This window comes from Vibrio sp. 10N.286.51.E5 (assembly GCF_041469125.1).
In the GTDB taxonomy this organism is placed as follows: domain Bacteria; phylum Pseudomonadota; class Gammaproteobacteria; order Enterobacterales; family Vibrionaceae; genus Vibrio; species Vibrio crassostreae_C.
The window spans coordinates 115,343-173,013 of sequence record NZ_JBFRJZ010000009.1 but is presented as its reverse complement, the minus strand read 5'-3'; the positions used below and the strand labels follow the sequence as shown (position 1 = coordinate 173,013).

The following is a 57,671-nucleotide window of genomic DNA, read 5'->3' as shown; positions in this document are numbered from 1 at the left end:
CGCAGAATACCGACAACGTAAATTTCAACGATAACCAATCACAGGACAACCTTGATTCACCGAATGAGACAAACAGTCCAAACGCGGTGATTAAAAACTATTCTGGATTGCAGGCGATGCTTGCCAACAGAATGAAATATCAAAGGGGCTTCCACGGTTATGACATTTTCATATCAACCCATGATTTGAATATGAGTGGAGAAGAGTTTGTGGGGCTGGCTCGACGCTACTTGGCTGCCGCTGAACGTCTTTCTGATTAAGGTTTACCAGTAAGTTCACACACAATAAAAAAGCTTAGCTTTCAGGACAAAAGCTAAGCTTCATTTTCAATCAATCGACACAAATAATCGGTTGGAAAATCAAAAATTTAATTAGTACAGAGGCATTTCATCTGCGACGAACGGGTTTGATGCACGCTCGCGACCGAATGTCGATTCAGGACCATGGCCCGGAACGAATGTTACGTCACTGCCTAGTGGCCAAAGCTTAGTCTTGATTGAAGCGATAAGCGTATTGAAGTCACCTTGTGGGAAGTCAGTACGGCCAATTGCGCCGTTAAACAACACATCACCCACAAACGCTAAACGAGCTTGCTCACTGAACAATACAACGTGACCTGGCGTGTGGCCCGGCGTGTGAATCACATCAATCACTTGATTACCAAAAGTGACTTTGTCGCCCTCTTCTAACCAAGTGTTTGGTTCAAAAGCTTTACACAGTGGGAAACCAAACATCTGACTTTGATTCTCTAGACCTTGTAGCCAGAAGTTGTCTGCCTTATGCGGGCCCACAATTTCAACCTTCAAGATCTCAGCAAGTGGTACCGTACCGCCAACATGATCTAAGTGACCGTGCGTCAGTACCAAGTTCACAACCTTAACACCGAGTTCTTCAATGATAGCCGCGAGTTGTTGAACATCACCGCCCGGATCGACAACGATGCCTTCCATGGTTTCATCACACCACACAATCGAGCAGTTCTGAGAAAAAGAGGTAACAGGTACAACTTGATACTTAAGAGACATATACAAACCTTAAAGAGCGAATCTGGTGAACAACTCGAATATCGCTATGTTATTGGCAACAAACCCAACAATAACAAACTAAACAGCAACAAACTGAGCAGCAATAAACCGAATTATTAGAACAAACTGAAATTTGGGCAAACTATGACATTGGATGTCTACTTTGACAAGTGCCTACCGTATCACTCAATAACTCAGCTTAGCTCTACCAGCTGCGAACTGGACCAGTATCAATGTGGATGAAGTTACTACGAGCGTAATAACCAACACCACCTGCTTGCAGACTTTTAGCTACGTCTCTCAGTTCCTTTAAATCAACACCATCGATACGAAAATCGATCGCTTTACCAAGCATGTGATAGCTCTTTTTAGCGACACCACTCGACTTAGAGCGCAACGCTTCGTTGGTTGCTGGAGAGCGGTAGCCAGAGATGATTTGAACTTCTTTTTGAATACCCAGTACATTTTGAATCTGAGTGATCTGATCAAACAGGTTCTTATCCATTGGATGAATCTCATTGCGGCGGAAGTCACGGCACAGTTTGCTAAGGCGTGCCATCTCGTCACCAACATAGTTAGTGCCATCGAAATAACAAGTCTCTAATCGTTCACCAGTGTGAAGATTGTTCATGCTAATCGTTCTTGGTTGATCCGGGTATGAAGCGAAAGCGATAGAAGGAGTAAGAGAGGCGACTACAGCAGTACCACCAGCGTAAGTCAGAAACTGACGGCGTGAAAATAAACTTTGAGACATACAGCAAAAAAACCAATTAGATCGAACGAAAAATGCACGATACATAATGGAATTTGCTGCGTCAACGTACAAAAACCGTGCAAAACGTTAGTATTTGTAACCTTTGCACGGTTAGTTATTGATACTCATTATAATTTTATCAATAGAAGCTTGGTTGTCATTTTTCAGTCAAGATCACCTTTCTTGACCATATTTCAATCAACCGCCCTCTTTATCATATTGGTAGATATCACCGCGGTATTGTATGCCTCCTTCTTCAAACAACACGGTTTGATAAATGATATGCACTGGAATTCGCTTCTTGAGACGAACCTTAGTATTGGGCGCAAGTTCATCATCCTGATTCGGCACTTTCTTTACCTTAGTCGCAAATAACAACTCCGCGAGTTCCTCGGCATGCTCAACACGAATACAACCAGAGCTATAGGCGCGGAAGTCATCGTTAAACAAGCTTTTACTTGGGGTGTCATGGAGATAGATGGCTCGCTTGTTGGGCGTATTGAACTTATACAAACCCAATGCGTTACTAGAGCCTGCTTGCTGGCGCATTCGATAAGGAAAAGAGTTAAAGTTAATCGTTTGCCAATCTATCTCGGTAGTATCGACAGTTTCCATCGAACGCCAACCATCGATCACTTGAAAATTGTGTGTTTCAAGATAACTCTCGTCGGCTTTTACTTTAGGCAAGATATCTTTAACCATGATTTTCCATGGCACGTTCCAAGTCGGATTTAAGATAACCGAATCAAGCTTTATCTCTAAGAGTGGTGTTTTTCTCGATTTTCTCCCAACCACAACTTTAGATTCAAAAACCTCTTCCCCATCTTCCCAATACTTCATATCAAAACTAGGTACATTCACCACAATCAGTGAGTCTCTATTTCTTGGCCATAAGCGGGCACGCTCGGCGTTCAATGCTAGGGAAGTAAGTCGATCATCAAAGCCCATATTGATCCATTTGATCGTGTCTGGCCCGATGATCCCATCATCCGTAAGACCGTGCATGCGTTGGAAAGATTTAATCGCCTTTTGCAGATCTCGATCGAACTTGGGAAAATCGACCGCGATCATCGAGGTATCAACACCAACCAAAGCAATGCGCTCAACAAGAACCGTCTTGTATGAAAGCTCGTCACCCAAGCGCTTCAAACCTTTCTGTCTATATCGTTCAATATTGAGTTCAGAGGCGGTTTCTAACACCGAATAGGTTGCTTTGAATTGGTCAAAATCCCCAACAGGCGGCGCGTAAGATAACACCATCTCCAATAAGTAATCATTGGCGACGCTGCTTTTTAATCTCATCAGGATATGCGGAGAAGGCGCTGGTAATTTGGAATGCAGCTTGCCCGAGAAGTACCACTCTTTACCGGCAAGCGGCGCATTTTCAACGTAGCTCAGGTAGTAGATAAAAGTATCGGTAAGTAATATGTCCAACTCTTGCCATTGAGCATGGGATTGATAGTGACGGATTTGCTTGAGTTGTCGCTCGAAGAGTGGTGCCATTTGCGCTTGTTCAAGAAGCGACAATTGGAACTCAAACGCTTTAACCAGCTCAGGAGAATCCCAAAGGATAGGCAGAGAAGTGTCTTGATAGATACTCTGTGTGAGCTCTGGATATATAAGCATGAAAGAGAGTTCTGATTCCGCCGGAATGAAACGGCTCTCGTCAGAACTCGCATAGCTCCATGCATGCACGGAAACTAACACCAATAATCCACAGAAGTATTTTGCTAACATGCTTAACTCCGTCACCAACCATCTCATAAGTATGGCAAAGAAATCGGAGTAAGCATGTTATTTTTAAGAGGCTTTATAAATCAGATTGAACTCCAATGGTTATCCCACTGGACCGATGATTGCTGAGTTGATTTCTCATAAGGCTTGCTCTGGCTTACCACACTTCCCGCCCCAGAGCTTAATCGAAACTCACCATCACGCAGCACAGCACCAGAAGCGTCAGATAATGCAGACAGTTCTACTAATTCTTTGGTTTCTTTAGACCAAATACCGTAGCAGTTGCCTCTTGGCGAAGTCGCAATAATCCAATCGTCTGACGCCGCAATACTGGCGATATAGTGATTGAACCTTGCCCATTGCTCTGGCTCTGCGTTAAGTGATTCAAACTGGCCTCCTTTAGTGTGCATCGCCAACAGCGAAGGATACTCATCTGGTTCACCACGATATTGCTGGCCACAAAGCACGGTTTCAGCACCATCATGGGCTAAGTGTCGAATGCTCAGCTTCTTATCCAACAATTCAACCTGATCAAGTAACACACCTTCAGGAGAAACATAACTCAAGCTCGGCTGCATCGAATCGAGGTTTTTCGGTGTTCTACCATCAGTATGAACGCCACCAACGCCGATCGCGAGATTACCATCCGGCATGATGATCACTTCATGAGGCCCAATACCAAAACCAGTGAACTCTTCGACCTTACGATACCCTTGCTCGACATCGTAAACGCCAATCACACCTTGGCTGCTGTCCGTTTTCCCTTCAGTGGCATACAGTAACTTGCCGTCTAATGAGTAAACGCCATGACCGTAGAAGTGACGGTTGTTACCTTTCACGACCATTTTGATCTGCTGACCGTTTTTATAGTCAAACACCATAAAATAGTCACCAGGACGACGAGCAAAAACCACCGCATGTGATGAGGTTGGGCAAATCGCGACGCCATGACCACGATCTGGGATCGGCAGTTGACTCAATGGCATTCCATATTCGTCAGCCACAACCGCTGAATATTGACCTCGCCCATTCAGCGCACAACCGATTAATTGAGGCTCACTAGATGAGCTCTCAGCACCAGAGCGACTAGCGCAGCCAAACGGAAGCAATGGAACAGCCGCACAACCCAGTGCAGCCTTGAGTAGCGTTCTTCGCGTAGTATCAGTCACCATCGGTAGCATTAAATCCTATTACCACGCCAAGCTCTATCGCCACTTCTTCATGAATGAGGTACTTCAAACGTTCTAGTTTGTTGTATTGAGTCAGCACCTCTCGGTAGCCCTCTTTGCTCTGTAATAGAGTAAACAAGCTAGAGTCTGTAGGCCAAGTATCTAAGGTTAGCGTGAACTGGGCAGCTACACGATCGGCAAGGTCATTTAAGCCCTTTTCTCTCAATAAACCATCAAGACCATTACCATCTGCTAAGTACAATTTCTCTAGCGCCGCTACGTTCGATTTCAGCTGAGTCATTGAGGTTTGAGCGCGCCATGATTCCGAGAAGTAAGGGCGTGGATGACCAATTTTAGCCATCGGACGACTCAGTTTTTTCATGCTGTAATCAAGTTGATTGGTCAACAAAGCGATGTACTCCGATTCCCAACGCATCTCGTCCAGTGCTAACCACGGGTTAACCTGCCAAGCTTCAGCAATAGAGGCCGATTTCATCGCCAGGTTTTGTGCGATAGCTTGTGAAGATAGACAACCTGAAGCTTTGTCTTGAAGCAATGGAGATTGCTCGTCGTACAGAGACCACTCCAAGGCGCCAAGCCCTTGAACAGTCACACTCTGCTGTGCGATTTCATCTTGTGACCAAGCTTTATCTTGCTGAGTCAGTTGACGCATTTTTAGACCTGTGGTGTTCTTTTTGTCTGGCCAAAACTGAACATTCCAGCTCTGTTCCAATGCCGCTGTTGGGCCTCTTTCTTGTCCTTGCAGTGCCATCCAGCTGTTCATGGTGAGCTGCCACTGATTTTCCAACGCATCCAGCTCAATATTGTTGGTTTCACAGTAACCCTGCATCAAGACTTCCAGCTCACCGGCTTGCTTAGCGAATAGCACGGCTGAATCAAACTCTTGTTGATACACGCTACGGCTGATATGAGCAGTCGTGTCTGCTTGATAAGAGACACCGTTAACCTCAGATGAAGCCGTTTGCTCACCCGATGACTGGCAGCCTGCCATGATTAATACCGACAAGGGCATTAACAAAAATTTATGTGCCATGCTGTTACCTTACTTCCTAGTTTTTCTTTTAATTATATGAGTTCAATAAATATGAAACGACCGCTGGCCTCGTATCCCTACAAGTTCAGCGGTAGTCAGTCTTTTGTTAGCGGTTTTCTTAAGTAACTAAGCCGTTGGCTTAACTGAATTCAAGACAGCCTATAATGAGTCCAAAAACGCTAGTAGTGCTTCGCGTTCACTGCTACTCAAAGCTAATACTTTTTGTTTTGCCATTTCTGCTTCACCACCATGCCAAAGTACCGCTTCCATAACGTTTCTTGCGCGACCGTCATGAAGTAAGAACGTATGACCGTTCACTTCTTTGGTATAACCTAATCCCCAAAGTGGTGTGGTACGCCACTCTTGACCATTGGCAAGATACTCAGGGCGATTGTCCGCTAAGCCTTCACCCATGTCGTGTAGCAACATGTCGGTATATGGGCTAATTAACTGATTAGATAATGCAGACAGACCTTCTCGCTCTGCCGTGCGAATTTCAGCTTGGTGACAGCTTTGACAACCAATCTCTTTGAACAGATTTTTACCTTGAACAACCGCTGGGTTATCGACATTACGACGAACAGGTACCGCGAGATGCTGCGAATAGAACTCAACAAAATCTAAGATGTTGTCACTGACTTCTGGCTCGCCACCATTTGGAAAATCATCACAGGTTGATTGCGCTGATGTGCAGTTTTCATTCGGAAATAAGCGGCTTGTCAGGCCTAAGTCACCGTTAAATGCCGCCGCGTTTTGCTGCATTAAGTTTGGCTGCCCGGCTTTCCAACCGAAACGACCTAGCGCCATTTCATTGGTTTGAACATCAAGAACATAGTTGGCTTTACCCGACACGCCCTGTTTGTCTGCCAATTGCTGCTCTGCAAATCCAAGAATCGTTTCTTGTGGGATACTTTCAAGCAAACCAAGACCAATCATTGGCGGCGCCACTCGAGCTGAAAACTCGGTCTTAGGATGCATCTCGCCGAAAGCAAGTTCAGTAATATTTAAAGTGGGTTTACGCAGAGTAACGACGGTGCCGTCTTTGAATTCAACAGGAACATCCGTGTAGCTAATGTTCACTTTGCCCTCTGGTTTTACACCTTGAAGCGCAAAATCTTGTAGCTGACCGCCGTACGTCGGCTCTGGAATTCCACCATCTCGAATGAAGGCTTGTCGCTGCTCAGGCGTTTCAGCCGGAATGCTTAAACGAACCAACATGGATACTGCGTTCTCATCTCCTTCTTCTGGCGCGTGACCACGACCATCTTTGATGTGGCAGTTTTGACAGCCGTTAGTATTAAATAGTGGTCCTAACCCATCACGAGCATCGGTTGATGACGGTGCAGGAACCCAAGGGTTTCTAAAGAAGCTATTACCTACGCTGAAATCCAAGCGCTTACTCATTGGTAGATTGGCTGCGGGAAGGGAAAAAGCGTTCGCTCCTTCTTTCTTCACGGTCGTTTTGCCGCCAGAGTAGGTTTCATGAGCGTGTAATGGAGATACGAAAAACAGTGCGGTTAATAGTGAGGCTGAGAGATACGACTTCATACATTGCCTTGCTGTGTTTTTGATTTTAGTTTTTATGTGGGTGTGGCTTTCTTGAGGATCAAACAATTAAGGGCTCAATCAGAGCCCTTACATTTGTGTCGGCTCGGGTTCTTAGAACTCGTGATCCGCTGTGTCTGGGTTTAGGCTATCAATGCCAATCACACCCGCAGCACGCTCAATAGCCGCTGTTTGAGACACTAGCGCAACAATTGTTTTGTTTACTAGTGCATTACCCGCAGCGTTGTCAGCAGCGATTAGCTGATCGAAGTGCTGGTTGTTTTTCTCTGCAGACGTTACTAATTCGCCTACTTGTGCACGTGCTAGGTCAAACTGCTTTTGAATCTCTTTCGCAGCTTGCTCATCTTTTTGCTCTACTAGGTCGAACAGGCTTGGGCCGGAAAGCAGAGTACCGTCTTCACGCTTGTATAGACCCGTGTAAACGTTGTAGATGCCTTGCTCGTTGTAGTAGTGAGAGTTGTGCGTGTTATCAGAGAAACAATCGTGCTCGTCTTCAGTAGAATTTGCTTCTAGTGCAACCTTCATACGCTCACCCGCTAGCTCACCTAGAGACAGTGAACCCATGCCAAACAGCATTTTACGAAGACCATTCTCGCTAGATTCTGAAAGAAGCTCTTGACGGTAGTTGCCTTTCTCGCCTTCAGCCCACTGCTTTTCCATCCATTCTAGGTCTTGGATAAGTAGCTCAGCAGATGCTTTTAGGTATGCGCCACGACGGTCACAGTTGCCGTTAGTACACTCAGCGCCAACAACGAAATCAGTGTAAGCACGCTCACCTGCACCGCTGTTTGTACCGTTTAAATCTTGGCCCCAAAGTAGGAATTCAATTGCGTGGTAGCCAGACGCTACGTTCGCTTCAGAACCACCGATCTCGTTCAAGTCTGCGATTAGCTCAGGGGTGATGTTGGTTGCATCAACGGTAGTCTGACCAATTTGAAAAGTCTTGTTAGCCACGATGTTTGCGCTAGCGCCTTCGTTACCAAGTTCATATTGGTAATCAGTCGAAACATAATCAATCAGGCCTTCATCAAGTGGCCATGCGTTCAGTTGGCCTTCCCAATCATCAACAACAGCGTTGCCGAAGCGGAAAACTTCTGACTGTTGGTATGGTACGCGAGACTCAAGCCAAGCTTGTTTTACTTGTTCGAAGTTGCCAGCAGAAGGAGAAGCTAAGAAGGTATCAATAGAAGAGTTCAACGCTTTTGCTGTAATTACTGAATCAGCAAATACCGCGTGTGCAATATCTGCGTAATGTTCTACTACTTGATCTTGAGTTACTGCTGCGAAAGAAGAAGCAGAGGCAAAAATGAGTGACGAAGTTACGGCTTTTGTCACTAAAGATTTAATGGTCATGAAGCATCCTTGTTGAGCTTTAAATTATTATTCGTAGTAATAGTGCAAACCATTATCATTTGCACTACGGATTGAAATAATACAAACTTACAATTTTATTGCAAGATAAATACAAAAAAACCTCACATATGTGAGGTCTTTAAACATTTTTATGTTAAGCGTAACAAAGAGGCTAATCAGATATCCAGATTATGCTTACCGTGTGAGACTTTTGCCTTCAGGTAGCTTTCATTACCCGATTTGATATGAGCAGAGGTATTCACCACTTCTTCAATCTCAATACCAAAAGATTTTAGCTCATTGATCTTCTTAGGGTTGTTGGTGACTAAGCGGATTTTTGTAGTACCTAAGGCGCGTAGCATTTCAGCAGCTTCAGTAAAATCGCGTAGGTCATCGCCAAAACCTAGGTGGTTGTTGGCTTCATAGGTGTTCATGCCTTCGCTTTGCAGACGGTACGCATCGATTTTGTTGTACAAGCCAATACCACGACCTTCTTGGCGTAAGTAAAGAATCACCCCACCCGTCTCACCCATAATTCTAATGGTTTCGTCTAACTGCTCGCCACAGTCACAGCGAGAAGAATGGAAAACATCACCAGTCAGGCACTCAGAGTGCATACGAACAAGAGGTATGTCTTGTGTCTTGTCTGCTGATTTAAATATCACAGCAACATGCTCTTTATCTGTTTTCAATCCATGAAAAGACAGAAGTTCAGCATCTATACTGCTTGTTACCCCTACTTTGAAATCTATTCTGGCACGCACTTCCGCCATAGCTATACTCACTTGAAAATTCGATGTATTTAACAACACTACATTATATGTCTAGGCAATATTTTGTAGCTAACTATCTAATGATAGACACTATGAGGCTGTTAACAATTTTTTTCAAGGTCGACCTCGTACAAATTGTTATAATATAACAATTATTTTTCACATAAGAAAAAACCCCACATTGGGATGACCAACATGGGGTTATAAATTAATCAGTTGCGGCTAAGACTACGATTTTTTACAGAACGATCAACTTACTTGAGTTTGCTTCCAGATGACAAGCTGAACCCAAGCGTTCTCTAATTCGGTTAACTCTTCTTGAGTAAGCGTAGAAATGCTCGACTTTGCACTGTATTTTTCTGCCCATTTATCAGATCGGACATGAGTATGGAACTCTTTCTTTAAATTTGAGATTACGTTATCCACAGATACATCCTTATATAGCAGTGCTTAGCCTTTATAATCGGTCAATGTTACAAAATACAGGTCAATTGGTAAACAGTAATACACAATTTTTATGAGCTCTTCCTAACACTTTTTACTGATAAATATATAAATAAGAGAAATAATAGGCTCGGTAGCAACCAAAGTAATAGATTTGAAACCTTCATCGCCGGCTTATAAAGTACAAATTCACCAAATCTTTCCGTCATATATCGAGTAATCTCATTATTACTCTTCCCTGCTTTCACCATATTGAACACAACAAGACGTAAGTCTTTTGCTATTGGTGAGTTGGATTCAATCAGATTTTGGTTTTGACATTGTGGGCAGCGTAACGTTTTCGCCAAGCTGATAGCACGTTGCTGTTGTTCTGGATTATCAAACTCAAACAGTTCAACTTGAATACTCGTCTCTTTATTACTGGCAGTAAAAAGATCTTCAGCCATAGTCGGAAGGCTAATCACTAAAAGCGCTGACAGCATAAACAACGTTTGTATTAGAGACTTCATCATCCATTCACACCATCAAAATACATCGCAAGCTCATCTTTCCATACCGTTTCATTAATAACGCCCAATAGCTTCTTAATGATCTGGCCATTGGCATCAACCAAATACGTTTCAGGTGTGCCGATTACGCCCAACTCTAACGCTAACTTGCCTTGAGGGTCACTGATCACGGTTGAGTACGGGTTGCCATCGTTCGATAACACGTTAATCGCAGCCCCAGAGTTATCTCGATAATTGAGCCCGACGATTGGAATGCCTTTATCGTGAAGTTGAAGCAAAAATGCGTGTTCGGTTTTACATATCCCGCACCAAGAAGCCCACACATTAACAAGTTGATAAGGATGTTGCGTGACATCAGTGAGCGTAATGTCCTGCTGACCACTGACGCCTTCACTATTCACTAACGCACTCGATGTAAATTCTGGAAATGCCCTTTGTTGTTCAGACACAATGGTCGACTGCTGCTTATTATCAAGCGCAAAGACAAATCCCAGCACCACAATCAATGCTAAGGCAATTAGAGTAATTAGCTTGTTACGAACGCTGGTATGCATACTGTGACGCCTTAACGGTTTTCTTTTTACGATGAGTCAATGAGAGCAAAGCGCCGATAATGGAGAACAGCCCACCAAACCAGATCCAGCGCGCATACGCCTTATACTGAACACGAAATGCGTAAGCGGTGGAATCGACTTTCTCGCCCATGGTGATATAAACATCGCCATGCCAGAACCACTTCATTGCAGGCTCACTCATGTTCATAACACGAACTTGGTAGTGTCTTCTTTCTGGCGCGATGGAAAAGCTTTGCTCGCTAGCATCTAATTCGAGTATCGCTTTTTCTGCAGTAAAGTTGGAGGCGACATAGAGCTCGGTATCACGATGAGAGAGCGTCCAGCCCATAAACTCAACCTCTTCACCTGGGCTCAATTTGTAACTTCGCTCAAACGAGTGGTAGCTATTCATCGCGGCACCTATCGCTAATACTGCGACACCCACATGCGCCAACGTCATCACCCATACTTTGCGTTGAAACTTAGAGTTGCGCGTTACCGCTAAGCCGTAAACATGAGTCAGGGCTACCCAAAACGCAAGTGACCATGTCATTAGCACCATCACTTGGATCGCTTCAACTTGCAAAACATAAGTTACAAAGCCAAGACAGAGAGACAATAAGGCAATAATTCCAATCACACCTTTCGACGCTTGAGGTTTGATACTGAGCAATGGCGCTAACCCTATCACTCCCATCGCAAGCAGAGCCAATGGCGCAATAAGAAGATTAAAGTAAGGTGCGCCCACAGAGATATTTCCAAGGCCAAGTAATTCAAAAACCATTGGGTAGAAGGTACCAAACACCACCACCGCCGTACCCAGTACAAATATAAGTACCGCCACTAAACTCAAAAAACTTTTACTCGCAAAGCTAGTGATTGGATTCGACTCGAAAGATTCACCACGAACAATAAGAAGAGAAAACGAACTCACTAACACCAAAACCAGTATCAGCAACAGCGCGATACCTTTGGTTGGGTCAACAGCAAAAGCATGAACGGAAGTGAGGACGCCAGATCGAACAATAAAAGTACCGAGGATACTTAAACAAAACGTAATGAAAGCAAGGCTAAGTGACCACTTCAGCAACTGTTGCTTGCCTTTAGCAACACCCAAACTGTGCAATAGAGCGGTTGATGTTAGCCAAGGTAATAGGCTGGCATTTTCTACCGGGTCCCAGAACCACCAACCACCCCACCCTAACTCGTAGTATGCCCACCAAGAACCAAGAATGATCCCTGCGGTTAAAAAGATCCAAGCGACCAAACAACAACTGCGACAATGAGCGACCCAATCGAACTCAATCGGATCCACCAGCAAAGCGGCCACAGCAAATGCCAAGACCACAGAGAAACCAACATAACCCAAATACAACAGAGGCGGATGGAATATCAAACCAACGTCTTGCAGCATTGGGTTAAGGTCACGCCCTTCAAGTGGCAAGGTCGAATTCAGTTCAAATGGGTTCGAAGCAAATAAGGTAAACCATGCAAATATCGCGAGTAACACATTCATCACCCACAATACGCGGCTCTGATACTCAGAAGAATATTGCTTTTGTAGGGCAATCACACCCGACCAACAGCTAATGGTTAAGACCCAAAATAGCAATGAGCCTTCATGTCCAGCCCACACAGCGGCCATTTTGAAGAAGGTGGGTAATTGAGTATTGGAGTGTTCTGCAACATAGAGGATGGAAAAGTCGTCACCTACAAAGGCATAGCCAAGTAAAACGATAGCGCCAATGGAAAACAAAGCGCTAGAGAGGGAGAAACTGCGAATTAAAGCCACATTTTGTGCTTGTTTAGTTAGCATTTGATACATCGAATACACAGCGATAATGCTGCTGAGAACAGCGACCAAAATTAAACTAAACAGCCCCAAAGAACCGACCATATCACCTCAATCAGGCTCTACCTAAGCAGAACCAAGTTAAACCATTATTGGCATTGATTGCTCAACTAGCTATTGCTACTCAGCGAAAAGAAATTTAGTGAGCAGATGTTTAGTATCCAACATCCACTCACTTATAACCTTGAGCGAAATTAAGCTAACGTTAATTGTCCTGCATAAAGGACAAACGTTCTTAGCATTAATACGCCCATCAGACTCAATGAAGTAACAGAGAAAATATACACAGTACTATGGCGAACCGATGCTGGTGTCACGGCGTTAAGCAACAAGGGTAAAACCATACCCACACCAATTACGCCATACCAGAACCAACTTGCCCAGAAACCACTGCCGATTGCGTTCCATACGGCTTGCTCACTTTGGCCACCAGCAAATATCAACCCAGTGAAGAAAGTAACAAGGACAAACAGTTCAAACATCACGACCGGACGTTCGAACCCGTGGATCCAAGAAATACTCGCACTATGCGGAGACTCCTTAAAGACCAACACACCAAATAAAATACATGCCGCCGCTCCCGAGGATAAACTCGAGAATAAGAACAATATCGGCAACACTGGGTTATTCAGCATTGGGAAGGTATTTAGCGCAGAGAGTAAGAAGCCAGTGTAAGCCGCAAGTAATAGCGCAAGCACAGCTAAGAATATTTCAAAAACATTCTCAAAAGATTCTAATTTGCCAATCCAGTTACTGACAAAATCGAATCGCCCTTTTAACCATGCTTGATCACTCAAGAATACGGCAATCTGATTTCGGAATATAATGCCGATCCAAACAAATAGGATCACCATATACACTTGGAATAAGATCACACCCATCGACATCACTGACGTCGGATTATAAAAGATCATGATCTTCCAAAATGATAGTGGTTTCGTCAGGTGGAAAACCAAGATCAATAAACCTGAGATGATCCCGAATGGTGCTAGAAAAGCCGTTGCCTTTAATACACCATTATTCGCTGGATCGTCCTCAATCACCTTTCTCTTAAGGTAAATCGAGATCATCACTGCACCCGCTGACATACCCGCCAAAAACAGATAGATAGCAATGATCCAGTCCCAAACCACGGTACCTGATTGAAACGCTGTATCCCATGCACTCATAATCAAATCTCCCCTTTTTGGTGTGGCACTTTATAGAGTTTTGGCTGAGTACCTAGATAAGCCTTATCTCTGTAAACCACTTCAGATTTAAGTACCTGGTTTATCTCGCTCTTAGGGTCATTTAAGTCGCCAAATATCAGCGCATTGGTAGGGCAAGATTCAACACAAGCAGGTAATTTACCTTGCGCAAGATTGGTATCGCGGCAGAAGTTACATTTGTCGGCCGACTTATTCTTAGGATGGAAGAAGCGCACTTGATATGGACAAGCTAGCAGGCAATAACCACAGCCGACACACTTCTCTTTATGTACATCAACAATTCCTGTCTTCTCATCTTTATAGGCGGCGCCTGTTGGGCAAACCATCACACAAGGTGCATTATCACAATGTTGACAAGAGTTACGAGTGAAACGGTAATCAACATTTGGATATTCACCTTGAGGTTCGCTCTTTATGATTTCTAAGCGCGATACGCCTTCAGGCACTTTGTTTACTTCACGACACGCCTCAGTACAAGCAGTACAGCCAATACAAGCGGTTTCGTCATGAACCATTCCGTAACGCTTGGTGCCATCTTCCTGAACATTAGCCAGCGTTTTGCGGCTTGTAACCGCTGCAGTACCTGCAACACCAGTTGTGAAAATAACGGCACCCGCGCCAGCTAAAAAGTTTCTTCTTGAGCAGCTCATAGATTACTCCCCTTCTTTCTTCTGGTTGAAGTCTGAATGGCAATCCACACACAGCTTGATGGTTTGCTTTTTATCTAAGCCAAGCACCTTCGCTTCACTCGCATGCACATCGTGACAGTTTGAACACGTTAAGTTTTGTGCGTGTACGTCATGAGTCCAACTCGCTTCGCGCAGATCATCAGGCTTATGACAATCTATACATTGGCTGTTGGCATCTAGGATTAAGCTAGGATCGAGGAAAACCTTTTCGGTTCCGGGTTGTGATTGAGCCGCGCGATACTTCACCACCTCAGGTGCACCATCACGGTGATCGGGGCCAATAGAACTATGACAATCTGTGCAATTCACTTCACGGCCAAGCAAAGCGTGCGCACTCTCACCATGTGAACCAAATACCGTTTCTTTAGAATCTTTATGGCATTGGACACACTTGTAATCTTTGTCACGTATTAATTCGACTTCATGTCTTGTTGACTCTCCTACTGGCGTAACAGCAGGCTCTGCAACAGCATGAATGGAATAACCATAGAGGCAGAATGCTAGAAGGGATTTAAGCATTATGACTATGGCCAATTTAATATTGCCCATTTTATCCTTTCCTTATACCGGCATTATTTAACTCTCAACTAAATAATATTCCGGTTAAACAAAAGTACCCTTAAACGATATTATTACCGCTTAAATGATATCAATTCTTATTTTGGATAAGCCACAACGCTTTCTATATTTAGAATATACCCCTAATTAGGTAAAGCGAAATATACAAAGGGTAATATGTGAACACAATCACCCTATTTATAGTGAGGGCATGTCGGGTAATTATTTGTTATATATGATAATAATTCTCAATAAGACCAGTCTAACTTGATGTCCACATACCCCTTTAGGGCTATATAAACTTCAACGTGATTGAAGTCACTGTCATTAATTGATCTAAAACAAGCAAACATCCGACACGTAACAAAATGTGTTTATTTATGAATTAATATAAACAGCAATTCTCCAGTTCTTAATTTGAATAGCAAACTCACAACGCTTGGTATAAAAATCAGTATATTGGAGATATCACTGTGAAAAAGCATTGGATACGTAATTCCGTCACAGCATTATTAATGGTTAGCGCATCACTAGTAAGCGCGACCAGCTTTGCTGCGTCTGAACAAAAAGAAATTGGCGATCCTCGTAACGACCAGTTCGAGCAAAACCACCCAGATCAATACCATTCATGGAGACAAACGTCAGAGAGCGAAGCCATTGAAGACGCACTAAAAGAAGATCCAAACATGGTTATTCTATGGGCGGGCTACGGTTTCGCGAAAGACTACAACAAAGCGCGCGGCCACTTCTATGCGATTGACGATGTAAGACAAACCTTGCGTACTGGCGGTCCGACCGACGAAAGCTCAGGCCCTATGCCAATGGCGTGTTGGAGTTGTAAAAGCCCAGACGTAGCACGTGTTATCGAAGAGCGTGGTGAAGACGGTTATTTTGAAGGTAAATGGGCACGTCTTGGCAACGAGATTGTGAATCCTATTGGCTGTGCAGATTGTCACGATACCCAAAGCGAAGGCTTTAAAAATGGTGAGCCAGCACTGAAGGTGACACGCCCTTATGTTGAACGTGCATTTGAAGCGATTGGTAAAAAGTTTGATGAGCAAAGCCGTTTAGACCAACAAGCTTCTGTTTGTGCTCAGTGCCACGTGGAATACTACTTCACAGGGCCAACTAAAGGCGTGAAGTTCCCTTGGGACAAAGGGACTCGTGTTGAGCAAATGGAAGAGTATTACGATCAGATTAGTTTTAAAGATTGGACGCACAAAGTATCTAAAGCGCCAATGCTGAAAGCACAGCACCCAGGCTTCGAAACATGGCGCGAAGGCATCCACGGTAAGAACAAAGTCGTTTGTGCTGACTGTCATATGCCGAAAGTGACCAAAGAAGATGGCACCGTTTATACCGACCATAAAGTGGGTAACCCATTCGACCGCTTCGAAGATACCTGTGCAAACTGTCACACTCAATCTAAAGAGACCATGCTTAACATCGTTTCAAGCCGTAAAGCGCAAGTGCTGAACATGAAGCTGACTGCTGAGAAACAAATCGTAGCCGCTCACTTTGAAGCTGGCGCAGCATGGGAAGCGGGTGCGACCGAGCAAGAGATGGAACCTATCCTACTGGATATTCGTCATGCTCAATGGCGCTGGGACTACGCTATTGCATCTCATGGTGTTCATATGCACGCCCCTGAAATCGCTCTAGAAGTACTAGGTACTGCCGTTGACCGCGCAGCCGATGCTCGAACTAAGATTGTTCGTCTACTTGCGAAGAAAGGCATTACCGATCCAATCGAGATTCCAGATATCTCAACCAAAGAAGCCGCTCAGAAAGCGCTAGGAATGGACATGGATAAGATGAATGCTGAGAAGCAACACTTCTTAGACACCGTGGTTCCTAAGTGGGAAGAGCAAGCTGAAAAGCGTGAAGCTAACTACGAATACTAGTTCCTTCAAATAGACCAATAAGATAAAACCAGTCACACTGTAAAGGTGTGGCTGGTTTTTTAGATTTGGGCGCACTCAACCGTCCCAATTTCACATTACCTTTTAGCTAATTCAAGGAACAAAGAATGAAGCACTTACTTTCGCTTTCGGCATTATGCATCGCATTAACAAGTTCAGGACTTCACGCCTCAGAACGAGCAGAAACAGGGTGGGAAATGATTGAGGAAGGTGCGCTGGTCGTTGATGTCAGGACACCAGGAGAGTTCAAGCAAGGTCATCTGGACAATGCGATTAACTACCCTCTTTCTGAAGTCGCTACGCACTTTGCCAGCATAGACAAAGCTCAACCTATCGTTTTGTATTGCCGCAGTGGTAACCGCTCAGGACAAGCTTACCAGTATTTGAAAGCTCAAGGGTTTACACAGATCCACAACGCTGGCGGTTTAATTGAGATGCAAGAAAGCAAATAATCTCGAAATTACAGATAGTGCCCGTTTAACGGATCATTTGCTTAGCTTGGTTGATCGAATGGATGATAGAGACACGATCAATGCCTTTCTGGTTAGAATCGAGAATTTGAGTCCAAGCATCGATCGCTTGTTGGTAGCGCATACTGATGAAGTGATCGGTCGCTATCAACATCAATGCCGTACGATCGTTGGGATCAAGCTCCATGGATTGATTTAAGAGCACTTTCACATCATCACTCATCGCCTGTGAACTTAGGTAATACAAGGCGCTCGCTTTAGCTGCATAAAGCCCTGAAGGCGCCTGTGGGTCTAAACGAATCGCATAGTCGTAACAGGTAAATGCAGCATCAAACTCCCCTTTCTGCATATAAACACCACCAAGCTTAAACCAAAGGTCTGATTGATTAGGGTCTTGCTCCAAGCTCTGCTGAAGTTCATTTTGGAAATCTGTTGTTGTATAGCTGCTGTCGTCACTTGAAGTAAGTTGAGGGGCTTCTTGTTTCATCTGAGACCAAACCAGAATGCTGACTAATATCGCCACACATGAAATAAGGAGGTTGCTTTTCAGATGACTGGTCTTTCTGTTTGATGCGATCACGATTGCCACTAGAAATAGGCTCATTAGCAGCAAAGCAATCAGTAACCAGATATCCATTCCACTCTCCTTTCATTGACGCTTTACTGTACCTTTTTCTCACTAAAACAATATTGATCGAGGTTTAGCTATTGGCTTTTACACAAGTCACAGCCAAATTTTAGGTAATAAAAAACCGAGCACAATGGCTCGGCTTTTTGTCTCAACTTCTATTTATAGAAGTGAAAGATTACTCAGTGTCTTGCTCGCTATCAGAAGCGTCTGATGCTTGCTCTTCACTTGATTCAGAAACGACTGCTGCTTCAGCGTTTGCTACTTCAGCTTCGCCTTCAACAACCTCAGCTTCTTCTACTTCGTCGATACGTTGTAGACCTACAACATTCTCGTCGTCAGAAGTACGAATCAGTGTTACACCTTGAGTGTTACGACCAACTTGGCTCACTTCCGCAACGCGAGTACGTACTAGCGTACCTGCGTCGGTGATCATCATCATTTCGTCGCCTTCTTCAACTTGAACAGCGCCAACAACTGGGCCATTACGTTCAGAGACTTTGATAGAAACCACACCTTGCGTTGCACGGCCTTTCGTTGGGTATTCAGCTAGTTCAGTACGCTTACCGTAACCGTTTTGAGTCACAGTTAGGATATCGCCTTCGTTAGAAGGAACAATCAACGATACTACTTGATCGTCTTCTGGAAGCTTCATACCACGAACACCAGAGGCAGTACGGCCCATTGCACGTACTTTGTCCTCGTTAAAGCGAACAACTTTGCCCGATTTAGAGAACAGCATGATGTCGCTATCACCGTTAGTGATGTCAACGCCAATCAGTGAATCATCGTCACGTAGGTTAACTGCAATTAGGCCGTTAGCACGTACGTTTGCGAACTGATCCAGTGATGTCTTCTTAACAGTACCGTCACCCGTTGCCATGAAGATGAATTTCTCGTTAGAGAACTCAGAAACAGGCAGGATAGCCGTGATACGCTCACCTTCTTCTAGAGGAAGAATGTTAACGATAGGCTTACCACGAGCAGTACGACTTGCTAATGGCAGTTGGTAAACTTTCAGACGGTATGTCTTACCACGAGTAGAGAAACATAGGATGTTATCGTGAGTATTAGCAACAAGCAGACGCTCAATGTAATCCTCATCTTTCATCTTAGTTGCACTCTTACCTTTACCACCACGACGCTGAGCTTCGTAGTCGCTTAGGATTTGGTACTTAACGTAACCTGCGTTAGAAAGCGTTACTACAACGTCTTCTTGAGCAATCAGCTCTTCCATGTCGATGTCATGAACTGCCGCTGTGATTTCTGTACGACGCTCGTCGCCATAGATTTCACGTACTGCTTCAAGTTCTTCACGGATAACTTCCATCAAACGCTCAGTGCTTGCAAGAATGTGCATTAGCTCAGCGATTTCTTCTAGAAGGGCTTTGTACTCGTCTAGAATCTTCTCGTGCTCAAGGCCTGTTAGGCGGTGAAGACGAAGTTCTAGAATTGCTTGTGCTTGTGTTTCCGTTAGGAAGTATTGACCATCGCGGATGCCGTATTGGTCTTCTAACCAATCAGGACGAGCTGCGTCAGTACCTGCACGCTCAAGCATTGAAGCAACGTTACCAAGATCCCAACCACGAGACACTAAACCAACTTTAGCTTCTGCTGGTGTTGGCGCGCTCTTGATCAGTTCAATGATTTCATCAATGTTAGCAAGTGCTAGAGACAATGCTTCAAGGATGTGTGCACGGTCGCGTGCTTTCTTCAATTCGAAGATAGTACGACGAGTCACAACTTCGCGACGGTGGTCTACGAAGCACTTAAGCATGTCTTTGATGTTGAACAACTGTGGTTGACCGTTATTCAACGCAACCATGTTGATACCGAAAGTCGTTTGCAGTTGAGTTTGAGCGTATAGGTTGTTAAGAACCACTTCGCCTACTGCATCACGCTTACATTCAATAACAATACGCATACCGTCTTTATCAGACTCGTCACGCAGTGCACTGATGCCTTCTACTTTCTTATCTTTAACCAGTTCAGCAATCTTCTCGATCAAACGAGCTTTGTTTACTTGGTAAGGGATCTCAGTAACGATAATGGTTTCTTTACCATTCTTCTCTACTTCGATATCCGCTTTTGAACGCATGTAAACCTTACCGCGGCCAGTCTTGTAAGCATCTACGATGCCTTTACGACCACTGATAAGTGCTGCTGTTGGGAAGTCAGGACCAGGGATATAGTCCATTAGCTCATCAATAGTGATATCTTCATTATTGATAAATGCTAAACAGCCATCAACAACTTCACCAAGGTTATGTGGTGGGATGTTGGTAGCCATACCTACTGCGATACCAGAAGCACCGTTTACCAATAGGTTAGGAATTTTTGTAGGAAGTACTGCTGGAATTTGTTCTGTACCATCGTAGTTCGGTACGTAATCCACAGTTTCCTTATCAAGGTCAGCCAGGAGCTCGTGAGCAATTTTCGCCATACGAACTTCGGTATAACGCATTGCAGCCGCGGAGTCGCCATCGATAGAACCAAAGTTACCTTGGCCATCAACTAGCATGTAACGCAGTGAGAACGGTTGCGCCATACGAACAATAGTATCGTATACAGCACTATCACCATGTGGGTGGTATTTACCGATTACATCACCTACTACACGAGCAGACTTTTTATATGGTTTGTTCCAATCATTACCTAGTACATTCATCGCGAACAAAACGCGGCGGTGTACAGGTTTTAGGCCATCACGCACATCTGGAAGGGCACGACCAACGATGACGGACATCGCGTAGTCTAGGTATGAACCTCTAAGCTCATCTTCAATATTTACGGGCGTGATCTCTTTCGCTAGATCGCTCATAGAGCCATTTTCCCTCTATAGTCAGATCGTATTTTTGAATACGTATAAGACCGAAAAATATAACACAAATTTACCTACGGAGGCATCACTTTCCCTCTCCTTTTACCATCTTGTGACCCTTGTAGCCAATCAATTGGTGAGAAATTGCACCTCCGCATCATATCTTGCTGAAACATGGTCACTTTACATCCAATAAACTAGCAAAATTGTAGATCTTCTGGTCAGAGCGAAAAGGCAAGTTATAATGCCTGCAATTTCATGGATGCATTATTTAACTTGGAAATGCCGATTATGACTAAATCACAGAACGTAGACCCAGCAGAAATCAAAAAATTCGAAGACATGGCGTCGCGCTGGTGGGATCTGGAAGGCGAGTTTAAGCCTCTACATCAAATCAACCCACTGCGCCTAAATTACGTGCTAGAAAAGACCGAAGGTTTATTTGGTAAGAAAGTCCTCGATGTTGGCTGCGGTGGCGGCATTTTGGCTGAAAGCATGGCTGTTGAGGGCGCAGTAGTCACCGGCCTAGATATGGGTAAAGAACCGCTAGAAGTGGCACGTCTTCACGCATTGGAAACTGGCATCAAGCTCGATTATATCCAGAGCACCATCGAAGACCATGCAGAACAGAATCCACAAACTTACGATGTGGTGACATGTATGGAAATGCTAGAGCACGTTCCTGATCCACAATCTGTGATTAGTGCATGTTCAAAATTAGTGAAACCGGGTGGTCACGTGTTCTTCTCTACCTTGAACCGTAACTTCAAATCTTACCTGTTCGCTATTGTTGGTGCAGAAAAGCTACTTAAGATTGTTCCTGAGGGCACTCATGAGCACGAGAAGTTCATTCGCCCTGCTGAACTTATCAAGATGGTCGATAACACTCCGCTGCAAGAACTAGGGATTACAGGGCTGCACTACAATCCTCTTACGGACACTTATCGTTTAGGCACAAATGTAGACGTAAACTACATCGTCCACACGCAAAACTTTGGCTAAAAAATATCGGTAGCCCTACCGTAAAACCTTTTGTAAAAAAGACGAATGAAAAGAGTTGCAATTACCATAACTTTGCGACTTTTTTCAGTCTAAATTTCGTGCGCTAGCTTCCATTTTGACCACCTCGATTTAAATTTAATCGCCTAAAATCAATCGCCCATTTTGGCCAAAGATCAAGGAATTTTTTTTTATGGGCGTGCAAAAATAAAGCATCATTAAAAGCCGACTTTTATACAATCAAGTCACATATAACCTCATCAGTTAGTGGTCACTTACAGTTTTTTTTCAATCCACCACTTATCCACAAGCAACCCCATTTCTTTACCTTGAAAAATATCAGTTGTAGCACTATCTTGTAACCCAACAAACAAATGACCCCTATATGTTGTGTTTGAACTACAATGTATGGGTAGACCAAGATCACAAAGCCGAAACGTAATTTACAAAAATTACACAGAAATACACAAAAACACGGCCTTGTTCAGTTTTGTTAGGGAAATTAAGCAGAATGAACCAACAACTTACTGTTACCAAGCGTAACGGGCGCAAAGAAACGATCGATCTAGAGAAGATCCATCGCGTGATTACATGGGCAGCTGAAGGCTTGCACAATGTTTCTGTATCACAAGTAGAATTGAAAGCTCACATTCAGTTTTACGATGGCATCACCACTACTGACATTCATGAAACTATCATCAAGTCAGCAGCGGATTTAATCTCTGAAGAGACTCCTGATTACCAATATCTAGCAGCACGTCTGTCTGTATTCCACCTACGTAAAAAAGCGTACGGCGAATACGAGCCGCCTGCACTGTATGACCACGTTGCAAAACTGGTTGATATGGGTAAATACGATAGCCACCTTATGGAAGATTACACGAAAGCTGAATTCGAAGAGCTTGACGAGTACATCGACCACAAACGTGACTTAGACTTCTCTTACGCAGCGGTTAAGCAGCTCGAAGGTAAATACTTCGTGCAAAACCGTGTAACGAAAGAAATCTACGAGAGTGCTCAGTTCCTTTACATTTTAGTTGCTGCGTGTCTATTCGCTAAATACCCGAAATCGACTCGTCTTGACTACATCAAACGTTTTTACGACGCATCGTCTACGTTTAAGATTTCTCTACCTACACCGATCATGTCTGGTGTACGTACGCCTACTCGTCAATTCAGTTCTTGTGTACTGATCGAGTGTGGTGACAGCCTTGATTCAATCAACGCGACAGCAAGCTCAATTGTTCGTTACGTATCTCAACGTGCTGGTATTGGTATCAACGCAGGTCGTATCCGTGCGCTTGGTTCTGAAATCCGTAATGGTGAAGCGTTCCACACAGGCTGTATCCCTTTCTACAAATACTTCCAAACAGCAGTAAAATGTTGTTCTCAAGGTGGTGTTCGTGGCGGTGCAGCAACGGTATTCTACCCACTATGGCACGGTGAAGTTCAGTCTCTATTAGTACTGAAAAACAACCGCGGCGTTGAAGAGAACCGAGTTCGTCACATGGATTACGGCGTACAGCTGAACAAGCTTATGTACTCTCGCCTAGTTCAGGGTGGCAACATCAGCCTGTTCTCACCTTCAGACGTACCTGGCCTTTACGATGCGTTCTTCGAAAACCAAGACCGTTTTGAAGAGCTATACGTTAAGTACGAAAACGATCCTTCAGTGAAGCGTGAAACGGTTAAAGCCGTTGAGCTTTTCTCTCTGCTAATGCAAGAGCGTGCTTCTACTGGTCGTATCTACATTCAGAACGTTGACCACTGTAATACACACAGCCCGTTTGATTCTGAAGTAGCACCTGTTCGTCAATCGAACCTATGTCTAGAAATCGCGCTTCCTACTAAGCCACTTTCTAACGTAGAAGATGACGAAGGCGAAATTGCACTATGTACGCTTTCAGCATTCAACCTTGGCGCAATCAATGAGCTGGACGACCTAGCAGAGCTTTCTGAGCTGGTTGTTCGTGCTCTAGATGCACTGCTTGATTACCAAGACTACCCGCTTCCAGCTGCATACAAGTCGACAATGAACCGTCGTACTTTAGGTGTAGGTGTAATCAACTACGCATACTACCTAGCGAAGAATGGTGTTAAGTACTCTGATGGCAGCGCGAATGGCCTGACTCACCGTACTTTTGAAGCAATTCAATACCACTTGCTAAAAGCATCTGTTGAACTAGCGAAAGAGCAAGGCCGTTGCCCATCTTTCCACGAGACCAACTACGCGAAAGGCCTACTGCCAATCGATACTTACAAAAAAGATATCGACTTAGTATGTGAAGAGCCACTGCACTACGATTGGGATTCTCTACGTGAAGAGATCATGGAGCACGGTCTGCGTAACTCTACGCTAACAGCGCTTATGCCTTCTGAGACATCGTCTCAAATCTCGAACGCGACTAACGGTATCGAGCCACCACGTGGTTACGTATCAGTGAAAGCATCGAAAGACGGCATCCTTAAGCAAGTGGTTCCAGATTTCCTAAATCTTAAAGAGAACTACGAGCTACTTTGGAACATTGGTTCTAACGACGGTTACCTACACCTAGTGGGTATCATGCAAAAATTCGTTGACCAAGCTATCTCTGCAAACACTAACTATGACCCAAGTGTTTACGACAGCGGTAAAGTACCAATGAAGAAGCTGCTTCAAGACCTACTAACAGCGTACAAGTACGGTGTTAAGACGCTTTACTACCATAACACTCGTGATGGTGCTAAAGACGACCAAGGCGATGCAGTTCAAGTGCCGGAAGAAGATTGTGAAGGCGGCGGTTGTAAGATCTAAACCGCAATAAACATTAAGACCCCAGAGAAGAGTTATCTTCTCTGGGTTTAAAGCATTAACAGGGTCCGTTTTATTACGGGTCTTTAAAGGATTTGAGGCATTTATGGCTTACAGTACTTTTTCTCAGCAAAAAAATGACCAACTAAAAGAACCAATGTTCTTGGGTCAGTCGGTAAACGTTGCACGTTACGACCAACAAAAATTCGAAATCTTCGAAAAGCTTATCGAGAAGCAGCTTTCTTTCTTCTGGCGTCCAGAAGAAGTAGACGTGTCTAGCGACCGTATCGACTACAACAAGCTTCCTGAGCATGAAAAGCACATCTTCATCTCTAACTTGAAGTACCAAACGCTTCTAGATTCAATCCAAGGCCGCAGCCCTAACGTTGCCCTACTTCCATTGGTATCTCTACCAGAAGTTGAAACTTGGATTGAAACTTGGTCTTTCTCTGAAACGATTCACTCTCGTTCTTACACGCACATCATCCGTAACATCGTGAATGATCCAGGCGTAGTATTCGACGACATCGTTGAAAATGAAGAGATTCTGAAGCGTGCTAAAGACATCGCTTTCTACTACGACGACCTAATCAAGCTAACGGCTGACTACCACCGCTACGGTGAAGGCAACCACAGCATCAACGGCGAAGACGTCAAGATTTCACTTCACGACCTGAAGAAGAAACTTTACCTATGTCTAATGTCTGTAAACGCACTAGAAGCGATTCGTTTCTACGTAAGTTTCGCATGTTCATTTGCATTCGCTGAGCGTGAGCTAATGGAAGGTAACGCGAAGATCATCAAGCTAATCGCTCGTGATGAAGCCCTTCACCTTACTGGTACACAGCACATGATCAACTTGCTACGCAATGGTCAAGATGATTTTGAATTCATGCAGATCGCTGAAGAGTGTAAGCAAGAGTGTTTCGACCTATTCAAAGAAGCGGCTGAGCAAGAGAAAGAGTGGGCAGAATACCTATTCAAAGATGGCTCTATGATTGGTCTGAACAAAGACATTCTTTGCCAATACGTTGAGTACATTACCAACATCCGTATGCAGGCTGTTGGCCTAGGTACGGCTTACCCAGCAGCAACGTCGAACCCAATTCCATGGATCAACGCTTGGTTGTCTTCAGATAACGTTCAAGTTGCTCCACAAGAAGCAGAAATCAGTTCTTACCTAGTTGGCCAAATCGACAACGAAGTAAAAGCTGACGACTTTGAAGGATTTGAGCTGTAATGCCAACAATCAAAATCAACAAACTGACTTCAATTGAATCTAACCCTTCAAACACTCTGTTGGAAACAATGGAACAAGCTGGGTTAGAGCCAGAATACAACTGCCGAGATGGTCACTGTGGCGCTTGCCGCTGCACGTTGGATTCTGGTGAGGTCGAGTACGTTGGTTTTGCTATGGCTTACACGCAAGGTAATGAGATATTGCCTTGTATCTGTAAAGCAAAGACTGAGCTATCGCTGAGTAACGTTATTCATAGAAACAAGCAAAAACGCGCATAAGCCAGCTGGCTTTAGGTAACTTTGTTCGAATATCGTCAATAAGAATCAAAAAAGGGTCCGCTTCCTTTAGGAATGCGGACCCTTTTCTATTTATGTCTTTAGGTATCTAAAGCGACTCGTCTATCACTCAACCAAATCTTCCTGTTGGCTTGTGTCATACAAAGCCAAACGTTTATTGCTGAGTCAGGTTAAGAGTCACAGAGCCAATATAACAAGCGCTTCGGCACTCTCCACAGCCGTTACACTTATCTTTGTCCACTGTAGGCAACTCTCCTACTTCGATGTGTATTGCACCAGCTGAACACGCCGTTTGGCATGCTGAACAGTCCATTTGCATGTAATTATTGCAGCTATCCGCAAAGCTCGGCTTGAGGTCGATATAAGGCGTGACCGTTGGATGAAGTGCGCCGGTCGGACACACTTCAGTGCATTTGTTACACATAGAACAACTGTTGTAATCCAAATTCAGCAGCGCACTGCCCTCTAGCATCTCAATAACGCTATTTGGACACGATTGTTCACACAACCCACAACCGTCGCAAAGACGCTCAAACAGCACCTCATCGACCGCTCTTGGCGGTCTTGCATGCAAGCGCTGTGATATCTCTTCATAATTCGCGGCTGCTTTAACCGGTTTAGAAAGTCGAGTTAAGAAGCCGCGTCTATTTGAATTTATTTGTTCAGACATTAGTCGATATATAACTTTTTAGTAGCAACGTTTAAATTATATTCAGATATTAAGTACTTAAACCAATCTATTACATCAACCGATAGCTTTTTATAAAAAGATAACTCTGATGCTTTATTTAGTTTTTCTAAATAAACAGAAGACCAAGTTAATAAGTGACCCTCAAGCAATTCACCGGATGAATTAATATTATTATTTTCTAACAAATACGCATGAGCGAATAACATTAAACCAAATTGATCTTCCGGCTCTCTTAACCCAGTGTCTAATTCAATCTGATTCAATTCTAAAAACTGGCGATACTCAACCGTAGAAGCACCAAACACAACGCGGTCTTTATCTAGGTACACAGAACCCCAAGGCGGAGCTGGCATGTCTCCAACGCCTTCAAACAGGCGGCTGAACTCTGCTGCGAGCGCATCTTCGTCTTCGCTTCTTAATGCCTGCAAGCATTCTTCAGAGAGTACTTCGCTCTCAACCAAAGCTTCGACAATGGTGATTAACTGTTCTTTACTTGTCGCTTGATAAAATAGCGAACCCAACAATTTATGCGTATCGATAATCATTATTATTTATACCGTTATAGGTTTAAAGATAATTATATTAATTAACTCATTTCATTCTTTGATCTATTTTATACATTCAATTCATAAACTTTAAATTCCACACTTATTTGATGCCAATCAATCAATAATTCGAAATAAATACATAAAGAACAAACTACCTATAAAGTGCTAGCTATCAATAGCAAAAGGCATCTTAGAATGACGAATAAGAAAGAATCTGGGGTAATGAATCTTACTCGAAGAGGCTTCATGAAAGCTTCCTCTGCAGTAGGTAGTGCAGCTGCACTTGCGGGCGGTATTGCATTACCTTTCAAATCCAAACCAGTAGCGGCTGCAGTTGCTGAAAATGTGGATGAGAAAATCGTATGGAGTGCATGTACAGTAAACTGTGGCTCTCGCTGCCCACTGCGTATGCATGTACAAAACGGTGAAATCAAATACGTAGAAACAGACAACACAGGCACTGACGAATACGGTCATCACCAAGTTCGTGCGTGTCTACGTGGTCGCTCGATGCGCCGCCGTGTTTATAACCCAGATCGCCTAAAGTACCCAATGAAACGTGTGGGTAAACGTGGTGAAGGTAAGTTTAAGCGTATTAGCTGGGAAGAGGCTTATGATGAAGTCGCTGGCACCATGCAACGCCTTATCAAAGACTACGGTAACGACACTATCTACCTAAACTACGGTACAGGTACGCTGGGCGGCACGGTTACTAAATCTTGGCCACCAGCTCAAACGCTGATTGCTCGTCTAATGAACCTAAGTGGTGGTTACTTAAACCATTACGGTGACTACTCAACAGCGCAAATCACGAAAGGCTTGAGCTACACCTACGGCGGTTGGGCAAACAACAACTCTTTCTCTGATTTAGAGAACACTAAACTTAATATTCAGTTTGGTAACAACCCTGCTGAGACGCGTATGTCTGGTGGCGGCCAGATCCACCACTACGTTGAAAGCAAAAACAAATCAAACGCAAGAACGATCATCATCGACCCTCGCTACACCGATACTGCCGGCGGCCGTGAAGATCAATGGATCCCAATTCGTCCTTCTACAGATGCGGCATTGGTAGCGGGTCTTGCACACGTGATGATCACTGAAGACCTTGTCGACCAACCGTTCCTAGACAAATACTGTGTCGGTTACGATGAGAAGACCCTTCCTGCATCAGCGCCTAAAAACAGCGACTACAAATCTTACATCCTAGGTTTAGGTGAAGATGGCGTAGAGAAGACACCAGAATGGGCTTCTAAGATCACGGGTATTCCAGTTGACACCATCGTTAAGCTTGGCCGTGAAATGGGCACAGCGAAACCATGTGCGATTCACCAAGGTTGGGGCTTACAACGCACTGCGAACGGTGAACTAGCGTGTCGTGCAATCGCGATGCTGTCACTGCTCACTGGTTCTGTGGGCGTATCAGGCGGTTCAACAGGCGCTCGTGAAAGCGACATCAACATTCCATTTGTGCGCTTCCCTACTGTGCCAAACCCAGTTGAAACGTCTATTTCAATGTTCATGTGGACAGACGCGATTTACCGTCACCATGAAATGACCGACATCACTGATGGTGTTCGCGGTGCAGAGCGCCTTAAGAACCCAATCAAGATGATCTGGAACTACGCAGGTAACTGCATCATTAACCAACACTCAGACATCAACAAGACTCACGCGATTCTTCAAGATGAAAGTGCGTGTGAAATGATTGTCGTGGTTGATAACCATATGACGTCTTCAGCGAAGTACGCCGATATCATCCTGCCAGACTTAACAACGTCTGAGCAAGACGACTGGTGTATGGACGGTAAAGCGGCGAACATGCCTTACTTCATCTACGCGCAGAAAGCGATTGAGCCTCAGTTTGAAGCAAAATCTATCTACGAGATGTGTACTCAGCTTGCGAAACGAATGGGCGTAGAAAAAGAGTTCACCGAAGGCCGTACTCAAGAGCAATGGATTGAGCAACTTTACGCAGAAACTCGTAAGAACGATCCAACACTGCCAACCTTCGAAGAGATGAAAGAGCTGGGTATCTACAAACGTAGCTACGACCACCACTACATCGCTTATGAAGATTTCCGTAAAGATCCTGAAGCGAACCCACTGACCACACCAAGTGGCAAGATCGAGATCTACTCAGAGCAACTGGCTGATATCGCGAAGACTTGGAAGCTGAAAGAAGACGAAGTGATTCACCCACTTCCGATTTACGCGGACTCTTTCGAAGGTCATAACGACCCACTAGCAGAGAAGTACCCACTTCAGCTAACCGGTTTCCACTACAAGGCTCGTACTCACTCGACTTACGGCAACGTTGCAGAAATCAAAGCAGCAGCACCGCAAGAGTTGTGGATCAACCCAATCGATGCAAAAGAACGTGGTATTGATAGCGGCGACATGGTGAGTATTTTCAACGACCGTGGCGAAGTACATATTCCAGCGAAAGTGACACCTAGGATTCTTCCTCGAGTTGTGGCACTAGGCGAAGGTGCATGGTACGCACCAGATGGTCAGAAGATCGACCATGCAGGCTCTATCAACGTGCTGACGACTCAGCGCCCGAGCCCACTTGCTAAGGGTAACCCTCAGCATACAAACCTAGTTCAAATCAAAGCGCTAAAGAAAGCATAAGGTAGGTTGGAATGAAACAATACGGCTTTTACATTGATTCAAGTAAATGCACGGGTTGTAAAACCTGTCAGCTTGCTTGTAAAGATTATAACGATCTAGACATCAAAACGAACTACCGTCGCGTATACGAATATGCCGGTGGTGGCTTCACTCAAGATGGTGATACCTGGGTTCAGAAAGATGTCTTTTCTTACTACCTATCTATCGCTTGTAACCACTGTACTAACCCAGCGTGTGTGAAAGTGTGTCCTTCGGGCGCAATGCACAAACGTGATGAAGACGGTTTGGTTGTGGTTGATGAGAGCGTATGTATTGGTTGTCAGCACTGTAGCAATGCGTGTCCTTACGGCGCACCACAATACAATGCTAAGAAAGGTCATATGACGAAATGCGATGGTTGTTACCAACGTGTTTCTGAAGGCAAACAGCCTATCTGTGTTGAGTCTTGCCCACTTCGTGCATTGGAGTTTGGTGAAATCAATACACTTCGCGAGAAGTACGGCTCTGGTGCGGATGTGGCTCCACTGCCATCTTCAACAGAAACGCTACCAAACATCGTGATTAAGCTGAACAAAAACGCGAAGCCGACTGGCGATACCAGCGGTCACCTAGCAAACCCGAAGGAGGTGTAAGATGATTTTTCATGAGTGGTCTTTAATCTTCTTTACGGTGCTGGCGCAAACTGCGGTTGGTGGTTACTTACTGATTGGCGCACGTGCACTGGTACTTGGTCATGACGAAGAGAAGCTGAACAGCTACAAGGTTCCAATGTTTATCCTATGGGTACTGATGGGTCTTGGCTTCATGTTCTCGACAACGCACCTTGGCTCTCCACTGCGCGCGTTTAACGCTTTTAATCAGCTAGGTTCGGCTTGGTTGTCTAACGAAGTGTTCTTCGGTGCGGCATTCTTCGCTGTCGGTGGCCTGCAATGGTTACTGTCGGTAGTCAAGAAAGGTGGCGTTGCTATCCAGAAAGCACTGATGGTTGGCGCGATGGTACTGAGTGTTATCTTCATGTACGCGATGATCAACGTATACATGATCAACACAGTACCGACGTGGGACAACATCTACACACCACTGAGCTTCATCATGACGATGGTTGTGGGTGGCTTGCTGTTATCTCAGTTCGTGATTGTATTCGCAAACGACAGCCGCTTTACGGTTGACCGTAACATCACCATGTTGGCTGTTATCGCTGTTGCTATCAGCTTGCTTGTGACAGTAGGAAAACTGAACCTAATCGGAGACATCCAAACTTCAGCGGCAAAAGCGTCTGAGTTAGTCGATGGTTTAGGTAGCTATGTGATTCTTCAAGTGGCACTGCTAATGGCAAGCTTGTTGATTTGGATTCTACCTATGCTGAACAAAGCAAAAGTGAACCCAGTTAACCTTGGCTTAGCACTAGTATTGTTCTTGGCTTCAGAGTTAATCGGCCGTGGTTTGTTCTACAGCCTACATATGACAAGCGGTTTGTAATCGAGTTCTTACAGACATGAGTTGCGTGTAAACATCGCTGCTTGTTTGGTTATCTAGAAGGCTAGATAAACAAAAGGCCCAACACCTATTTAGATGTTGGGCCTTTTTATTTCGTTTTTTCTAGCGTTTTTAATACAGACTTAGCGAGTTCGCTTACATCGTTAGCTTACATAGCTACTTAATGATAGCCGCTGGAATAAACATGTCTTTTAATCGCTTAACCGAAGAATAAGTACCAAACATCGGTTTGTTATCTAAATGCCTTCTCAGCATATCGGCGGCAACGGTCTTAATCACGTTGCGTTGGTCTTCACGCGAGTACTGACGATAAAACTCAAGTACCTGCCCCCACTCGCCTGCTTCAGTCGACAATGCAACGCTGAATGTGTTGCCTTCCAGCTTACCAGTCACCAAAGCCAATTCAGTTCCGCACTTATCTCTTGTTGCTCCAGCCAGCGCAAAGGTCGCGGCTAATGGATCGCTCTTTTCAAGTTCGCTCTCTTTTGGCTCAGCCATCACCCATGAGTGTCCGAAGCAATCTTCTATCTGCTCATTCAATTGCAGCCACGCTGACAGTGAACCTTTGGTCGACACTTCAGACACAGATAACGTCTTCTTTTTTTCCGCCATGATGTGTCCAATATGGTCAATCATCGGCTCATCAACACTAACGACATTACTCTCTAGCAGCTTGTAAACCATCTGCAGAAGCTTAACGCGAGTTTCTAAGTCTGCCTTAGGACCAAACAGTTTGACCTCAATGAACGGCAGATAAGAGCGATAACCAAGTTCATAACCTTCTGGCAGCTTTAGTTGATCCAAAACATCAGAGATACCGGACTCAGACAAACCAAACGTAAACAGTCGACTGCATTCAGAGGCAACCACTTGAGGGTAGGTACACGACAAGTCAGGAAGAATCTCAAACGTCACCATGCGCTTGAATTCACTTGGTACACCCGGCGTGAAATAGAAAGTCGCATCGTTAATTTTCAGTTTGAAGCCACAAGCCGTCCCCACAGGGTTATCGACAATCTCTGAACTCGCAGGTAACAAAGCTTGTTTAAGGTTGCTGTCTGGCATTGGCATGCCACGTCCAGAGAACATCTCTTCCATACGAGCAAGCCATTCAGGGAACATGACGAGTTTCTGCTCGGAAGCAGCTGCAGCGGCGGCAGCACTCATATCATCGGTTGTCGGGCCTAAACCACCATTAACGATAACCACATCATAGTTAAAGCTCAGCATCAGCAGTTCTTCAACAAGAGCATTCATTTGATCACCCACAGTTGAGCGCTTAGCAAGCGCAAAACCATGCTGATAAAACTCAGCAGACATCCAAGCTGCGTTTGTATCTACAATGTCTCCATGAAGAACTTCTTCACCTGTGCTTAACATTGCGATTTTCGTCATATTTCTATCCCTTGTTGTCATAAAAAGACACTGCATTATTTACAAACTGGTCTATGGTTGAATTTGGAGCAATTCGCCTTTTCACTAATATTAATAATGTTAAGCCTAAGGTTTTCTTAGGAAAAGCTATAAATTATTAGTTCCCTAAATCAGGCATTTAATAGATAATTGTGACCCTGATCAATTCCAAACTTTGTCATGGAGACCCTTGTGGCCAAATCACCGTTACTAGCAAAGGTTACTGCCGCATTTTCAATGCTAATGTCAGTTAACTCGGTTGCAAGCCAATACGACTTCGACCAGCCAATCAACCTTTCTTACTCGGATGAATGTGCTCAAGATTACTGTTTTAATGACAACTTGTACACCTACAAGCCTAGTACCAATTACGCACTGAGCGAGTCGAGTGATGAGTACGACTTCTCAATCCAACAACCAAAACACATGTTGGTGAGTCAGGAGAAAGATTGGGATTACCTAATGGGTCAAACCTACACCATTCTTGGCTTGAGTGTCGCGACAGTGGGTCTAATGACTCTGCTCCCTGAAAGTATTACTAAGTGGGATGATGACCAACGTGATATCAGCTCATTAGGTAAAAAGTGGAAAGATAACGTTTCTGCTGGTCCAACATGGGACCGTGACGAACACTTCCTAAACTACGTAATGCACCCATATTTCGGTGGTGTTTACTACACCGCAGCTCGACACGCAGGTTACGACGAGTTTGAGTCATTCTTATACTCTTGGACTATGTCGACGTTCTTCTGGGAATACGGCGTAGAAGCGTTTGCAGAAGTACCTTCATGGCAAGATCTCTTCATCACACCTTTCTTCGGTGCGGTTGTCGGTGAAATGATGCTAGAAGCAGAGCAGGATATCATTGCTTCAGGTGGCGAAGTGATGGGCTCTCAAACCATGGGTGATGTGTCGCTATTCTTCCTTAACCCTGTTGGACACATTCACTACTGGGTAAGTGACGCATGGGGTGGTGATGCAGAAGTTAACCTGAATACTAACCCTTGGTGGGATAACCAAGACGCTGCACGTTTTGCTTACGATGCTGGCGCACCATACGACTCTCAGTTTGTTGGTATGAACTTCAAAGTAACGTTCTAATTCGTCTCTAGTACTACTCAATATAAGTTATTGAATATAAGTTGCTGAATCATCAATCACAGTGACAACTCTTCTAAAAAGCGGCTCTCTAGCCGCTTTTTTTGTGCCCTACTCTTCATTCTCTTTTTTTGCATCGAAGCTTAGTTTCAAAAATTGACCTAGGTCAAACATTGTTCGATGTAACCTTCTACACTGAAATTAAAGAACTTTATCGCGTGATATCAAACATTTAATTAGCAAAGAATAATTGAAACCTTGGGGGCTGATATGAACAGTACATTTATCGTAAACTTTATCGGAAAAGCATCACCAGCAACAATCAAACAGCTTGCTGCGGTTACTCACGAAAACGACGGCAAATGGCTCATCAGTAAAGTGAACTTTATTGAAGACCAAGTCGCAGGCGTACTAAAGGTTCAACTTCCAGCCATCAACGAATCGATTGTAAAAGAAGCGTTCAGCGCCAATCCAGATCTCATCGTGCAGTTTGTCGATTCCGATCATACACACAATGTTCAAGACACGGTCCATCACTTAAGACTCGACTCTAACGACCGAGCAGGTATCGTCAACGAAGTGACTCATGTATTGGATAGACAAGGGATCAGCATTCTCGATATGGATTGTCATCGTGTGTTTATCGCAGGTGGTGGCGGTGTTAGCTCAAGTCTATTCACATCAAAAATCGCCGTTAAGCTGCCAATCGAAGTACAGATCGACGACGTAGTTAATGAACTCGAAACGCTCAGTGAAGATACTCGTGTGATGATTGAAAGCTAAATAAACAAAATTAAAGAACAAAAAAGAGCAGCTCATTAGCTGCTCTTTGTATTGCTCTGAACTTGTGATTCAGTTACTTAACTGACCATTGTGATAATGAGCGTTTGAAGTCTTCATAGCCGAATTCATTTAGCTTCTGAACTTCACCACTGCTACGTTCACAGTAGATTGAAGGCATTTTAAGGCCATTGAACCAGTTCAATTTCACCATTGTGTAACCCGCGCTGTCTAACAGATGCAGCTTTTGACCAATCTTAAGTGGCTCATCAAAGCTCGCTTCGCAGAACTGATCGCCCGCAAGACATGAACACGAACCAATCACGTAGTCATGGCTGCCTGTTTCTGATGCTTCCAATACTGATGCGGGCTCATTGTAGATAAGCGTGTCAAGGCGGTGCGCCTCAGTCGCTGAATCCACAATCGCTGTTTTCTTCACGTTCTCAACAATATCGACCACTGTCACAACTAGGTCGGTTGTTTTAGTGATGATCGCTTCACCCGGCTCAAGATACATCTGCACACCGTGCTTTTCAGAGAAGGCTTTCAGCGCAAGACCGAGTTTTTCGATGTCATAGCCAGGCCATGTGAAGAACACACCTCCGCCCATGCTCACCCAGTCCAACTTATCTAAGTGCTCACCAAACTGTTCTGAGATTGAATCAAGCAGGCCGATAAACGCATCGACGTCTTTGTTCTCACAGTTCATGTGGAACATCACACCATTAATCTCATCGAAAATTTCTGGTTTGATGTGGTCAGCTTGCACGCCCAAACGCGAGAATTGACGTGCTGGATTCGCCAAGTCTTGCCCTGCGTAGCTCACGCCCGGATTTAAACGTAAACCCAGTGAAGCTTTACCTTCAACAATATGACGGTAAGCAGCAAGTTGGCTTTGAGAGTTGAAGATCATCTTGTCGCAGATGTCAGCAACCTCTCTCACGTCATCTTCACTGTAGCCCACACTGTAAGCATGAGTTTCACCGCCAAAAGTTTCGTGACCTAATTTCACTTCATAAGGGCCAGAACTAGTAGTACCGTCTAGGTACGGTTTGATGATGTCAAACACGCCCCAAGTCGAGAAGCACTTAAGCGCAAGTACCAATTTCACACCTGAAATCTCTTTCAGTTGCTTGGCTTTTTCTAAGTTCGCAATCAACTTGTCTTCGTTGATCATGAAATATGGGGTTTTTAGTTCTTCTTTCTTAAACGTCATTTTTGTAAACACTCAAGCAGCATCTATAGATGGAAAGGTAAATTAACAATTTTGGTGTGATTTATTTTGATTTTGTCCTGTCCGAGCGCAGTGAGTTACAAAATCAAAATAAATGATACCAAAGCTTCAAGGCTATCATCATCGAAAAGGGAACAATCCATGTCCCCTTTAATTAGCAATCAAAACAAGAAATCAGTTCTTATTTTTTCAGCTCATGAATCACTGGAAGACCTTGGCCTGCTTCAAGCTCTTGAACATGCCAATCTAGACCAATTTCCGGCATAGTTGCTAGGAACGGATCTGGATTTAACTGTTCCATGTTGAACACGCCTTTATCAGCCCATTCGCCACGGAAGAACTGAAGTGCAGCGGTAATCGCTGGAACACCAGTTGTGTAAGAGATCGCTTGGTGCTCTACGTCTTCGTAAGCCACTTCGTGGTCTGCGTTATTGTAGATGAATACGCTACGCTCTTTACCATCTTTCTTACCTTGAACCCAAGTACCGATACACGTTAAACCAGTGTAACCCGGAGCTAGAGATGTTGGATCCGGTAGTAGTGCTTTAAGAACATGCAGAGGCTGAACCACAGTACCATCGTGCAGTGTTAGCGGATCTGGGCTAAGAAGACCGATATCACGCATGCAATTGAAGTAGTTCAAGTATGCATCACCAAAGCCCATCCAAAATTCGATACGCTTAGCTGGGATGAACTCTTTCATTGAACGAACTTCATCGTGCGCCATTGAGTAAACTTTGTGAGAACCACAGTTCGGGAATTCAAACTCAAGCATACGAGAGTGACAAGGTACTTGTTTCCACTCTTCATTTTCCCAGTAGAAAGAATCGCCTTGGATCTCAAGCATGTTGGTTTCTGGGTCAAAGTTTGTCGCAAACTTCTTGCCGTGGTCACCAGCATTCACATCCATTACATCAATTGAGTCAATCTCATCGAACAAGTGCTTAACCGCGTATGCAGCAAAGATTGATACCACACCTGGATCGAAACCAGCACCAAGAATACCTGTGATGCCTGCTTCAGCGAACTTCTCACGGTAGCCCCACTGCCAATCGTAAGCTTGTGGTACTTGTTGGCCTTCAGAACATAGGTCAACCGCTACCGATGTATCTAAATAAGAAACTTTAGATTGGTAACATGCTTCCATGATTGCCATGTTTACCCAAGGAGGACCAGCGTTGATCACTAGATCCGGCTGAACTTCTTTAATCAAAGCAACAAGCGCATCAACATCATCAGCGTCTACTGAACGTGCTTCTAGTTTCTTAGTTGAATCTTTAAGGTTGTTTTTGCCCTTGATAGATTCGATGATTTTTTCACACTTCGCGATTGTGCGAGAAGCGATTGTGATATCACCCAGTACTTCGTTATTTTGTGCTGCTTTGTGTGCAACAACCCAACCAACGCCGCCTGCACCAATTTGTAGAATAGCCATAGTATTAATTACCCTTGTTGTTCTGCTAGCTCAGTGGCTAGAGTTTGAATTTTGTTAATTAGAGATTTGAAATCTGATGTCTTTAGGCACGGATTCAAGATAGTGAATTTAAGCGCACTCTTACCATCCACGACCGTTTCACCGAGTACTGCAACACCACGAGTCAGCGCTTCCAGTCTTAGCGTTTGATTCAATTTGTCTAAATCTAGCTCGCCGTTTGCTGACGGCTTAGATCGGAACAGCACTGTTGATAGTGACGGCTCTGCGAGTAGCTCTAAGTCAGCTTGGTTTTGAATCAGGTCTGCCACTTCTAGCGTTTGCTCAAGAAGATGGTCGTACATATCACCCAACTGCTTTGGTCCAACGCTTTGCATCGTCATGAAGACTTTCAATGCATCGAAACGCTTGGTGGTCGCAATAGACTTATCGACTAGATTTGGCAGTTCATCGTGTTCGCGGTTTAGGTAATCTGCGTGATGTAGAAGGTACTTAAAGTTCGCTTTGTCTTTCAACAATACCGCGCCGCAGCTGATTGTTTGATAGAACAATTTGTGGAAATCGACACTCACAGAGTCCGCTTTTTCGATGCCTTGTAAGCGAGCCTTGTGGCTACTCAAGATAAGCGCGCCACCGTATGCACTGTCGACATGGAACCAAAGGCCTTGCTGACTTGCGATTTCTGCAATCGCATCAAGGTCATCGATAGCACCATGATCGGTTGTGCCCGCAGTACCAATCACAGCAAAAGGAATCAGACCTTGTGCTTTCAGTGCTTTCACTTCTGCGTCTAGCAAGTCAGGCTTGATAGTGCCGTTTGCATTGGTATCAACACAGCACACTGCCGCTTCGCCTAGCCCTAGTAGAGAGGCTGACTTTTGAACCGTGAAGTGAGATTTCTTTGAACATAAGATACGCAGCTTGCTCGCGTATTCTGGTAAGCCAAGCTTTTGGATAGAATGACCATTGTGCTTATCCGCAACCCAGTCTCTCGCAAGCAATAAACCCATTAGGTTACTTTGCGTGCCTCCGCTAGTGAAAACACCGTCAGCTTGTGCGCCAAGTTGGTATTTGTCACACATCCAATCCACAACGCGCTGCTCAACATAAGTCGCAGCCGATGCTTGGTCCCATGAATCCATTGATTGATTCAACGCCGCGATAATCGATTCCGCTGCTACCGAAGCCATAAGAGGAGGAGTGTGAAGGTGTGCAATGCAATCTGGGTGTTGCACGAAGATGGAGTTTGCAGCGACAAGGTCTGCAGTACTATCTACAACATCAACCAAAGCGTGTTGATTTTTATCAAGGTCGACAGCATTGATAGCTGCTTCTAGCACTTTTGGATCTAAACCCGAATAAGGGGTTTCAACCTGTTCAAAAACCGCTTTCATCGCTTGAGTGGTTTGGTTCATCACGTTAGCAAATTCGTCGCTACCGCCTAAACCTGTATGGATGAAATGCTTGTTCCATTCTTGGTTTGCTTGTTCGCTTGAAGCTGGGTCTTGTTGTAAGCCACCACCAGTTGCGATGATCGCTTCTTCCATCACGCGCAATGCAAAGTCAATCTGCTCAAAAGAGATAATCATTGGCGGAAGGAAACGAATTACCGAGCCATCACGACCACCCTTTTCAACCATCAAGCCACGCTCTAACGCTGCTCGTTGAATCGCTAGGGTTAGTTCGCCGTCTGATTGTGGTTCGCCAAACTTGTTAAGCTCACCATTTGGTTGTTTGATCTCAGCACCGAGCATCAGGCCTTTACCACGAACTTCAGCAATACAGCTAACGCGTGATTGAATCTTCTCAAGCCCGTGACGTAAATATTGGCCTGCGATGTTCGCGTGCTCAACTAAGCCATCTCGTTCGATGATCTCCAACGCCTTAGCGCCAGAGACCATTGCTAATTGGTTACCACGGAATGTACCGGTGTGCTCACCCGCTTTCCATGTATCAATGCTCTTATCGAACACAAGCAGCGACATAGGCAGTCCACCACCAATCGCTTTAGATAAACATAAGATATCTGGATTAACACCAGACTCTTCAAACGCAAATCGATGGCCAGTTTTGCCCACACCACACTGAATCTCATCAAAAATCAGTAGGATGCCGTGCTCATCACAGATGCGACGTAGGCCTTGTAACCAAGATGCTGGAGCAGGAATCACACCGCCCTCACCTTGCACAGGCTCAACGATCATCGCCGCCGGTTTCATGATGCCAGACTCGTCATCATTCAACATACGTTCGATGTAACGAATGCTCGCGTTAGCACCCGCTTCACCACCAATACCAAACGGGCAGCGTAGGTTGTATGGGAAAGGCATGAAGTGCACATCAGACATCAAGCCGCTACGACGCTCTTTAGTGCCGAGGTTACCCATCATACCCATGGTGCCGTTCGTCATACCATGGTAAGCACCACGGAAAGCAAACATGGTGTTGCGACCTGTGGTTTGCTTGGCGAGCTTGATCGCCGCTTCCACAGCGTCAGCGCCAGATGGGCCACAGAATTGAAGAACCGAGTTATTTGAAAAGTCTTGAGGAAGAAAAGCTTTAACTCGTTTGATAAACGTCTCTTTTGCTTGAGTCGTGATATCAAGTGTTTGGTATGGCAAACCAGAATCGAGTTGGTCTTTAAGTGCTTGGTTAATCTCAGGGTGGTTGTAACCCAGAGAAAGTGTACCTGCACCGGCTAAGCAATCGAGAAAGAGTTGGCCACGAGTATCTTCAACTAAAGCGCCACATGCTCGTTTAATAGCAATAGGCAGGCGTCTTGGGTAAGAGCGAACATCCGACTCATGCTGTTCTTGCTCTAGCAAAATAGCGTCAGGTGTTAGGTCGTACGTTCCCTCTAAGATAGGAACCATAGTTGAAAATGAATTTGCGATAGTATTGATATCGACTTCAAAGGCGGTAGTCATAAAAGTCCCCTTGAATGTGTTCATACTCACCTCCATCAGACGCAATTACCCACCAACTCTCGTTAAATTTGGAGAGAGTTCATAGTGAAGTACACGTATTGTCTAGAAATGAGATATAGCTGTACGCTCGCATAAGTCAAATGACGAATACGAAATTAAGCCGTCTTAAGACAGCGATAAATTGTTAGCGTGAGCTCAAGGTTCAGTAATGCTACTGTTTTGAAGAATTGGACATTTGTGCAGTATCGGACAGCTATGAAGAACTGGCCCTTTTGGAAATGCAGAGCTGATTAGCAATGTTGTTATTAGTGTATTCAATGTTGGGTTTCCCATTAGCATGGCGAATTGCGCCATAAGTATCCCGTCTATCAGCTAAAGGAATAGCCGATACCTACCCTACGTAATGTCCCAATCAGCAAGAATGGTCACTACGCGTATCCCCCAGAAGCTATCGCTGCTCTTTTTGAACATTGATCATTCCGAGATTGCGCGGGAAAGTAACATAAAGTTAAATGAACGATCAATAGTTTTCAATAATAGCTTGGTAAATAGCAGCGGTGGCGAAGCAATTGCTGTAAATATCGTCACACTATCGTTTGGGAAAGAGATCCCCGGTTCATTCGTTCCTCATACCCGAGGATGACGACGTGGGGTTATAAACGTTGCTAGAGAAGCTTTTAGGTCATGGCGTCTTTCCGTCATTCCCTAGCACGAGGAACAAGTTCATAGGGAATCTCGCTTTTAAAAACTAACTTGATTGCAAAATTTGAAACAGAGATAGAAATGAATGTTGAGTGCGGATTCGAACAAGAAGAGTTCTTAAACGTAAAAGCTAAACGTCAGAAACCAAAAAGCCCGAACATTTCTGTTCGGGCTTCTTAATTTGGAGCGATACATCGGGTTCGAACCGATGACCTCAACCTTGGCAAGGTTGCGCTCTACCAACTGAGCTAGTATCGCATTTGCTTTATCGAGATAAAGACTTTAATAGATGGTGCCCCGGGCCGGACTTGAACCGGCACAGCGCGAACGCCGAGGGATTTTAAATCCCTTGTGTCTACCAATTCCACCACCAGGGCACGCAATTCTTTATTGCGATGCCGATTACTGAAAAGTAAAACACCATCTTAATGCTGACGCCAATCAACATTACAAAATTTGGAGCGATACATCGGGTTCGAACCGATGACCTCAACCTTGGCAAGGTTGCGCTCTACCAACTGAGCTAGTATCGCATTTTCATTCAAATTCTTTCTAGAAGAAAGAGAGAATGGAGGCGCCTCCCGGAGTCGAACCGAGGTCCACGGATTTGCAATCCGCTGCATAGCCACTCTGCCAAGGCGCCTTAGTAACTCCAATCGAATCGCTCATTGCCATCCTCTTGGGTACGGGATGCATTCTACGGATTCAGACGATTGAGTCAATATTATTTTTGTATTTTTAATTCGTTTGAATAGATTTCATACGAAACAGGCCAAATAGCTGACTTTATGTTCAAAACACACTGTGAGCGGGTTATTCAAAGGAGATCTATATCACATTAGATATCCACTATTGATAACTTAACCTTAGGTTAAAGATCAAAAAAGCGAGCCTCAGCTCGCTTCTTCATCAATGATGTTTTTCGTCTAACAAATCGTCTTTGGCAGCCATCAAGTATTGTGCCATTGACCAATAAGTAAGAACGGTGGCGACATACAGTGCAATGTAACCTACCCACACCATCCAGTCGTCGTATCTCCAGATAAGTACCCAAAGAGCGAACATCTGAGAAACCGTTTTGACTTTACCAACCCAAGATACCGCAACACTTGCGCGTTTACCGATTTCAGCCATCCATTCACGAAGCGCTGAAATGATGATCTCACGAGCAATCATGGTCACGGCTGGAATAGTTATCCAAATAGAGTGGTAATGCTCTGTAATCAGGATAAGAGCCGTAGCGACCAACACTTTGTCAGCCACAGGGTCAATGAAGGCACCGAAGCGAGACGTTTGCCCTAACTTACGAGCTAGCATGCCATCTAGCCAATCAGTGAAACCGGCTACCCAAAACACCATCGCAGCAGCGAAAGGAGCCCATTGATAAGGTAGATAGAAAACGACAACGAATACTGGGATCAAAAATAGTCTCAGTAAGGACAAAATGTTAGGTATATTCAAACGCATATTATTGGGCTCTTATTAATTGCGCTTTAATGGTGCGGGATTTTTACTATTGTTTCAATGCTTGATAAATGTTTTCTGCCAAAGAATGACTAATGCCCGGCACTTTGGCTATTTCTTCGACAGTTGCACGCTTAAGTTCTTGTAAGCCACCCATATATTTCAGCAAAGCTTGACGACGTTTAGGTCCTACCCCTTCAATTCCTTCCAAAGCACTGGTTCTGCGCGTTTTACCACGTTTCGCCCTGTGCCCTGCAATCGCATGATTATGGCTCTCATCACGAATGTGCTGGATAAGATGCAGCGCTGGTGCATCGCTAGGTAAATTAAACTCTTCACCTTCAAGGGTTACCAAAGTTTCTAAACCCGGTTTACGCGTCACGCCTTTCGCAATACCCATCATTCTTGGTCTAAACGGCCAATCACCCCAATATTGAGAAATGATCTCATGAGCGCGGTTTAGCTGACCTTTACCACCATCGATAAAGATGATGTCTGGGATCTTGTCGACATCGAGTTGCTTCGAATAACGTCTCTCAAGCGCCTGAGCCATCGCTGCATAATCATCGCCACCTGTAATGCCGGTGATGTTGTAACGACGGTACTCTGGTTTAACCGGGCCTTCTTGATTGAACACCACACACGACGCAATCGTGCTTTCACCCATGGTATGACTGATATCAAAACATTCCATGCGCTTGATAGCATCCATCGACAGCACTTCTTGGAGCTCTTTGAAGCGCTGATTAATCGTCATCTTGTGATTAATCTTGGTGGTAATAGCCGTCAATGCATTGGTATTAGACAATTTAAGGTAACGACCTCGAGTACCTGAAGGGTTGGTATTGAAGTGAATCTTACGACCCGCTACTTCACACAAGGCTTCTTGAATCGGTGTGACATCTTCCATCAAATCGGCATTGAGAATCAAACGGGTTGGGATGGTTCTCGCTTCACTATGCGCAAGATAGTATTGGCTTAAAAAGCTCGAAAAGACCTCTTCTCGCACCGTATTGTTGGGAATTTTAGGGAAATGGCTTCTACTGCCTAAAACCTTGCCTTGGCGAATCATCAAGATATGAATACACGCTACGCCATTCTCTTGAGCAAATCCCAACACGTCCATATCTTCCATTGAATCGTCAGATACGTATTGTTGTTCTTGCACACGTCGAATCGCTTGGATTTGATCACGGAAAGCGGCAGCTTGTTCAAAACGAAGCTCACGGCTTGCCTTGTCCATTTTGTCGATGAGCGTCTCAAGGACTAATTTGTCTTTCCCTTGCAGGAACAGACGAACGTAGTCGATAAGTTCACTGTACTCTTCATCAGAGATGATTGAGCTAACACATGGCGCAGCACAACGACCAATCTGATACATCAAACACGGGCGCGTTCTATTGGCATAAACCGTATCTTCACACTGGCGGGCAGGGAAAATCTTTTGGATTAGGTGTAGCGTCTCACGCACAGCGCCGGAATCAGGGTAAGGACCAAAGTATTCGCCCTTTTTCTTCTTAGCACCACGGTGCATCGACAAACGAGGATGCTTGTGACCGCTAATAAAAATATAAGGGTACGACTTATCATCACGCAAAAGTACGTTGTATTTAGGCAAGTACTGCTTGATGTAGTTGTGCTCAAGAATGAGCGCTTCTGTTTCCGTGTGCGTTACAGTGACATCGATCTTGTCAATATTACTAACTAGAGCGCGTGTTTTTTCACTGTCGACTTTTTTACGGAAATAACTGGAAAGGCGTTTTTTGAGGTTCTTAGCTTTACCGACGTAAATAACGGCAGCCTCGGCGTTATACATTCGATAAACGCCGGGCTGCTCTGTTACTGTCTTGAGGAATGAGACTGAGTCAAACAAGTTGGTCACTATACGATCTCAGTGTTAAAGGGTCTCAGTGTCTAACATTCCATGTCTAATCGCTAAATGCGTCAGCTCTACATCGCCACTGATATCCAGCTTACTGAACAAGCGGTAGCGGTAACTGTTGACTGTTTTAGGACTTAGATTGAGTTGTTCTGAAATATCCGTCACTTTCTGACCTTTGGTAATCATCATCATGATTTGAAGTTCACGTTCAGATAAGTCTGCGAATGGATTTTCAGACGCAGGCGAGAATTGGCTCAAAGCCATCTGCTGCGCAATTTCTGGTGAAATGTATCGTTGGCCACTATTAACCACTCGAATTGCATTTACCATTTCATCCGGACCTGCCCCTTTAGTAAGGTAACCAGCAGCTCCAGCTTGCATCACTTTAGTTGGAAACGGATTTTCCGTATGAACAGTTAAAACGATGATTTTAACATCAGGGTTGAAACGCAAGATCTTCTTGGTTGCTTCTAAGCCACCAATACCAGGCATATTCATATCCATCAAAATAACGTCAGTATTGTTAGTACGACACCATTTTGCAGCATCTTCACCGCTTTCAGCTTCCCCTGCTACGTTCATTCCACGGACGTCTTCAATAATACGTCGTATCCCTGTGCGAACCAGCTCGTGATCATCTACAAGGAAAACATTTATCAAACTTGTATCTCCACACTATTAATTGGCTCTGCAACCACTGTGTCATTTCATCTGTTTGAAACAATTGAACAAAGGAACAGTGGATCGCAGCATTGAGTACATCTTAACTTAATTACTAAAAAAAAGCTCTGTTGAATATGTGCTGAAACACGAACTTTAGCAAGTACTTATTAACAAATAAGCTAACTAAAACAACAAGCTTTTTCTAAAAATCAACCAGTTAAAACAACACCCAATAAAATTACATAAGATAAAGATATTTTCAATACCATTGAATAACCATTCGCGACAATTTCACTTATTTGCTTATAGAGTCCCGTTATCTACTGCTGTTAACAAGTATTTAATGACTATCTTCGCAGCCTATTGTGCGTAATCTGGCGCTAGATGGTAGTATTCACTCCCCCATATCAATAGGTTATTACATTGGATATTCAGCAAGGCTTTGTACTTACAAGACAGGCGAGAGATTTTTCTGGGCGTACACAAATCGACTTGTGGTTAAGCACGCCTCAAGGCCCTACTCTTCTGACTATTCAAAACGAAAAGCCGGTATTTTTTGTTGCTCAATCTAATGTGGCCGCTTGTGAGGTTATTGCGACTAAAGAGTCGATAGACTGCCAATTTAAACCGCTTGAGATCGCGACCTTCGAACAAACCCTTCTCGCGGCTTGTTATACCTCACTATCAAGAAGCAGTTTTGGTTTGGCACAAGCCTTTAACAACGAAGAAATCCAGACTTTTGAGAGCGATATTCGCCTTGCGGATCGCTTCCTAATGGAACGTTTTATCAAAGGAAGTATTGAGTTTACTGGAACGGCGGTACAAAAAAATCAACATCGTCGAGTCTCCAATGCTAAGTGCAGAGCGGGTAACTACTTACCCACGCTTTCGATGGTTTCTCTGGATATCGAATGTTCAGAAAAAGGCGTGCTCTACTCTATTGGTTTAGACAGCCCGATGGACAGCCGAGTGATCATGATTGGGGAGCCACAACAAGCTGAAACCAATATCCAATGGGTTGCTAATGAGAAAGCACTACTTGAAGCGATGATCGCATGGTTCTCTGAATTTGACCCCGACATCATCATTGGTTGGAATGTCATTGACTTCGATTTTAGGCTCTTACACAAGCGGGCGGAATGGAATGAGGTAAAGCTCAATATCGGTCGAGACAATCAACCTAGCTTCTTCCGTAGCTCAGCACAAAGCCAACAGGGCTTTATTACTATTCCAGGGCGTGTTGTTTTGGATGGCATCGATATGCTGAAAACAGCAACCTACCACTTCAGATCTTGGTCGCTTGAATCAGTCTCACGCGAACTACTTGGTGAAGGTAAGGATATTCATAACGTTCATGATCGCATGGATGAGATTAATCGAATGTTCAAGTTCGATAAGCCCTCACTGGCTAAATACAACCTGCAAGACTGTGTGTTGGTAAATCGAATCTTCGAACACACCCACCTACTCGATTTCGTTATAGAGCGCTCTCGCTTGACCGGAGTTGAGCTAGACCGTGTTGGCGGCTCTGTTGCAGCCTTTACCAATTTATATTTACCTCAGATACACAGAGCAGGTTATGTTGCCCCGAACCTAGAGCCAGAGAACTGGATTGCGAGCCCCGGCGGTTATGTGATGGATTCAATTCCCAATCTGTACGACTCGGTTTTGGTACTCGATTTTAAGAGCCTGTATCCATCGATCATTCGCTCGTTTCTGATTGACCCTATGGGACTAATTGAAGGGTTGAAGCTTGAACTAGGCCCAGCAGAAAACCAAGCCGTTGATGGCTTTCGAGGTGGGCAATTCCACCGCTCTAAACACTTCTTGCCCGAGATGATCGAAAACCTTTGGGCTGCACGTGATGTGGCGAAGAAGAACAACGAGAAAGCGTTCTCTCAGGCGATTAAGATCATCATGAACTCATTCTATGGTGTGTTAGGTTCGTCTGGTTGTCGTTTCTTCGATACCCGGTTAGCGTCTTCAATTACCATGCGTGGACATGAGATCATGAAGCAAACCAAGGTTCTGATCGAAGACAAAGGCTATCAAGTGATTTACGGCGATACCGATTCAACCTTCGTGTCTCTGAACGGCAGTTATGATCAGCAAAAAGCAGACGAGATCGGGAACACACTGGTCGCTTACATCAACGATTGGTGGACGAATCACTTAAAAGAGACCCACAACCTAACCTCAATACTCGAATTGGAATACGAGACTCACTATCGCAAGTTTCTAATGCCGACCATTAGAGGTTCAGAAACCGGCTCGAAGAAACGTTATGCCGGATTAATCACTCAAGGCGATAAAGAAAAGATCATATTTAAAGGGCTTGAGAGTGCACGCACCGATTGGACACCTCTCGCACAGCAATTCCAACAAACCTTGTATGAGATGGTGTTTCACGATCAAGATCCAACCGACTACGTCAGACAGTTTGTTGATGAAACCTCTGCTGGCAAACATGATGATTTATTGGTGTATCAAAAGCGCTTACGCCGCAAATTACATGAATACCAAAAGAACATTCCGCCGCAGGTTCGCGCAGCTCGTATGGCCGATGAGATCAATGCTCAGTTAGGGCGCCCTCTTCAATACCAAAATAAAGGACGCATTGAGTATTTGATTACTCTGAGTGGCCCTGAGCCCAAGGAGTATTTAAAGAGTGGTATCGATTATCAGCACTATATCGACAAGCAGATTAAACCGGTCGCAGAGGCAATACTGCCCTTCATCGGTTTAGACTTTGAAAGAGTTAGTGGGCAGCAGTTGGGTTTGTTCTAGCACTATATTCAATATGCTCTTAAAACGAAAAAAGCAGAGATATGTTCTTCAGCACACTCTGCTTTTTAGTATCAATGGATCGGTTATAAATCTCTATCCGATTCTGAACTCGGTTTTCTGATACTGCTTAATCAACCACTCACCAAAGCCATCAAGAATACCGATCACCGAACGTTTAGGGATTGGTCGACCAGAAAGTAAAATGCCCAACCTTTGGATTTCGACTTCTCGATCTGGGTGATACTTCAAGAACTGTTGGCCACATTCAACAGGATCATCGTACCAATATTTATCGCGGTACATCACCAGTGAGTAACTCGCCCGTAGAAGCTTCTTGGCAATAATCACCTGCGCAGCGACTTGTTGTTCTGGCGTTGTCGCTCGTGCGATCTTGTTGCGATACACCGCCAACCAGTTTTCCGCATCCATATTCCAGTGCTTAGCGATTTCCCAACTTGTTTCAAAATCACCATAGCAGTCTGATAAGTCTTCACCATGCACACACACGGCTAAATGCTTGAGCATAAAACCCCAAGTGAAGATATTGTCGAAATCGACTATCTCACTCACTAAGGTAGTTTTTATCGCCACTTGAGTTACCTGCGGGAAGCTCTTTTGGAAACGCCATTTGATGGTGTTCAACAAAGTGGTTCGTTGGTCAGGAAACGGTCGATGGGTCACCACAACCACATCTAGATTGGAGCGACCGAAGACGGCTTGCTTACGAGCCACACTGCCATAAATATAAATACTGTGCAGATTAGATCCTAACCCACCTTTTAGAAAGGTAATCAGATCGTTAACCACAGGTTGAAATTCAGGTTGAAAAGGCTGTGTTGGGTCAATAACGGGTAGCTGCATAGGTCGTTTCGGTAAATAAAATAATGATTTAACTATAACTCTATGATCGCCTAGGTGACTTTATGATTCAAGCTATTCCTATTTATAGCATCTCCGAGATATAATCAGCGGATAGACCCACTAAGGACAAACACAAAATGCCTAGAGCAAGTGAAATTAAAAAAGGTTTTGCTATCACAGTAGAAAGCAAAACAGTGATCGTTAAAGATATCGAAGTAACAACACCAGGCGGCCGTGGCGGCCAAAAGATTTACCGCTTCCGTGGTAACGATGTAGCAACTGGCGTTAAAACTGAAGTTCGCCACAAGGCTGACGAAATTGTTGAAACTATTGACGTAACTAAGCGTGCAGTAATGTTCTCTTACGTTGATGGCAACGAGTACATCTTCATGGACAACGAAGATTACACACAATTCATCTTCAACGGTGAGACTATCGAAGACGAACTACTGTTCATCAACGAAGAAACTCAAGGCATGTACGCGATCCTTATCGACGGCAACGCTGCAACGCTTGAGCTACCAACATCTGTTGAACTAGTTATCGAAGAGACTGATCCTTCAATCAAAGGTGCATCAGCGTCTGCTCGTACTAAGCCTGCTCGTCTTTCTACAGGTCTTACTATTCAAGTACCTGAATACATCGCGACTGGCGACAAAGTAGTAGTAAACACTGCTGAACGTAAATACATGAACCGCGCAAGCTAAGATACTTATTATGACCGAAGCTAACGACCTAATGTCTTATGACGACGCAATTGACACTGCATACGACATCTTCCTAGAGATGGCACCTGACAACCTAGAGCCTGCAGACGTGATTCTTTTCACTGCTCAGTTTGAAGATCGTGGCGCAGCAGAGCTTGTTGAAACTGGCGATGATTGGGTTGAACATGTTGGCTTTGAAGTCGACAAAGAGATCTACGCTGAAGTGCGCATTGGTCTTGTGAATGAAGCTGATGACGTTCTAGACGACGTATTTGCTCGCATGTTAATCAGCCGTGATCCAGAACATAAGTTCTGTCACATGCTGTGGAAACGCGACTAATACCGCTGTTGACGCTCATCTGCATGAGTAAACAAGTATTCATGTAAGCGAGTTAAAAGTTAGCCGAGCCCATTGCTCGGCTATTTTTATCACGCTATTTTCCATCGTGATTCATCACTTTCATCATCAACGTTAGATTCACTGATTATGACCAAAGCAAAAACAGACACACAATCAAAAGGCTATGCCTGCATTGGCCTAGTTAACCCAAAGACGCCAGAAAACGTAGGCTCAGTGATGCGAGCAGCTGGCTGCTACGGCGCCAACTCTGTGTTTTACACTGGCACACGCTACGACCATGCGCGAAAATTCCATACCGATACCAAAGAAAAGCACTTAGCCCTTCCTTTGATTGGTGTTGAAGAGCTGAAAGATATTATTCCAGTAGGCTGCGTGCCGGTTGCTGTTGATCTAATTGAAGGTGCTAAGCCTCTACCTGATTACAAGCACCCACCACGTGCGTTTTACATTTTTGGCCCAGAAGATGGCACGCTAAAGAAAGAAATCACAGATTTCTGTCGTGAAACGATTTACGTTCCGACCAACGGCTGTATGAATCTAGCGGCATCAGTGAATGTTGTGCTTTACGACCGACTGGCGAAAGGCGATAACTTTTCGAATCATAAGTAAAAGAAACGAGATACGAGATACGAGATACGAGATACGAGATACGAGATACGAGCAGATTATAGATGCGCCTACACGAGATAAGAGATGCGAAAAGCTCGCTTACTGTCACTTATGGCAGCATGTTTTCGATACTCGGTTACTCGCATCCCGCATCTGCTATTTCTCCAGACGTAAAAAAACCTGCTCAATGAGCAGGTTTTTTAGTATTCAGTGCTTTTAGCTAATGAAGCTTTACGCGTAAGAAATTACGTAATTACTGACGTGTTCTTGGCTTAGCTGGTTTAGCCGGACGACCGTTGTTCAGTTTAGGCTTACTTTTGTTAGCCTGAGGTTTGCCTTTGTTTGCAGCTGGAGCGCTACGACCTGAATCAGGTGTTGTAGTACCGCGAGTTGCAGGCTTCTTACGCTTAGTTTGGTTGCTACGGCCTTTTGGTGCGTTTGCACGCTCTTCGTGACGTTTAACAGCGCGACGAATTTTTTGGCTACGAGAACGCTCACGCTTACGAGAAGTGTTTGAAGGATCAAGATCCAACAGTGTCTCTTTCTCAGGCTTAAGCTCAACAAGCTCACGCAAGTAGTTAACTTCTTGAAGATCTAGCTCTTTCCAACCGCCACGAGGCAGTTTCTTATCAAGGTAGATATCACCGTAACGTACACGTTTCAGGCGGCTTACTGTTGTTTCTTGTGATTCCCAAAGACGACGAACTTCACGGTTACGACCTTCGTTAATCGCTACATAGAAAGTATGGTTCATACCTTCACCACCAGCGTAAACCACATCTTCAAAACGAGCCATGCCGTCTTCTAGTTGTACGCCACGAGTAACGTTTTTAACTTTCTGCTCAGTCACTTCACCGAATACACGTACTAGGTACTCACGTTCAACCTGACGGCTTGGGTGCATTAGACGGTTTGCAAGCTCACCATCAGTAGTGAAAAGCAAAAGGCCTGATGTGTTTGCATCAAGACGACCAACTGAAATCCAACGAGAACCACGGATCTTAGGTAGACGATCGAAAACAGTACGGCGGCCTTCAGGATCGTGACGAGTACAAAGCTCACCTTCAGGTTTGTAGTAAGCAAGTACACGACAAACCACTTCTTCAGAAGCCTTGCCTGAAACAGTATGGCCATCGATACGGATCACTGAGTTCTCGTCTTCAAGACGCTCGCCCAGTTTCGCAACTTGACCGTTAACACTTACACGACCAGATTTGATTAAACCTTCTAGTTCACGACGAGAACCGTGACCAGCTCGCGCTAAAACCTTCTGTAATTTTTCGCTCATTTACTCTTTTCTACCTAATTGTCGTCTTCACAGACGTCGAATGAATTTTTCGCGACCAAATCGCGGTCGCGTATTATCGCAAATAACCTGCCAAAAAGCACTTGTTATTTACTGTGGCAGGTTTGCTGTATCGTTACAGACTGTTAATCAGTAAAGCGATTATTCAAACGGCGCAGGATCGCCAGCACCACGACGTAGAACCACGGCATCATCGTCACTGAAGTCAATAACCGTCGTCGGTTGCTCACCTAAGTAACCGCCATTCAAAATGACATCAACCGCATGTTCTAGGCTGTCACGAATTTCTTCTGGATCCGACTCTGTAGTCTCGTTACCCGGAAGAATCAGAGACGTCGACATCAGTGGTTCGCCCATCGCTTCCAACAGGTCGAGTGCAATCTTGTTGTCTGGGACACGAATACCAATCGTTTTACGCTTGGCGTTCATCAAACGCTTTGGCACTTCTTTAGTTGCTTTAAAGATAAACGTGTAAGCACCTGGCGTGTGTGCTTTCAGCAGACGGAAAGCCACGTTATCAACGCGTGCATACAGTGATAACTCAGAAAGATCACGGCATAACAAGGTGAAATTGTGCTTGTCATCGATGCGACGAATTTTACAGATACGTTCAAGTGCTTGTTTGTTTTCAAGCTGACAGCCCAGCGCATAACCGGAATCTGTTGGATAAACCACAACGCCGCCATTGCGAATAATCGCAACCGCTTGAGTAATTAAGCGTGCTTGTGGGTTATCTGGGTGTACATAAAAAAACTGGCTCATTGTTGATCCTCGTTATCGAATCTCTCGACTCTATCATCAGAAGGAGCTGGCTCACCTAAAGACTATTCAGATGGTGAAACCGTTTGAAACTCCCAATCTTTCCATACTTCTTCGACCCCAGAAGGTAGCCAGAGATTGCGTCCAAGTTCCATCCACGGAGATGGGTAATGGAAATCACTGCCTTGGGAGGCTAATAGTTTGTATTGTATAGCATAATCCGCGAGTGTGCGTCTTTCTTGTTGCGCTTGCTGAGGTTGAGCTACTTCCATCGCATCCCCTTTCGCTTCAACAAATGCCGCTAGCAGGCGCTTAACCCACTTGGCTGTAAGTCCATATCGCCCAGGGTGAGCGAGTACGGCTTGTCCACCAGCAGCATGAATAGCCGTGACAGCATCACTCATTGAACACCAAGTTGGCGGCACATAACCTGGGTTATTACGAGTAAGAAACTTTTTAAACACCTGCTGCATAGTTTTCGCGTAGCCATTGTCGACTAACCATTTCGCAAAGTGTGCTCGAGTAATTGGTGCATCACCCGCAATCAATTTAACTTCTTCTAGCACCCCTTCACGAGTCGCTTTCTCAAGACGTTGAGCAATCATCTCTGCACGTCCAATACGGTGTTGCTTCTGTCGCTCAATGAGCGCTTTGAGTTCTGGTGACTCAGGATCAACGTTTAACCCAACAATATGGATATCTTTGTTTTGCCAAACAGTCGAAATCTCAATGCCGTTGATCAGCTGAATAGGAAGATTGTTATCAGCAATATAGTTGCGTGCTTCAGCAAGCCCATCAGTCGTGTCATGATCTGTAATCGCTAGCGCTTCGATGTTAAAGCCAAGCGCTCGGTCAATTAGCTCAGGTGGAGTAAGTCGGCCATCTGAGGCTGTTGTATGACTATGTAGATCAATTCTCATATATTCTTTTTCATTGTTTTCAATTTTTATCGTTATATTTGTGTCAACACACTTGACCCGCAAGCATAAAACTAGTTAACTAGTACACAAATACGAAGTATCACATTTGATAGGTTCACCATGTTACAAGAATTTAACCAAAACCATAAAGATAAAGTTTTAGAACTTTCTTCAGTAGAAGCAAGTTCAGAGCTTAATTGGTGGCGCACTTGGACAAGTTCTTGGTGGGCTAACGTGTACTTCTAATTAAACAGTTTGTTTATAAAAAAGTTATCACTAAGCCCGCTTTAATAGCGGGCTTTTTAATTTGTCGAACATCTCACATTCAACTGACTAACAAATCATCGAATTGACCATATTCTAGATTGGGTGAAAGGTATCTTTATGCGACTATGTACGGCAGGAAATTTAAAGAATCATAAAGGAGGTCTTGTGAACAAGGCCATTGAAATCAAAAAGCTGGGAACCATTGAGGTCATCAATTCCTCAGTTCCTTACTCGCAAGATCCAACCAGCGTTTTTCATACTTTGTGTGAAAACAAAACTGATAGTCTTTTGTTGGAATCTGCCGAGATTGAATCTAAACAGAACCTGACAAGCCTACTCCTTATCGACTCTGCTGTTCGCATCGTATGTCGCGGACATGAAGTAACCTTTCAAGCATTGACTGAAAACGGTCAAGCGCTTATCGAACATCTCACTCAAAACGTGAAAGCAGAAATTAAATCTGACCTTACTGATAACGTTTTGACGCTGACTTTTATCGAACCAAGCAACGAATTAGACGAAGACTCACGTTTAAGAGAAGCCTCTTCATTCGATGCACTGCGTTTGGTTCAGCACAGCTTTGAGCAAGACGCGGATAACAAACACGCATTATTCATGGCGGGCTTATTCGCTTACGACATCGTGGCAAACTTTGAGCCACTAGGTGATGCTGAAGCAACCAACAATTGTCCTGACTTTGTATTCTACGTAGCTGAAACACTATTGCGTTTCGATCATCAAGAGAACGAAGGCCTACTTCACGCGAGCTTATTTGCTCAAGATGACAACATCAAAGCGCAATTAACTGACCGTCTAGCCGACATTCAAACTCAGTGTCAGTCCCTGAAAGCCATCACTGAAGTAACGCCGTTAGACAACGTTGAAGCTGTACCTAGCGTTTCAGATGAAGACTTCTGCCAAACGGTTCGTGATTTAAAAGAGTACGTAGTTAAAGGCGATGTATTCCAAGTGGTACCTTCACGCCGCTTCACTCTACCTTGCCCTGCCCCACTGGCGGCTTATAAAGAACTCAAACAAAGCAACCCAAGCCCTTACATGTTCTACATGCAAGACGAGCTGTTTACTCTGTTCGGTGCATCTCCAGAAAGCGCGCTGAAATACGAGACAGAAACCAACCAAATCGAGATCTACCCGATTGCTGGTACTCGTCGTCGTGGTAAGCGCCCTGACGGTCAAATCGATTTCGACCTAGACAGCCGTATCGAGCTTGAACTGCGTACCGACAAGAAAGAAAACGCCGAGCACATGATGCTAGTTGACCTAGCGCGTAACGATGTGGCACGTATTGCCGAAGCTGGCACTCGCCACGTAGCAGACTTACTGAAAGTAGACCGCTACAGCCATGTAATGCACTTGGTTTCTCGTGTTGTTGGTCAGCTCCGTGAAGACTTAGATGCTCTGCACGCTTACCAAGCTTGTATGAACATGGGCACGCTAACGGGCGCACCAAAAATCCGCGCAATGCAGCTTATTCGTGACGTAGAAAAAACGCGTCGTGGTAGCTACGGTGGTGCAGTCGGTTACCTAACCGGTGAAGGGACTCTAGATACTTGTATCGTAATTCGCTCTGCTTACGTTGAAGATGGCGTAGCACAAGTACAAGCTGGCGCTGGTGTGGTATTCGATTCAGACCCACAAGCAGAAGCCGATGAAACTCGCGGCAAGGCACAAGCGGTTATCTCAGCGATTCAAGCAGCTCATACTAAGAACCTAACAAATAAGAAGGAGTCGTAATCATGGCTGATATTGTATTCATCGATAACTTCGACTCGTTCACTTACAACCTTGTAGACCAATTTCGTTCATTAGGTCACAGCGTAAAAATTTACCGTAACAACATTCCTGCAAAAGTAGTTGAAGCGGCGATCAACGAACTAGACAACCCTGTTGCACTGCTTTCGCCAGGCCCTGGCGCTCCAGCAGATGCGGGCTGTATGCCAGAGCTGATTCAGCTTCTAAAAGGTAAAGTGCCAATGATTGGTATTTGCTTAGGCCACCAAGCGATTGTTGAAGCCTATGGCGGCACCGTTGCAGGCGCTGGCGAAATCATTCATGGTAAGGTGTCGATGATGGAACACCAAAACCATGCGACTTACCAAGGCCTACCTTCGCCATTGGCTATCGCTCGCTACCACTCTTTAGTGGCAACGCATGTATCTGATAGCCTAACGGTGACCGCTGAAGTAGATGATTTGGTGATGTCTGTGGTTCAAGAACAAGACAAGGTGTGTGGATTCCAATTCCACCCTGAATCAATTATGACGACCTACGGTGCAACGCTTCTAGCAAACGCTATCGAATGGGCTCTTGAGAAAAAGACGATATAGGAAACGATCATGGAACAGATTAATAAACTTTACGAACAGCAGTCTCTTACTCAAGAAGAAAGCCAACAGTTATTTGATGTGATCATCAAGGGTGAACTAGACCCAATCTTGATGGCTTCTGCGCTAACTGCACTGAAAATCAAAGGCGAAACGCCCGATGAAATTGCAGGCGCAGCAAAAGCACTACTTGCGAATGCAAACCCGTTCCCGCGCCCTGATTACGATTTCGCAGACATCGTAGGTACAGGTGGCGACGGTCACAACACCATCAATATCTCGACGACTTCTGCATTTGTTGCCGCAGCGTGTGGCTTAAAAGTCGCGAAGCACGGTAACCGCAGCGTATCGAGCAAATCAGGTTCTTCTGACCTATTGGATTCGTTCGGTATCAACCTAGCGATGACAACAGAAGACACGCGTACGGCTGTTGATGAACTTGGCGTAGCGTTCCTATTTGCTCCGCAGTATCACGTTGGTGTACGTCACGCGATGCCTGTTCGTCAAACCATGAAAACGCGCACTATCTTCAATATCCTTGGCCCACTGATTAACCCAGCTCGCCCTAACATCGAGCTAATGGGTGTTTACAGCAAAGAGCTTGTACGCCCTATCGCGGAAACCATGCTGCAAATGGGCATGAAGCGCGCGGCGGTTGTTCACGGTAGCGGCCTAGATGAAGTAGCGATTCACGGCGAGACTATCGTTGCTGAGATTAAAGATGGCAAGATTCACGAGTACACAGTGACTCCGGCTGACTTTGGTTTGAACACTCACCCTCTTGAAGCGATTAAGGGCGGCGAGCCAGAAGAGAACAAAGCCATCACAACTGATATCCTGACGGGTAAAGGCACTGATGCTCAAGTTGGCGCAGTGGCAGTCAACGTAGCTCTGCTGATGCGTCTATTTGGTCACGAAGACCTAAAAGCCAACGCTCAGCAAGCGATTGACGCGATGAACTCTGGCAAAGCGTACGAGCTTGTACATAAGCTTGCTGCACACGCCTAACGAACGACGAATTGAGACAAAGAACATGACACAGACTACCGATAAACTGTCGACCCACGTTTCAGTCAAAGAAGCTGAAATGGCGGAAGTATTAGCAAAAATCGTTCGTGATAAATACCAATGGGTTGAAGCGCGTAAGCAGACTCAACCATTAGACGAGTTTAAAGCGTCACTAACTGCAACAGACCGCAGCTTTTATGACGCTCTGAGCGGAGAACAAACGGTTTTCATCACTGAATGTAAAAAGGCTTCTCCGTCAAAAGGTTTAATCCGTGACGAGTTTGACCTCGACTACATTGCTTCTGTTTACAACAACCACGCAAACGCGATTTCTGTGCTGACAGACGAGAAGTACTTCCAAGGTGAC

Annotated in this window: 51 protein-coding genes, 4 tRNA genes and 1 other annotated feature (2 of these 56 running past the window's edge); of the genes, 21 read left to right on the top strand and 34 right to left on the bottom strand. The window is 44.6% G+C overall.

Features of this window, described 5'->3' with window-relative positions:
* A protein-coding gene (locus AB4161_RS02965; protein WP_017060955.1) for a DUF2982 domain-containing protein crosses the window boundary here: on the top strand, positions 1-260 show its end. It extends 541 nt beyond the left edge of the window; the window shows 260 of its 801 coding nt (coding positions 542-801); the start codon falls outside the window, past its left edge; the stop codon is at positions 258-260.
* A 111-nt stretch (positions 261-371) separates the two neighbouring features.
* Here AB4161_RS02965 and AB4161_RS02960 read toward each other — a convergent pair whose 3' ends face one another.
* The 15 genes from AB4161_RS02960 to nrfB form a co-directional block, all read right to left on the bottom strand.
* Entirely contained in the window at positions 372-1,025 is a 654-nt protein-coding gene (locus AB4161_RS02960) for an MBL fold metallo-hydrolase (RefSeq protein WP_017060954.1), read from the bottom strand.
* A gap of 205 nt (positions 1,026-1,230) precedes the next feature.
* Positions 1,231-1,779, bottom strand: a complete 549-nt coding sequence (locus AB4161_RS02955; RefSeq protein WP_017060953.1) for a YcbK family protein — start codon at positions 1,777-1,779, stop codon at positions 1,231-1,233.
* A gap of 198 nt (positions 1,780-1,977) precedes the next feature.
* Positions 1,978-3,516 carry a murein L,D-transpeptidase gene (locus AB4161_RS02950; protein ID WP_372082749.1) on the bottom strand — a complete coding sequence of 513 codons (1,539 nt, stop codon included), beginning with the start codon at positions 3,514-3,516 and terminating at the stop codon, positions 1,978-1,980.
* A gap of 80 nt (positions 3,517-3,596) precedes the next feature.
* Positions 3,597-4,685, bottom strand: coding sequence for a DUF1513 domain-containing protein (locus AB4161_RS02945; RefSeq protein WP_372082747.1), 1,089 nt, complete (start codon positions 4,683-4,685; stop codon positions 3,597-3,599).
* Entirely contained in the window at positions 4,675-5,736 is a 1,062-nt protein-coding gene (locus AB4161_RS02940; RefSeq protein WP_102332081.1) for an imelysin family protein, read from the bottom strand. The genes AB4161_RS02945 and AB4161_RS02940 overlap by 11 nt, the downstream gene beginning before the upstream one ends.
* Before the next feature lie 159 nt (positions 5,737-5,895).
* Complete coding sequence (locus AB4161_RS02935; protein WP_372082745.1) at positions 5,896-7,284, bottom strand: di-heme oxidoredictase family protein; 1,389 nt, start codon at positions 7,282-7,284, stop codon at positions 5,896-5,898.
* Positions 7,285-7,395: 111 nt separating this feature from the next.
* Complete coding sequence (locus AB4161_RS02930) at positions 7,396-8,655, bottom strand: imelysin family protein (protein WP_017063566.1); 1,260 nt, start codon at positions 8,653-8,655, stop codon at positions 7,396-7,398.
* Between the two features lie 176 nt (positions 8,656-8,831).
* Complete coding sequence (gene ribA / locus AB4161_RS02925) at positions 8,832-9,428, bottom strand: GTP cyclohydrolase II (protein ID WP_009848836.1); 597 nt, start codon at positions 9,426-9,428, stop codon at positions 8,832-8,834.
* Between the two features lie 249 nt (positions 9,429-9,677).
* Positions 9,678-9,854, bottom strand: coding sequence for a hypothetical protein (locus AB4161_RS02920; protein ID WP_017063565.1), 177 nt, complete (start codon positions 9,852-9,854; stop codon positions 9,678-9,680).
* Positions 9,855-9,943: 89 nt separating this feature from the next.
* Entirely contained in the window at positions 9,944-10,384 is a 441-nt protein-coding gene (gene nrfF, locus AB4161_RS02915) for a heme lyase NrfEFG subunit NrfF (protein WP_372082743.1), read from the bottom strand.
* On the bottom strand, positions 10,381-10,935 hold the full coding sequence (locus AB4161_RS02910) for a DsbE family thiol:disulfide interchange protein (protein WP_372082741.1): 555 nt from the start codon (positions 10,933-10,935) through the stop codon (positions 10,381-10,383). Before AB4161_RS02910 ends, nrfF begins: the two co-directional genes overlap by 4 nt.
* The gene (locus AB4161_RS02905; protein ID WP_017066838.1) at positions 10,916-12,832 is read right to left on the bottom strand and encodes a heme lyase CcmF/NrfE family subunit; all 1,917 of its coding nucleotides are present in this window, start codon (positions 12,830-12,832) and stop codon (positions 10,916-10,918) included. The genes AB4161_RS02910 and AB4161_RS02905 overlap by 20 nt, the downstream gene beginning before the upstream one ends.
* A gap of 149 nt (positions 12,833-12,981) precedes the next feature.
* On the bottom strand, positions 12,982-13,956 hold the full coding sequence (gene nrfD, locus AB4161_RS02900; protein WP_372082740.1) for a cytochrome c nitrite reductase subunit NrfD: 975 nt from the start codon (positions 13,954-13,956) through the stop codon (positions 12,982-12,984).
* Between the two features lie 2 nt (positions 13,957-13,958).
* Entirely contained in the window at positions 13,959-14,645 is a 687-nt protein-coding gene (nrfC, locus tag AB4161_RS02895) for a cytochrome c nitrite reductase Fe-S protein (RefSeq protein WP_017060985.1), read from the bottom strand.
* A gap of 3 nt (positions 14,646-14,648) precedes the next feature.
* Entirely contained in the window at positions 14,649-15,233 is a 585-nt protein-coding gene (nrfB, locus tag AB4161_RS02890) for a cytochrome c nitrite reductase pentaheme subunit (protein ID WP_008222036.1), read from the bottom strand.
* 482 nt (positions 15,234-15,715) lie between these two features.
* Here nrfB and nrfA point away from each other — a divergent pair, with 482 nt between their 5' ends.
* Both nrfA and AB4161_RS02880 read left to right on the top strand, forming a co-directional pair.
* Positions 15,716-17,146 (top strand): ammonia-forming nitrite reductase cytochrome c552 subunit, encoded by a 1,431-nt coding sequence (gene nrfA / locus AB4161_RS02885; protein ID WP_372082738.1) that lies wholly within the window; start codon positions 15,716-15,718, stop codon positions 17,144-17,146.
* A gap of 125 nt (positions 17,147-17,271) precedes the next feature.
* The gene (locus AB4161_RS02880) at positions 17,272-17,616 is read left to right on the top strand and encodes a rhodanese-like domain-containing protein (protein ID WP_017063559.1); all 345 of its coding nucleotides are present in this window, start codon (positions 17,272-17,274) and stop codon (positions 17,614-17,616) included.
* Between the two features lie 25 nt (positions 17,617-17,641).
* Here the strand turns inward: AB4161_RS02880 and AB4161_RS02875 are convergent, their stop codons facing one another.
* Positions 17,642-18,271: a tetratricopeptide repeat protein gene (locus AB4161_RS02875; protein ID WP_137001111.1), complete on the bottom strand. Its 630-nt coding sequence runs from the start codon at positions 18,269-18,271 to the stop codon at positions 17,642-17,644.
* Positions 18,272-18,440: 169 nt separating this feature from the next.
* The gene (gyrA, locus tag AB4161_RS02870) at positions 18,441-21,083 is read right to left on the bottom strand and encodes a DNA topoisomerase (ATP-hydrolyzing) subunit A (protein WP_017072500.1); all 2,643 of its coding nucleotides are present in this window, start codon (positions 21,081-21,083) and stop codon (positions 18,441-18,443) included.
* Between the two features lie 258 nt (positions 21,084-21,341).
* Here gyrA and ubiG point away from each other — a divergent pair, with 258 nt between their 5' ends.
* The 4 genes from ubiG (at position 21,342) to yfaE (ending at position 26,391) form a co-directional block, all read left to right on the top strand.
* The gene (gene ubiG / locus AB4161_RS02865) at positions 21,342-22,085 is read left to right on the top strand and encodes a bifunctional 2-polyprenyl-6-hydroxyphenol methylase/3-demethylubiquinol 3-O-methyltransferase UbiG (RefSeq protein ID WP_372082737.1); all 744 of its coding nucleotides are present in this window, start codon (positions 21,342-21,344) and stop codon (positions 22,083-22,085) included.
* 508 nt (positions 22,086-22,593) lie between these two features.
* The gene (gene nrdA / locus AB4161_RS02860; RefSeq protein WP_017060992.1) at positions 22,594-24,876 is read left to right on the top strand and encodes a class 1a ribonucleoside-diphosphate reductase subunit alpha; all 2,283 of its coding nucleotides are present in this window, start codon (positions 22,594-22,596) and stop codon (positions 24,874-24,876) included.
* Positions 24,877-24,979: 103 nt separating this feature from the next.
* Complete coding sequence (gene nrdB / locus AB4161_RS02855; RefSeq protein ID WP_017063554.1) at positions 24,980-26,113, top strand: class Ia ribonucleoside-diphosphate reductase subunit beta; 1,134 nt, start codon at positions 24,980-24,982, stop codon at positions 26,111-26,113.
* On the top strand, positions 26,113-26,391 hold the full coding sequence (yfaE, locus tag AB4161_RS02850; RefSeq protein WP_010438115.1) for a class I ribonucleotide reductase maintenance protein YfaE: 279 nt from the start codon (positions 26,113-26,115) through the stop codon (positions 26,389-26,391). Before nrdB ends, yfaE begins: the two co-directional genes overlap by 1 nt.
* 172 nt (positions 26,392-26,563) lie before the next feature.
* Here the strand turns inward: yfaE and napF are convergent, their stop codons facing one another.
* Both napF and AB4161_RS02840 read right to left on the bottom strand, forming a co-directional pair.
* Positions 26,564-27,079, bottom strand: coding sequence for a ferredoxin-type protein NapF (gene napF, locus AB4161_RS02845; protein ID WP_017060994.1), 516 nt, complete (start codon positions 27,077-27,079; stop codon positions 26,564-26,566).
* The gene (locus AB4161_RS02840) at positions 27,079-27,645 is read right to left on the bottom strand and encodes a molecular chaperone TorD family protein (protein ID WP_372082736.1); all 567 of its coding nucleotides are present in this window, start codon (positions 27,643-27,645) and stop codon (positions 27,079-27,081) included. The genes napF and AB4161_RS02840 overlap by 1 nt, the downstream gene beginning before the upstream one ends.
* 198 nt (positions 27,646-27,843) lie before the next feature.
* Here AB4161_RS02840 and AB4161_RS02835 point away from each other — a divergent pair, with 198 nt between their 5' ends.
* The 3 genes from AB4161_RS02835 to AB4161_RS02825 are packed head-to-tail and all read left to right on the top strand — an operon-like array spanning position 27,844 to position 31,761.
* A complete protein-coding gene (locus AB4161_RS02835; RefSeq protein WP_372082734.1) occupies positions 27,844-30,282 on the top strand; it encodes a DmsA/YnfE/YnfF family dimethyl sulfoxide reductase in 2,439 nt (812 codons plus the stop codon).
* 11 nt (positions 30,283-30,293) lie between these two features.
* The gene (locus AB4161_RS02830; RefSeq protein ID WP_004733360.1) at positions 30,294-30,914 is read left to right on the top strand and encodes a DMSO/selenate family reductase complex B subunit; all 621 of its coding nucleotides are present in this window, start codon (positions 30,294-30,296) and stop codon (positions 30,912-30,914) included.
* A gap of 1 nt (position 30,915) precedes the next feature.
* On the top strand, positions 30,916-31,761 hold the full coding sequence (locus AB4161_RS02825) for a dimethyl sulfoxide reductase anchor subunit family protein (protein WP_372082733.1): 846 nt from the start codon (positions 30,916-30,918) through the stop codon (positions 31,759-31,761).
* Positions 31,762-31,935: 174 nt separating this feature from the next.
* Here the strand turns inward: AB4161_RS02825 and AB4161_RS02820 are convergent, their stop codons facing one another.
* Positions 31,936-33,174 carry a CinA family nicotinamide mononucleotide deamidase-related protein gene (locus tag AB4161_RS02820; RefSeq protein ID WP_017069172.1) on the bottom strand — a complete coding sequence of 413 codons (1,239 nt, stop codon included), beginning with the start codon at positions 33,172-33,174 and terminating at the stop codon, positions 31,936-31,938.
* Positions 33,175-33,384: 210 nt separating this feature from the next.
* On the opposite strand from AB4161_RS02820, the gene AB4161_RS02815 reads away from it, so the two are divergent.
* On the top strand, positions 33,385-34,293 hold the full coding sequence (locus tag AB4161_RS02815) for a DUF3943 domain-containing protein (protein WP_017069173.1): 909 nt from the start codon (positions 33,385-33,387) through the stop codon (positions 34,291-34,293).
* 267 nt (positions 34,294-34,560) lie between these two features.
* On the top strand, positions 34,561-35,073 hold the full coding sequence (locus AB4161_RS02810; RefSeq protein ID WP_017061000.1) for a glycine cleavage system protein R: 513 nt from the start codon (positions 34,561-34,563) through the stop codon (positions 35,071-35,073).
* Between the two features lie 73 nt (positions 35,074-35,146).
* Here AB4161_RS02810 and nspC read toward each other — a convergent pair whose 3' ends face one another.
* From nspC to uvrY, 10 genes are all read right to left on the bottom strand, one after another.
* Complete coding sequence (nspC, locus tag AB4161_RS02805; RefSeq protein WP_017063550.1) at positions 35,147-36,286, bottom strand: carboxynorspermidine decarboxylase; 1,140 nt, start codon at positions 36,284-36,286, stop codon at positions 35,147-35,149.
* Between the two features lie 199 nt (positions 36,287-36,485).
* The gene (locus tag AB4161_RS02800; RefSeq protein WP_017061002.1) at positions 36,486-37,739 is read right to left on the bottom strand and encodes a carboxynorspermidine synthase; all 1,254 of its coding nucleotides are present in this window, start codon (positions 37,737-37,739) and stop codon (positions 36,486-36,488) included.
* A gap of 8 nt (positions 37,740-37,747) precedes the next feature.
* Positions 37,748-40,687, bottom strand: coding sequence for a pyridoxal phosphate-dependent class III aminotransferase (locus tag AB4161_RS02795; protein WP_372082731.1), 2,940 nt, complete (start codon positions 40,685-40,687; stop codon positions 37,748-37,750).
* Between the two features lie 860 nt (positions 40,688-41,547).
* Positions 41,548-41,623 (bottom strand) — tRNA-Gly (locus AB4161_RS02790).
* 32 nt (positions 41,624-41,655) lie between these two features.
* A tRNA-Leu gene (locus tag AB4161_RS02785) sits at positions 41,656-41,742 on the bottom strand.
* A gap of 80 nt (positions 41,743-41,822) precedes the next feature.
* A tRNA-Gly gene (locus tag AB4161_RS02780) sits at positions 41,823-41,898 on the bottom strand.
* A gap of 36 nt (positions 41,899-41,934) precedes the next feature.
* Positions 41,935-42,008 (bottom strand) — tRNA-Cys (locus tag AB4161_RS02775).
* 266 nt (positions 42,009-42,274) lie between these two features.
* Complete coding sequence (gene pgsA / locus AB4161_RS02770; RefSeq protein WP_017061490.1) at positions 42,275-42,832, bottom strand: CDP-diacylglycerol--glycerol-3-phosphate 3-phosphatidyltransferase; 558 nt, start codon at positions 42,830-42,832, stop codon at positions 42,275-42,277.
* Between the two features lie 46 nt (positions 42,833-42,878).
* Complete coding sequence (gene uvrC, locus AB4161_RS02765) at positions 42,879-44,711, bottom strand: excinuclease ABC subunit UvrC (RefSeq protein WP_029235668.1); 1,833 nt, start codon at positions 44,709-44,711, stop codon at positions 42,879-42,881.
* 15 nt (positions 44,712-44,726) lie between these two features.
* Complete coding sequence (gene uvrY, locus AB4161_RS02760) at positions 44,727-45,371, bottom strand: UvrY/SirA/GacA family response regulator transcription factor (RefSeq protein WP_004729778.1); 645 nt, start codon at positions 45,369-45,371, stop codon at positions 44,727-44,729.
* A 426-nt stretch (positions 45,372-45,797) separates the two neighbouring features.
* Between uvrY and AB4161_RS02755 the strand changes: the two genes are divergently transcribed.
* Positions 45,798-48,161: a DNA polymerase II gene (locus AB4161_RS02755; RefSeq protein WP_372082729.1), complete on the top strand. Its 2,364-nt coding sequence runs from the start codon at positions 45,798-45,800 to the stop codon at positions 48,159-48,161.
* Between the two features lie 93 nt (positions 48,162-48,254).
* Here the strand turns inward: AB4161_RS02755 and AB4161_RS02750 are convergent, their stop codons facing one another.
* The gene (locus tag AB4161_RS02750; RefSeq protein ID WP_017061494.1) at positions 48,255-49,022 is read right to left on the bottom strand and encodes a hypothetical protein; all 768 of its coding nucleotides are present in this window, start codon (positions 49,020-49,022) and stop codon (positions 48,255-48,257) included.
* A 137-nt stretch (positions 49,023-49,159) separates the two neighbouring features.
* Here AB4161_RS02750 and yeiP point away from each other — a divergent pair, with 137 nt between their 5' ends.
* From yeiP to AB4161_RS02735, 3 genes are all read left to right on the top strand, one after another.
* Positions 49,160-49,729, top strand: a complete 570-nt coding sequence (yeiP, locus tag AB4161_RS02745) for an elongation factor P-like protein YeiP (RefSeq protein WP_017055115.1) — start codon at positions 49,160-49,162, stop codon at positions 49,727-49,729.
* A gap of 10 nt (positions 49,730-49,739) precedes the next feature.
* The gene (locus tag AB4161_RS02740) at positions 49,740-50,069 is read left to right on the top strand and encodes an HI1450 family dsDNA-mimic protein (protein WP_004741258.1); all 330 of its coding nucleotides are present in this window, start codon (positions 49,740-49,742) and stop codon (positions 50,067-50,069) included.
* A gap of 147 nt (positions 50,070-50,216) precedes the next feature.
* Positions 50,217-50,699, top strand: a complete 483-nt coding sequence (locus AB4161_RS02735; RefSeq protein WP_017061495.1) for an RNA methyltransferase — start codon at positions 50,217-50,219, stop codon at positions 50,697-50,699.
* A gap of 253 nt (positions 50,700-50,952) precedes the next feature.
* Here AB4161_RS02735 and rluB read toward each other — a convergent pair whose 3' ends face one another.
* From rluB to rnm, 3 genes are all read right to left on the bottom strand, one after another.
* Positions 50,953-51,987, bottom strand: a complete 1,035-nt coding sequence (gene rluB, locus AB4161_RS02730; RefSeq protein WP_017055112.1) for a 23S rRNA pseudouridine(2605) synthase RluB — start codon at positions 51,985-51,987, stop codon at positions 50,953-50,955.
* 159 nt (positions 51,988-52,146) lie between these two features.
* Complete coding sequence (locus tag AB4161_RS02725; RefSeq protein ID WP_009848751.1) at positions 52,147-52,767, bottom strand: L-threonylcarbamoyladenylate synthase; 621 nt, start codon at positions 52,765-52,767, stop codon at positions 52,147-52,149.
* Positions 52,768-52,829: 62 nt separating this feature from the next.
* A complete protein-coding gene (rnm, locus tag AB4161_RS02720; protein WP_372082727.1) occupies positions 52,830-53,684 on the bottom strand; it encodes an RNase RNM in 855 nt (284 codons plus the stop codon).
* A 120-nt stretch (positions 53,685-53,804) separates the two neighbouring features.
* Here rnm and AB4161_RS02715 point away from each other — a divergent pair, with 120 nt between their 5' ends.
* The 5 genes from AB4161_RS02715 to trpCF form a co-directional block, all read left to right on the top strand.
* Positions 53,805-53,930 carry a trp operon leader peptide gene (locus tag AB4161_RS02715; protein WP_009848753.1) on the top strand — a complete coding sequence of 42 codons (126 nt, stop codon included), beginning with the start codon at positions 53,805-53,807 and terminating at the stop codon, positions 53,928-53,930.
* Positions 53,877-53,991 (top strand) — a sequence feature (Trp leader region). It overlaps the preceding gene by 54 nt.
* A gap of 125 nt (positions 53,992-54,116) precedes the next feature.
* A complete protein-coding gene (locus AB4161_RS02710) occupies positions 54,117-55,706 on the top strand; it encodes an anthranilate synthase component 1 (RefSeq protein WP_017063545.1) in 1,590 nt (529 codons plus the stop codon).
* 2 nt (positions 55,707-55,708) lie between these two features.
* Positions 55,709-56,299, top strand: a complete 591-nt coding sequence (locus tag AB4161_RS02705; protein ID WP_010438041.1) for an aminodeoxychorismate/anthranilate synthase component II — start codon at positions 55,709-55,711, stop codon at positions 56,297-56,299.
* 9 nt (positions 56,300-56,308) lie between these two features.
* Complete coding sequence (gene trpD / locus AB4161_RS02700; RefSeq protein WP_372082725.1) at positions 56,309-57,304, top strand: anthranilate phosphoribosyltransferase; 996 nt, start codon at positions 56,309-56,311, stop codon at positions 57,302-57,304.
* A gap of 25 nt (positions 57,305-57,329) precedes the next feature.
* Positions 57,330-57,671, top strand: the 5' portion of a protein-coding gene (gene trpCF, locus AB4161_RS02695; RefSeq protein WP_017061499.1) for a bifunctional indole-3-glycerol-phosphate synthase TrpC/phosphoribosylanthranilate isomerase TrpF. 1,098 nt of this gene lie beyond the right edge of the window; 342 of the gene's 1,440 nt are visible here — the first part of the coding sequence; it begins with the start codon at positions 57,330-57,332; its stop codon lies off the right edge, out of view.

Excerpts from the sequence above, each read along its gene's own strand:
- AB4161_RS02960 (WP_017060954.1), bottom strand. The coding sequence starts at position 1,025 with ATGTCTCTTAAGTATCAAGTTGTACCTGTTACCTCTTTTTCTCAGAAC.
- AB4161_RS02955 (WP_017060953.1), bottom strand. The coding sequence starts at position 1,779 with ATGTCTCAAAGTTTATTTTCACGCCGTCAGTTTCTGACTTACGCTGGT.
- AB4161_RS02950 (WP_372082749.1), bottom strand. The coding sequence starts at position 3,516 with ATGTTAGCAAAATACTTCTGTGGATTATTGGTGTTAGTTTCCGTGCAT.
- AB4161_RS02945 (WP_372082747.1), bottom strand. The coding sequence starts at position 4,685 with ATGGTGACTGATACTACGCGAAGAACGCTACTCAAGGCTGCACTGGGT.
- AB4161_RS02940 (WP_102332081.1), bottom strand. The coding sequence starts at position 5,736 with ATGGCACATAAATTTTTGTTAATGCCCTTGTCGGTATTAATCATGGCA.
- AB4161_RS02935 (WP_372082745.1), bottom strand. The coding sequence starts at position 7,284 with ATGAAGTCGTATCTCTCAGCCTCACTATTAACCGCACTGTTTTTCGTA.
- AB4161_RS02930 (WP_017063566.1), bottom strand. The coding sequence starts at position 8,655 with ATGACCATTAAATCTTTAGTGACAAAAGCCGTAACTTCGTCACTCATT.
- ribA (WP_009848836.1), bottom strand. The coding sequence starts at position 9,428 with ATGGCGGAAGTGCGTGCCAGAATAGATTTCAAAGTAGGGGTAACAAGC.
- nrfF (WP_372082743.1), bottom strand. The coding sequence starts at position 10,384 with ATGATGAAGTCTCTAATACAAACGTTGTTTATGCTGTCAGCGCTTTTA.
- AB4161_RS02910 (WP_372082741.1), bottom strand. The coding sequence starts at position 10,935 with ATGCATACCAGCGTTCGTAACAAGCTAATTACTCTAATTGCCTTAGCA.
- AB4161_RS02905 (WP_017066838.1), bottom strand. The coding sequence starts at position 12,832 with ATGGTCGGTTCTTTGGGGCTGTTTAGTTTAATTTTGGTCGCTGTTCTC.
- nrfD (WP_372082740.1), bottom strand. The coding sequence starts at position 13,956 with ATGAGTGCATGGGATACAGCGTTTCAATCAGGTACCGTGGTTTGGGAC.
- nrfC (WP_017060985.1), bottom strand. The coding sequence starts at position 14,645 with ATGAGCTGCTCAAGAAGAAACTTTTTAGCTGGCGCGGGTGCCGTTATT.
- nrfB (WP_008222036.1), bottom strand. The coding sequence starts at position 15,233 with ATGGGCAATATTAAATTGGCCATAGTCATAATGCTTAAATCCCTTCTA.
- AB4161_RS02880 (WP_017063559.1), top strand. The coding sequence starts at position 17,272 with ATGAAGCACTTACTTTCGCTTTCGGCATTATGCATCGCATTAACAAGT.
- AB4161_RS02875 (WP_137001111.1), bottom strand. The coding sequence starts at position 18,271 with ATGGATATCTGGTTACTGATTGCTTTGCTGCTAATGAGCCTATTTCTA.
- gyrA (WP_017072500.1), bottom strand. The coding sequence starts at position 21,083 with ATGAGCGATCTAGCGAAAGAGATCACGCCCGTAAATATTGAAGATGAG.
- ubiG (WP_372082737.1), top strand. The coding sequence starts at position 21,342 with ATGGATGCATTATTTAACTTGGAAATGCCGATTATGACTAAATCACAG.
- nrdA (WP_017060992.1), top strand. The coding sequence starts at position 22,594 with ATGAACCAACAACTTACTGTTACCAAGCGTAACGGGCGCAAAGAAACG.
- nrdB (WP_017063554.1), top strand. The coding sequence starts at position 24,980 with ATGGCTTACAGTACTTTTTCTCAGCAAAAAAATGACCAACTAAAAGAA.
- yfaE (WP_010438115.1), top strand. The coding sequence starts at position 26,113 with ATGCCAACAATCAAAATCAACAAACTGACTTCAATTGAATCTAACCCT.
- napF (WP_017060994.1), bottom strand. The coding sequence starts at position 27,079 with ATGTCTGAACAAATAAATTCAAATAGACGCGGCTTCTTAACTCGACTT.
- AB4161_RS02840 (WP_372082736.1), bottom strand. The coding sequence starts at position 27,645 with ATGATTATCGATACGCATAAATTGTTGGGTTCGCTATTTTATCAAGCG.
- AB4161_RS02835 (WP_372082734.1), top strand. The coding sequence starts at position 27,844 with ATGACGAATAAGAAAGAATCTGGGGTAATGAATCTTACTCGAAGAGGC.
- AB4161_RS02830 (WP_004733360.1), top strand. The coding sequence starts at position 30,294 with ATGAAACAATACGGCTTTTACATTGATTCAAGTAAATGCACGGGTTGT.
- AB4161_RS02825 (WP_372082733.1), top strand. The coding sequence starts at position 30,916 with ATGATTTTTCATGAGTGGTCTTTAATCTTCTTTACGGTGCTGGCGCAA.
- AB4161_RS02820 (WP_017069172.1), bottom strand. The coding sequence starts at position 33,174 with ATGACGAAAATCGCAATGTTAAGCACAGGTGAAGAAGTTCTTCATGGA.
- AB4161_RS02810 (WP_017061000.1), top strand. The coding sequence starts at position 34,561 with ATGAACAGTACATTTATCGTAAACTTTATCGGAAAAGCATCACCAGCA.
- nspC (WP_017063550.1), bottom strand. The coding sequence starts at position 36,286 with ATGACGTTTAAGAAAGAAGAACTAAAAACCCCATATTTCATGATCAAC.
- AB4161_RS02800 (WP_017061002.1), bottom strand. The coding sequence starts at position 37,739 with ATGGCTATTCTACAAATTGGTGCAGGCGGCGTTGGTTGGGTTGTTGCA.
- AB4161_RS02795 (WP_372082731.1), bottom strand. The coding sequence starts at position 40,687 with ATGAACACATTCAAGGGGACTTTTATGACTACCGCCTTTGAAGTCGAT.
- pgsA (WP_017061490.1), bottom strand. The coding sequence starts at position 42,832 with ATGCGTTTGAATATACCTAACATTTTGTCCTTACTGAGACTATTTTTG.
- AB4161_RS02750 (WP_017061494.1), bottom strand. The coding sequence starts at position 49,022 with ATGCAGCTACCCGTTATTGACCCAACACAGCCTTTTCAACCTGAATTT.
- yeiP (WP_017055115.1), top strand. The coding sequence starts at position 49,160 with ATGCCTAGAGCAAGTGAAATTAAAAAAGGTTTTGCTATCACAGTAGAA.
- AB4161_RS02740 (WP_004741258.1), top strand. The coding sequence starts at position 49,740 with ATGACCGAAGCTAACGACCTAATGTCTTATGACGACGCAATTGACACT.
- AB4161_RS02735 (WP_017061495.1), top strand. The coding sequence starts at position 50,217 with ATGACCAAAGCAAAAACAGACACACAATCAAAAGGCTATGCCTGCATT.
- rluB (WP_017055112.1), bottom strand. The coding sequence starts at position 51,987 with ATGAGCGAAAAATTACAGAAGGTTTTAGCGCGAGCTGGTCACGGTTCT.
- AB4161_RS02725 (WP_009848751.1), bottom strand. The coding sequence starts at position 52,767 with ATGAGCCAGTTTTTTTATGTACACCCAGATAACCCACAAGCACGCTTA.
- rnm (WP_372082727.1), bottom strand. The coding sequence starts at position 53,684 with ATGAGAATTGATCTACATAGTCATACAACAGCCTCAGATGGCCGACTT.
- AB4161_RS02715 (WP_009848753.1), top strand. The coding sequence starts at position 53,805 with ATGTTACAAGAATTTAACCAAAACCATAAAGATAAAGTTTTAGAACTT.
- AB4161_RS02705 (WP_010438041.1), top strand. The coding sequence starts at position 55,709 with ATGGCTGATATTGTATTCATCGATAACTTCGACTCGTTCACTTACAAC.
- trpD (WP_372082725.1), top strand. The coding sequence starts at position 56,309 with ATGGAACAGATTAATAAACTTTACGAACAGCAGTCTCTTACTCAAGAA.